The organism is Pseudomonas sp. SDO52101_S400, assembly GCF_054071635.1.
Window position 1 is genome coordinate 1 of record NZ_JBSVWF010000049.1, and the last position, 49,695, is coordinate 49,695.

The window sequence follows — 49,695 nt, forward strand, 5'->3', positions numbered from 1 at the left end:
GGAACGACCGGCCGCGCTGACCGAGCGCGAAGCGCCGATCTACTTCCGCCTGGACTTCTTCATTTAATTTTTGCCCGCTTTGAGATTCTGATATGAACTTCCGCCACCTGGCCTTCCTGGCCAGGCAGCCTTCTGCTGCCTATGAAAAACGCGATCACTTCTGGGGTATGCCCAAACGTGGGCTGGCGTTCCTGCTGGCCAACGTCATGTTCTGGCAGCCAATGTGGGCGCAGGCGGACGGTATCGTGGTCAGCGCGCCCGGCACCACGCTCGACCGGGCCGGCAACGGCGTGCCCATCATCAACATCGCTACGCCCAACGCCAGCGGCTTGTCGCATAACCAGTTCCACGATTACAACGTGGATGCCCAAGGCGTCATCCTCAACAACGCGACCGGTCGTACTCAGCTGACGCAGATGGGCGGGATCATTCTCGGTAACCCGAACCTGCGCGCAGCGGCTGCGCAAACCATCCTCAATGAAGTCAACGGCGGCAGTCCGAGCCAGTTGCGCGGTTACACCGAAGTGGCAGGGCAGTCGGCGCGTGTGATCGTGGCCAACCCGTACGGCATCAGCTGTAACGGGTGCGGCTTCATCAACACGCCGCGTGTGACCTTGACCACCGGCAAACCGGTGCTGGATGGTGCGGGACGTCTGGATCGTTTTCAGGTCGATCAGGGCAGAATCTCCATCGATGGCAAAGGTCTGGATGCCAGCGCTGTCGACAGTTTTGAAATCATCACCCGCAGTGCGCAAATCAACGCGCAGATTCACGCCAGGCGCCTGAACATCACCACCGGTCGCAACGATGTAAACGCCGACACGCTCAACGCCACTGCGCGGGCCGACGATGGCAGCGCCAAACCGCAACTGGCAATCGACTCCTCGGCACTCGGCGGGATGTATGCCGGGGCGATCAAACTGGTGGGTACCGAGGCGGGTGTCGGCGTGAAACTGGCGGGCGAACTGGCGGCCAGCGCAGGCGATATCCAGATCGACGCCAATGGCCAACTGACGATGGCCAAAGTCACGGCCAGCAACGCGGTCGACATCAAAGCCAAGAGTCTCGAAGCGCAGCAGGCCGTTTACGCGGGCACTCAACTGGCCGTGCAGACCGCGCAGGATCTGGTGAACCAGCAAAGTCTGGCCGCCAGGGACAGCGTTCGCCTGACCAGCGGCGGCACGTTGACCAACGCCGGCGTGATCGAAGCCGGGGTGAACGCGGACAACAGCCGTAACAGCACGGGTGATGTCGCCATCAACAGCGGCGCAGTGAGCAACCGTGGCAGCGTATTGGCCAGCCGCTCCCTGAGTGCGGGGGCTGCCGGTGTGTTCGATAACCAGAACGGTATCGTCCAGGCCAAAAACGTCACGCTGAGCGCCACTCGCCTGGTCAACCAAGGGTCTGACGCGCGCATTTACGGCGAGACCAGCCTGGCGTTCAACGTTCCGGCCATCGTCAACCTCAGCGGCTTGATCCGCTTCGCCGATGGCCAGGCAGCAACACTTTCCGTCGACACTCTGGACAACCGCAAGGGCCGTATCGAAATCGCCGGCGGCAGCTTGAAACTCAATGCGCGGGCGCTGCATAACGACGACGGCAAAATCATTGCCGGACGTCTGGATATCGATACCCGACAACTCGACAACGCTGGCGGTCTGATTGCTGCCAGCCAGAACGAAACCAAAGTCGTCGCCCGCGACCGTCTCGACAACGGCAAAGGCAAGATCCAGGCAAAGACCGACCTCGTTGTGTCGGGCGCCGAGTTGTTCAATCAGGGCGGCACATTGGCGGCCGACTCGATCCGGATCACCGGCACCCGGCTGGATAACAGCGACAAAGGGGTCATCAGTGCCGAAAACGGCAAGGTTGACCTGACACTGGATCAGGACCTCGATAACCACGATGGCAAGGTTCAGGCCTCGGATCGATTGAACGTCGCGGCCCAGAGCATCGACAACCGTAATGCCAGCCTGACCGGCAAAACCCTTGAGGTCACCAGTCGCGGCAAACTCGACAATACCCAGGGCACGATTTCATCCGATGCCAGCGTGCTGGCCAGCGAAGACCTGGACAACACCCAAGGCCTGATTCAGGGCAATACGACCCTGAACCTGACCGCACGCGATCTGGACAACACCAACGGCCAACTGCTCGGCGGTGTTGTCGACGCGACGCTGGACAATCTCACCCGCAATGACAACGGCACGGTCAGCGCCGAAACCGGCAAGCTCACGCTGGTCGTCAACAAGCACCTGAACAATGCCTTGGGCCGACTGCAAGCCAGTCAAGGTGACGTGGATGTTCACGCCGGCAGTGTCGACAACCGCAAAGGTGTGGTGGCTGCTCAACAATTGCTGTTGGTCGCTCGGGATGGCCATATCGACAACCGTGGCGGGCGGGTGATCGGCGATCGCCTCAACCTGCAAGCCGCCAGCCTCGATAACGGCGAGGGCGGTCTGCTGGCGGCGGGTGTTGACGGCGCCCGGTTGATTCTCAAGCACGCTGTTGCCGGTCAGTCGCAACTGCTCAATCAAAAGGGCCGGATCCAGAGCGACGCCGACCTCTACATTGAAAGCGACACGGTCGACAACAGTGCCGGTGTCCTGCTCGGCAAAACCATCGAAGTCAACGCCACACAGCTGAACAACAGCGACAAGGGCGGCATCGTCGGCACGGGCGGTGATATTGCGCTGAACATCGCCGGTGTTTTCAAGAACGTCACGGGTGTAGTCGACGCCGGCGAGCAACATCTGATGCTCGAGCAACTGGTCGAACTCGACAACCGCGGCGGCACGTTGCGCGGTAAACGTCTGGACATCGCCAGTACGTCCATCGACAACCGCGATGCGGGTCAGATCGTTGCCGGTAGCGATGGCCTGAAAATCGTCGGTAGCACCCTGCTGAACCAGCAGGGTGTGATCCTCGCCAATGGCAGCCACGCAGAACTGGCACTGGGCACCGGCAGCCTGCAGAACCAGGGCGGTACGCTGCAGGCCGACACCCTGAACATTACCAGCGCCGACCTCGACAACAGCGCAGTCGATGGCAAGGCCGGATTGATTTCCAGCCTGCTGGGCGATTTGCAACTGACGGTGACACGCCTGACCAACCATGCCGGCAAGCTCTTCGGCAAGGATCAGGTCATTTTCAAGGGCACCAGCCTGGATAACGCGGGTGGCGAGATCAGCGGCAATCGCCTGGGGCTGGAAGCGGTCAGTCAGATTCTCAATCAGGGCGGTCTGATCGAGTCCACGACGGATCTGCAACTGACCGGCGGCCAACTGAACAACAGCGCTGGCGGGCAGATTCGCGCACTGGGCGGCGCCTCCAGCAAGCTCAAACTGAACGGCAACCTGAACAACCAGAACGGCGTCATCGAGATCGGCAGCCAGGATCTGGAACTGGCCGGCGCCCAGCTCAACAACCTCAGCGGCAGCGTTCGTCACGCTGCAAAAGGGCTGTTCGATCTGGACCTGACCAACCTGAACGGCTCTCAAGGCAGCCTCACCGGTCTGGGCAACGGCGTCTGGGATATCGCGTCGGTCAATGGCGTGGGCACCTGGCAACTGAATGGCGGCCTGACCTATACCAGCGCGCAGGATTTGAACCTCAATGTCGGAGATCGCATCGCCAGTACTTCGGCACTCAAGCTCAACGTCGCAAGTCTGAATAACGCCGGTGAACTGGCCACTGACGGCGACCTTACGCTGACCCTCGGCGGCAACCTGATCAACAGCGGGCGTGTGTCCGCTAAACAGAAACTCGTTATCGACGCCAATGACCTGATTCAGCAGGACGGTCGCCTGGTCAGCGGTGGTGACACCGAGCTGACCCTGCGCGGCACTCTCGACAACCTGGGTCGACTGATTGCCAACCAGAACCTCACGGTCTCCGCTGCACGGATCGACAACAAAGGCACGCTGGGCGCACAAGGTAATCTTCTCTTCACTGCCACCAACGGCATCAGCAACGGCCCTGACACTCTGTTGTTCAGCGGCGGAACAATGGAGCTGCACGGCAACAGCCTGAGCAACTACTACGGCGATATCTACAGTCGCGGCAAACTGACCTTCAACGCCGTGGGCGGCGGTCGGGCGTCGTCGTTCAGCAACCTGTCGGGCACCCTCGAAGGCGAAGGTGATATCGACATCAATGCCGTTTCGTTTGAAAACGCCAAGGCTGAATTCGAAATGACCTCGGGGCAGTCGTCCGGCAGCCTGAGTTGGGTCTGTGCTCAGCACTGCGGCGGCGGTGACGGCTGGAAACGCGGTTACATCACCATCAACACCGAGTTCAACGACAAGGTCCTGAAGGACTCGCGCGCGGCACGATTTGTCGCTGGCAACAACCTGACCATTCACGCCAATAACGTCGAAAACCGCTACAGCCTGCTGGCCGCGAACGGCGATCTGACCGTGACGGCCGACAACCTGCTGAACCAAGGTGCAGTGTCGCGCTCGGGCCATCGGGTGGTGAAGATCGGTACTCCAGGGCACATCGACAACAGCCTCTGGGACAAGATGGAGTTCATCGATATCCCGGCGTTCAACGCCGCGACTGCAGCGGGCAACTTCGACGAGGAACGCTTCAACGAGTTGGTCAGCCGCTCCAGCGACTCGCGGTTTGCGCAGACCAGCGACGTCACCACCTGGGATGAAAACGGCAACAACGTTTACTCGGCGGTGCTTCAGGCCGGTGGCAAGGTCAAACTGGACGTCGCTCACAGCATCCAGAACGGCACGCTCTACGACAACACCTACGATCAACTGACCGGCAAGCTTTCCAGCGACCAGACGACGTCGGTCGGCGGCATCAACATCAACCTGGGCAAGCACAGCACCGACGCCAGCGCCCAGGCGCCAAAAGATGTCACCCGGATCGAGCGTATCGACGCCGATGGCGTGAAGCAGATCAGCTTCGTGCCTGTCGATTTCAAGGGCGTGCCGTTTGCCGCGGTCGATCCGACGGCGTCTTCGACGTTCCGTCTGCCGAAAGGCCCCTACGGCTTGTTCGTGCAGAGCTCGAATCCGCAGAGCCATTACCTGATCGAAACCAACCCGGAGCTGACCCAGTCCGCACCGTTCATGAGTTCCGATTACCTGCTGGGCAAGCTCAACTTCAGCGCCGATGAAGCGGCTCGCCGCCTTGGCGATGGCCGCTACGAGACGCGACTGATCAGCGATGCGGTGATGGCCCAGACCGGTCAGCGCTTCCTCGCTGGTGGTTTGAAAAACGACTACGAACAGTTCCGTTATCTGATGGATAACGCGCTCGCCAGCAAGAACGAGCTGAACCTGTCCGTGGGCGTGAGCCTGACGTCCGAGCAAGTTGCGGCACTGACCCACGACATCGTGTGGATGGAAGAGCGCATCGTCGACGGCCAGAAAGTGCTGGTGCCGGTGCTGTATCTGGCCCAGGCCGAGTCCCGCAATGTGCGGGGTGGCAGTCTGATTCAGGGTCGCGATCTTGAGATGATTGCGGGTAACGATCTGGTCAACGTCGGTACGTTGCAGGCCACCAAGGATCTGTCGGTCACTGCCAAAGGCAGCCTCTATCAGGGTGGCCTGGTCGAGGCCAACGAGCGCTTGACGCTGCTCGCCACCGACAGCATCCGCAATGCGCTGGCCGGTGAAATCCGTGGCAATCAGGTCAGCCTCACCAGCCTCAAGGGCGACATCGTCAACGATCGCACCGCGGTCGCCGTACGCGACGGTAATGGCATGCGCACCCTGGTCGACGACGGCGGCAACATCAGCGCTCGCGACACGCTGACCATCAAATCGGCCCGCGACCTCGTCAACTCGTCGTCCATCAGCAGCGGCGGCGACGCCAGCCTGAGCGCTACCCGCGACATCAACCTGTTGGCGACGCGCAACGAAAGCGAACTGCACGAATCGTTTGAGGGCGGTCATCGCTCAGTCATCACCACCACCGTGGAAAACCTCGGTTCCAGCGTGAAAAGTGGCGGCAACCTGAAGCTCGACGCCGGCCGCGACCTCAACGTCATCGCCAGCTCCGCCGAGGCCAAGGGCAACCTGACCGCCGACGCCAAACGCGACATCTACCTGTCCTCGGCGGGCGACGAACACAACGTCGAAACCCACAGCAAGGACGGCAAGAAACGCGTTCACGAAGAAGACAACCACACCGTCCAGAAAGCCGCCGAGTTCATCGCCGGCGGCAACGTGAAAACCAGCTCCGGCCGCGACACCACGCTGGTGGCGAGCAAGATCAGCGCGGGCAATGAAGCCTACGTCTACGCAGGCAGAGACCTGAACCTGCTGGCCGCGCAGAACAAGGACTACACCCTCTACGACATGAAGGAGAAGGGCGGTTTCGGCAACCTGAAACTGCAGCGCGACGAAGTCACCCAGATCACCCACGTTGGCACCGAGATCAAGACCGGCGGCAACCTCTCGCTGGTCAGCAAGGGCGACCAGACCTATCAGGTGGCGAAGCTCGACAGCGGCAAGGACATCATTCTGGACAGCGGCGGCTCCATCACCTTTCAAGGGGTGAAGGATCTGCATGACGAGAGCCATACCAAGACCAACAACAACGCCGCATGGGTATCCGCCAAAGGCCGCGGCAACACCGACGAAACCCTGCGCCAGACCCAGATGATTGCCAAGGGCAACATCGTGATCAAGGCGGTTGATGGGCTGAAGATTGATATCAAGGATGTGAACCAGCAAACCGTCGGCCAGACCATTGATGCGATGGTCAAGGCGGATCCGCAGTTGGCGTGGTTAAAGCAGGCTGAAGCGCGGGGGGATGTTGATTGGCGATTGGTGAAGGAGATTCACGAGTCGTTCAAATATGACAACTCGGGGGTCGGGCCGGCAGCACAAATCGCCATTGCGATCATGATGTCGTTTGTCATGGGGCCAGGTGGGTTGGCGTTAGTGAGCGGTGGCGCCACTGGTGCAATTGCCACGAGTCTGGCAACCACGGCTGTGACTAGCGCCATCAGCAACAAGGGGAACCTGGGCGCTGCTTTCAAGGAAACTTTCAGTGCAGACAGCCTCAAGAACGCCGCTATTGCCGGTATTACGGCGGGCGTGCTCGATTACGGGGACAAGCACTGGTTCGACGCCGCCGCGGGGGGCGTCAAGAACGCGAACATTCTCACCAGTTCCAATTTTACCGATGTTGCGATTCGGACAACGGGTCGAGCGGTCATAACGAGTGGCATTTCCACTGTTACTGGTGGCGGCAGCTTCGGGAGCAACTTCGGCTCTGCTCTCGTGGGTGAGGCGGGCACCGTTGGGATGGCGACCGGGTTCAATTGGATCGGTGACAACACCGTCAAGTTTCCGGAAGGCGGTGTTGTAAAAGTCGTAGCGCATGCGCTGATGGGGGGAGCGATTTCCCAAGCGCTGGGAGGGGATTTTGCCACCGGGGCGGCGGCTGCTGGTTTGAATGAAGCGGCAATGAATGCACTGGTTGGCTTTGCAAATGGGAACGACGATTTACACGTGATGCTTTCGCAGCTAACCGGTCTCATCGGGGCTGCGGCGGTAGGAGGGAACGTTCAGCTCGGGTCCAACATCGCCAGCAATGCTACGACCTACAACTATCTCTATCACCGTGAGGTGAAAGAGATGCTGGCGGAAATGGACAGCAAAACCACGGATGAAGAAAAGCAGGCCGTTCGCCAGAAATACGATGACCTCAATGCTTTGCGAGAGCTTGAGCGAGATGAATTGTGTAAGCAATCCATCGAAACCTGCCAGACCATTTCACGTGACTTGGTGGGTGATGACGAAAAATTGTCTGCGTTGATTGCGCAGTTAAGGCATGAGGGCAAGTCGGTTGCTGCTTGGGTCGGAGAGGTTCAAGAAGGAAATTTACGATCTACCAACTCAATGGCCGCAGTCGTAAACTCGGAAGGCGGAGGTTTCTTCACCAAAATTGGCGCGGAAATAGTCAAGGTTGGTGCTGGTGCAATTCCAGGTTTTGGATCTGGGAAAGGTTCGACTGATACAAAAGGAGCACCTGAAAAAGGTACCCCCCCAGAGAACTGGACGCCTGTCGGGGCGGGAAGAGGTGGTGCATTTAATGAAGCCAAACGTCAATCAGGCATTCCGACAAGCCAGCAACCTTCTCGGATAACACAGAATGTCGATAAACGGGGTGATCCTCAGCCGGGAACTATGTATGAATTTGAGGTTCCTCAATCGGGTGGTGGTACGCGGACAGTAAGAATTCGTGATGACGCGGGGGGGCATGATTACGGCGCTGGAGACCCTCAAAATCGAGGTCCTCATTTCAATGACGAGTCTGGAAATCACTATGACTACTGAAGTTAAAATTTTTAGTACACCAGATATCTCTGTTGATAACGAAGTGCTTAATATTCGACCAGAAAGTGGGAAGGTCAAAGATGTGCTATCTGCTGCCAGTTTTTTGGTCGAAAGCACATCGAGTGAGTCTTGTGTTTTTGTATTAGAGTTTATTGCTAAAATTATTAAAAGGTCGTTACCGGCGTATGAAATTTGGCTATTGGTAGGTAGCTCCGCATGGCAGTCAGACACGAGAATTATCCGCTATCGAGGATTGTGGGGGGCACTGAAGTTACAGGGAGTTGAAATGCCTAAAGCGACTGATTTGAAAGATATTACGGTAGAAGCTGATGGGAAATTAAAGTTCTACGGTGCTCTACGGTTGTCAGAGTTACCTGCTCGAATTGTCGTTGATACGATTTCGGCTGGATACCGCTGTTATATAGTTGCGCTGCCTAGCGATACAGGAGCCGATATTGCTCTATCTATGCCTTGGTCTGGAATTGCAAGTGAGGACTTGGATTTTTACTGCTTGATCTGTGAAGAGAAAGGTCTGCTGTTTAAAATGGTGGGTGAGTTTGATGATCCTGAACGGGGGGTTGTATCAATTGGGTCGCCAATCTTAGTGCAGGAGCTTTTGAGCAGGGTCAAAGAGTAAGTGAGAAAAGTGGGGGGGCAGATTTTATTTAATAAATCCGTCCCCTTTTTTTTGGTGTCCTCTTTGGAGCTTTTACGGCTTTTTCGCTGTGAGGCTTTTTATGAGAAAAATTTATTTGAGCGGTTTTTGAACGAAGAGTTTGACCATTACACAATTGGGTTGTTTTGTGTGGCAATTCAAGAAGTGAAACTCTCAAAGAGTGTCGTTTGTGTTCGTGAAATCAAATTAAACTTGTTTGATGTTGTCATCGATTTTGTGGGCGTGGGAGACGGGAACCGACAGTGTGAATACTGCTCAGTATCGTCAGAATATCGCCAATGGAATTTCGCAAGAAAATGCTGCTCTGAACACCTGGACCGGTACGCTATCCCAATAGTACGGTTTCACGAAGGTCGAGAAAATTGAAGAAGACGGATACACCACTTATGTCACTTTCGGAAAATAGGCGTCTGTTCTCGAAAATACTGGACGGAGAGCTGCCAAGCGCAGTGTTTAACATGATGTTGAAAACCGTTCATGATTTGGATAAGTATGCTTTGGCAGAGGCTTTTCTGGAGGAATATGATCGTTTGGATGACAAAGTTATTTCTGTCATTTGGCATTGGAAAAGTGTCAAGTCGATTAGAGGTACTTCTGATCAGCAACTTGATGAAACAGTTCTTAGGAAAATGAGGGAGGCGGGTTACGAAGTGTGAAAAATAGAAGAAAGGGGGCAATGGAATTGAAAAAAATCAAAGGGCAATCAAAGGGGACGGATCCTGAAGGATCCCCACAAATCTAGTCCAAAGCCTGTGCTTGTTGGTATACCTCGTATCGCAACGCGAGCTCCAACCTCACTAAAGTTTTTTGAGAGGTCGAGCCGCGTCCGCTACGCCAATATTCTAACCCCAGTCACCACAACGACAACACCCGTCAGGAAAAGAGGACCAGGAAAAGAGGACATATTTATTTGATTTAATAAATTCGTCCACTATTGACTTTTAGGCGTGACTCCTTGCGCGGTATTGAAACGAAGCCTGGGCTTGATCGTGATGAGTATCCACCTGCTATGTTCCAAGAAGGTGGTGAAGGGGCGTCTGTAAGGCATATCAACTCTAGTGACAATCGTGGGGCAGGTGCTTGTATTGGTGCTCAATGCAGAGAGTTGCCAAACGGAGCGAAGGTTCGAATAGATGTGGTGGATTAGAAAATGACCAATTTGGAGAAGTTGCTATTAAACGCAAGTCCATCTTTGAGCGAGCGTGAGCCGGAAATATGTGAGCACTCTCGTAAAGTGGCGGGAGTTCTGGCGGATCAACTTTTTGGGATGTTATGTAGACGTAATGGTTTTTATGCTTTGGAAAGTGCATTGCATGTTTTTCCAGCACAGTCGAATCAGCACGAAATTGGTATGGTTGATTGGAATGAGAGCGTTCTATGGCGCAGTGACTACAGGGGTATGGCTGACGGGTGCCTTTTTTTTGCTGAAGATGTTTTTGGTGGGCAATGCTGCATAAAAGATAACAAAATCTATACTTTTGACCCGGAGACGGGGGGAGTGGAGTTTTTAGCTGATGATATTGAAAGCTGGGCACAGATTCTCCTGAGTGATTATGAGGTGCTTACGGGGTATCCGTTAGCGCATCAGTGGCAAGAGCAGAACGGTAAACTTCCTGCTGCGAAGCGTTTGTTACCCAAGGTGCCGTTCATTCTAGGGGGCGAATTTGTATTGGAAAATTTGTATTTGGCTGACGCCGTAAAAGGAATGAAATCTAGAGCTAATATAGCCAATCAAATTAAAAACTTGCCGGATGGTGCTGGAATTAGTTTCAATTTTGATGGTTGATGGCAAAAGAACTAGCGAAGAAAAGTGGGCGGATTTACCTGGTTAAATAAATCCCTCTCTTTTTTATCCAAGAGCAAAGGGGGGTTAATAAATCCGTCCCCTTTCGTTTCACCTTTCGTTTCAATGGCAAGAATGGAGAGATAACGAATTCATTTATTACTATGCCGCCGAGGACAAAATGATGAATAATTTGGTTTGGCTTGAGAGTCTCAAGTATTCGTTTTCTTCAACTGGTTTAGATTATGAAGATCTTTACCATTTGATAGAGGCTGCTATAGTTAGAGGGAAGACTAATTTTCCAGCGTTTATTCACGACGCTTCGCGGGGGTATGGATTTTCAGTGAGTGAAGGCTTTTTTACTCCCTTGATCAGGACTGGGATGATCCAGAAGGTTTTGATGAGGTCAGTTTATTTTTGGGCGAATTGGAGACTTCAAGCATCCCGGTGTGTGACTACGTTTTCCTTATGAAAATTGCAGCTGATGTGTACTCTGACTACTTTCCGGACGAAGGAGGCAGTGTTTTAAGATCTGCTGAAAGATTAGAGGAGCGTTATTCAAAAAGGTTTTCAGTCTAGTTGGATGTGTTTTTTAAGATTAGGAAAAGGTGCGGGTTATTTAATTTAATAAATCCGTAACTTTTTATAGGTTTTGCATTAAGTTGATTTTATGATCTGTGACTCTGGAAAAGGGGACGAAAAAGGGGGCGGATTTATTTGATTGTCGCCAATCTTAGTGCAGGAGCTTTTGAGTGGGGTCAAAGAGTAAGTGAGAAAAGGGGGGCAGATTCTGAGGGAACCCCAAAAAACTATTCCAAGGTCTGCGCTTCGGCTTGGAGGGGGCGACAGCTTTAAGTGGGACTTAAGAGATGATTGACTCGAAAACCGGTGAGCGGATATTAGTTTGCGTCGACGAGATTTATGGACCGTGCATTAGAGTTTCGACATTTCAAGATGGCGGAGCTTTAGAAGAAGTATTGGATGAGAGGTTTTTTGTACTTTATTGGAAAGGCGTTCCGGACGATCTAAAGGATCTGGGAGGGAATGAGTACTTTTTTGGCGGGGCTGCAGATCCGGTTAAACTACAAAAGATTATTGATTCTATCGAGTTTGGTGTAGGTGGGATGGGCTTGCTTGATTAATAATCTGTCTCCTTTTTAGCTAGCGAGAGGGAAATATGCGACGGTCTTTATCTTGGGTGGTAGGTTTTGGCCGATCATGTAAAGGTGGCATGTTAAGAGATCCATTGTGGAGTGATGTCTTGACGTACCTGGAGAAGTCCTGTCGAGACGCGGGAAGCGTAACGATGGATGTTGATGAATTGGCCGGATTTGAACTCTTGACGCTGCAGGTGATTGCGGATGCAGGAAAGTATGTTCTTACTCTGGGGGTGGATGATGGTAATGAGTACGATGTTAGAGTATTTTCCGGAAATGAGAATGTGCTCAAGAAGCTTCATGTGCAAGGGGAGCTTGTAGATAGTTCGATGGTTTGTTTGGACTCTGAGATTGTGGTTGAAGTGTTCAGACAGCTTTTTGATAGTGGTCAGGTATCGCGGGATCTAATGTGTTGACATTGTCGGCATAATGTCACTCTCTTGAATTTAGGTCTTGCTTGGGTTTTTCAATGCTTTTAAATGGCAAGTTTTGTGTGTTTCGAGCACGCTCTTTCTATATGGAAGGAGAACTGGTTAGTGAAATGTTATTGTTTTTCTTCAAGCTCAGCACGTCTGGCTGGAATTCTCTGAGTATTGGCGAAGGCGTCGCTATTGTTTCTTGCAATGTGCCGGAGTGCGAAGCTCAATTGGCCGGCGTTGTGGATGGACATATCGATTACCCTGTTGTGTCGCTTTCGGAACTGGATATGTTTATCGGAAAAGAGATTCGCCGTATTTTTGAGTATCAAATTCCGGGAATCGAAGCAGGATGTATAGGGCTTTATTTTGATTGCGGCGGGTGTGGATTCAGTGTTGCAGAAATAAATGACAGCCTGTCAGTTCGAAATGGTGTGATTGATTTGGGTATCGAGATCCGAATGGTTGAACTGGATCCTGGAGCCTATTCAAATGAGCATCATCAGCACGCCGAATCGAACGATTGACGACAAAATAGTGGCCATCTAGTATCGCGCCAATATTTGATATCACCTCCGTCTTGTTACGCTCATTAGGGAAGATTCATACGTGAACAAACCTGCACTCGTCACTTTGACCTTGGCAATCGCGCTTGCAGGTTGCCATTCCAACGTTCGGGATTCTTCTCCCAGTCTGCTGAAAGACGGTGTCCTGCTGCATCAGAATGCGGTGGCGGTCGATGCGCAGCACGCCAAGGTTGTGATGAAAGCGTCGGGCTCGACGATCCCTGTAGAGTTTTCGATCCGTCGTGCAGACGATCCCGACCGCCGCATGGAAGTGTTGGGAACCGTTGTGGATTCGGGGCGAGGCAAGGTGTTCGGCTGGATTGCCAAGCTCAACGAAGTGGGCAACAGCGCAGTGGCCAAACGTTTCCCGCAACTGGAAACCCAGGCCGATGCCGATAAGACAATTGAAGTGTTGGGCTATGCGAATGGCCCTCGCAGCGGGGTTCTCCGTACCTGCGGGCCACTGAACAATTCGTTTATGCCAGAGCGCGGCAAAGCCTATCTGGTGGAGTTCGAGTTTGTTGGCGACGGTTGCGAGCAGCACGTCTATGACGTTACTCAGCCCGAGCAGCGCATTCCGGTGAAGAGCTGATCTGCTGAATTTGTATGTGAATGCGAAATGAAAACGCCCCGATAGATTCGGGGCGTTTTCATTTGTCATGCAGCATGCCTATCGGAACGCCGGCACCACATGCTTGATAAACAGCTCCAGCGACTTCTTCTTCTCCGCATGCGGCAAGCTGTTGTCACACCAGAAACTGAACTCATCCACCCCCAGTTCCTGGTAGTACTTGATCCGCGGAATGATTTCTTCCGGCGTGCCGATCATCGCCGTCTTGTGCAGGCTCTCCAGCTCAAACTCCGGACGCCCGGCAAACTTCTCTTCCGGGCTCGGGGCGAGGAAGCCGTTCACCGGCACTTCCTTGTTGCCGAACCACGCATCGAAGGTGCGGTAGAAACGCGAAATTGCCTTGGCACCAACTTTCCAGCCTTCCGGGTCATCCACTGAATGCACGTGGGTATGACGCAGCACCATCAATTGTGGGCGCGGCACATCAGGGTTGTTGTCCAGTGCAGTCTGGAATTTGTTCTTCAGGTCGAGGACTTCTTCATCGCCCTTCATCAACGGCGTGACCATCACGTTGCAGCCGTTGGCCACGGCGAAGTTGTGCGAGTCCGGGTCGCGGGCGGCGATCCACATTGGCGGGTTGGGCTTCTGGATCGGTTTCGGCACGCTGGTGGAGGTGGGGAATTTCCAGATATCGCCATCGTGGGCGTAGTCGCCTTGCCACAGGGCGCGCACCACCGGAACCATTTCCCGCAGCGCCTGGCCGCCGGATGAGGCGGGCATACCGCCGGCCATGCGATCGAACTCCACCTGATAGGCGCCGCGCGCCAGGCCTACTTCCATCCGGCCGTTGCTGATCACGTCGAGCAATGCGCATTCACCGGCAACCCGCAGCGGGTGCCAGAACGGCGCGATGATGGTGCCGGCGCCGAGGTGAATGGTGGTGGTTTTGGCGGCGAGGTAGGCCAGCAACGGCATCGGGCTCGGCGAGATGGTGTATTCCATGGCGTGGTGTTCGCCGATCCACACGGTGCTGAAACCGCCGGCCTCGGCCATCAACGTCAGTTCGGTCAGGTCTTCGAACAGTTGACGGTGGCTGACGCTTTCGTCCCAGCGCTCCATGTGTACGAACAGGGAAAATTTCATGACGCTACCTCGAATCTCTTGTGGTCGGCCGGTCGCTTGCCAGCCTGTTTAAGGGCAATCGTGGGGATCAGGCGAAGGCGGGCAGGGCACCCATCTTGCCGTGGCAATACACCAGCGGGCCGGCATCCTGTTGGGGCACTATGAGGTTCTTCACCGCGCCGACCATGATCGCGTGGTCGCCGCCTTCGTATTCGCGCCACAACTCACATTCGATGATAGCTGTCGCGTTCGCCAGGATCGGGTTGCCCAGTTCGCTCAGCGTCCAATCGATGCCCTGCGCCTTGTCCTTGCCTTTGCGGGCGAACGCGTAGGCTTCGCTCTGTTGTCCGCCGGACAGGACGTGAATGGCAAAGCGTTTGTTTTTGATCAGGACGGGATAGGAGTCGGAGCTGTAGTTGGGGCAGAACAGCACCAGGGCCGGGTCCATCGACAGCGAACTGAACGCGCTGGCGGTCAGGCCGACGATCTGGCCGTCGTCATCGAGCGTGGTGATGACGGTGACGCCGGACGGGAACGAGCCCATGACTTGTTTGTAGACGGCAGCATCGATCATTGGTCAATCCTCGAGTGCGGTGAAGCGTGTTTTTATGTGTTTATGGGTCTGATGGTATACCGTAATACATCGATTGCAAGTGCTTTTTTGATGAAACGATAAACGTGGTGCATTCGTCGGAAACTCAGCATTTATGGGCCTTTCGTCTAGCCGTGAAGCCTGGCTATCGGGGAGGATGCCGGATCAGTTGCCGCCGCAAACAGCGGATCAGTCTTGTGAAAATATTGGAATACCATAATATGGTGTTCATCTGAGGGGCGGCCAAGAACGTCCCCGGTTTGGCTTCATACAACGATAAGAACAGACCCAATCGAGTTCATATATGTCCCAGATGTCCCGGCAAGATCCGTTGATCGAGAATCACACGGTCGACTACGTCCCACTCGCGGAACGCCACGGGAAGGCCCGCGACCTTTTCACTCTTTGGTTCAGCACCAACATTGCGCCACTGCCTATCGTTACCGGCGCCATGGTGGTTCAGGTATTTCATCTCGACTTGTTCTGGGGGCTGCTGGCGATTGCGCTAGGGCACATGATTGGCGGCGTGGTGATCGCGCTGGCCTCGGCGCAAGGCCCGCGCATGGGCATTCCGCAGATGGTGCAGAGTCGTGGCCAATTCGGGCGTTACGGCGCGTTGCTGATCGTGTTCTTCGCGGCGATCATCTATATCGGCTTCTTCATTTCCAACATCGTGCTGGCCGGCAAGTCCATCGTCGGCATTGCGCCGTCGGTGCCGGCGCCGTTGAGCATTCTGATCGGCGCGCTCAGCGCCACGGCCATCGGTGTGATCGGCTACAACTTCATCCATACGCTGAACCGTATTGGCACCTGGGTGATGGGCAGCGCGCTGCTGGCCGGATTCATCTACATCTTTGCCCATGAGTTGCCGGCGGACTTCTTTACCCGTGGCAGCTTCAATCTGTCCGGGTGGCTTGCGACGGTATCACTGGGGATCATCTGGCAGATCAGCTTCTCGCCGTACGTCTCTGACTATTCCCGTTACCTGCCGGCGAACATCGGGATCAGCAAGCCATTTATCGCGACTTATCTGGGCGCAACGCTGGGCACAATCCTGTCGTTCACCTTCGGCGCGGTGGCGGTGTTGGCAACGCCGGAAGGCACCGAGGCGATGGCAGCGGTCAAGCAGTCCACCGGTTGGCTGGGGCCGATTCTGATGGTGTTGTTCCTGCTCAACATCATCAGTCACAACGCGCTGAATCTGTATGGCGCGGTGCTGTCGATCATCACCTCGATCCAGACCTTCGCCAGCCAGTGGACGCCAAGTATCAAGGTGCGGGTGGTGTTGTCGAGCGTGGTGCTGGCGGGCTGCTGCGTGGTGGCGCTGGGGGCGTCGGCGGACTTCATTTCCGAGTTCATCGGATTGATTCTGGCGCTGCTTCTGGTGCTGGTGCCGTGGGCGTCGATCAACCTGATCGACTTTTACCTGATCAAGCGCGGCAGCTACGACATTGCCTCGATCTTCCGCGCTGATGGCGGGATCTACGGGCGTTTCAATCTGCACGCGATCATTGCCTATTTCATCGGCATCATCGTGCAGCTGCCCTTCGCCAATACCTCGTTGTATGTCGGCCCGTACGCCAATCTGGTGGAGGGAGCGGACCTGTCGTGGCTGGTTGGTTTGATCGTGACGTGCCCGTTGTATTACTGCCTGGCGACCCGTGGACAGGCGCAGGAGAGAAGGGCGACACAGTTGGGCTTTACCGACTGATCCTGCGCACGCTGCTCAAACAATGCCCGGCCAATCGCCGGGCATTGTCGTTTCAGTATTCTGGCGGTCACGCAAATTGGCCATATCGATCCCCTTTTGGCCAACCGGCTACTGTGCTGCGGCTACGCTGTCGGCAAGAATCGAAGCCACAACTAAATGCCGCACCTTCCTTGCCCTTGGCTGATCTGACAGCCGCTGCCGTGTACAGAACATAAAAACCATCGACTCACGCTGCATTCGGGGAAACACAATATGGTCACGATGAAACGCATTCTGGGCGCTACAGTTTTCGGGCTGACGCTGCTGGCCAGCGCAGTACAAGCCGAACAGCGCGAACTGCGGGTATACAACTGGGCGGATTACATTCTGCCGTCAGTGCCCAAGGACTTCGCCGCCAAAAGCAACATCAAAGTGACCTGGGACACCTTCGATACCAACGAATCCCTCGAAGCCAAGCTGCTGACCGGTAACTCCGGCTACGACCTGGTAGTGCCGTCGAACCAGTTTCTCGATACCCAGATCAAGGCCGGCGTGTTCCAGAAACTCGACAAGTCCAAGCTGCCGAACTGGAGTCACCAGGACCCGGCGTTACTGAAGTTGCTCGACTCCAACGACCCCGGCAATCAGTACGGCGTGCCCTACATGGTCGGCACGGTGCTGATCGGTTTCAACCCGGCGAAGGTCAAGGCTGCGCTTGGCGAGAATGCACCCGTGGACAGCTGGGACCTGGTGTTCAAACCGGAGAACATGGAAAAACTCAAATCCTGCGGCGTGGCGATGCTCGATTCGCCTTCGGAAATCCTCCCGCTGGCCCTGCATTACCTGGGCCTCGACCCGAACAGCCAGAACCCGGCGGACTATGAGAAAGCCAAGGACCTGATGCTCAAGGTTCGCCCTTACGTCACCTACTTCAACTCGGCCAAATACATGACCGACATCGCCAACGGCGACATCTGCGTGGCCATCGGTTACTCCGGCAGCTTCTACCAGTTCGGCAACCGTGCCAAAGAGGCGAAGAACGGCGTAGTAGTCGACTGGCGTTTGCCGAAGGAGGGAGCGCCGATCTGGTTCGACACCTTCGCCATTCCGAAGAGCGCGAAGAACGTTGAGGAGGCCCACGAGTTCCTCAACACGCTGCTCGAACCGAAGGTCATCGCGTCGATCAGTGATTTCCTCGGCTACCCGAATGCCAACAAGGATTCGCTGCCGCTGATCAACAAGGAAATCACCGGCAACCCGAACCTGACGCCGACCAGCGAAGCGCTTAAGACGCTGTACGTAGTGCAGCCATTGCCGCAGAAACTGGAGCGGGTGCGCACGCGAGTCTGGACCAGCATCAAGTCTGATAAATAGGTTCAAAGCCGTGGGAGCCGTTTGCTCCCACGGCTGTTATTTCGCCTGGCTTTCCTCGGGCGACTTGTCCTTCGTCAGTACCAGACTGAGCAACACCGACGCCAGAATCAGCCCGCCGACAATCGCCAGCGACCACTCCACCGGCATGTGAAACCACGGCATCGCCGTCATCTTCCCGCCGATGAACACCAGCACCAGCGCCAGTCCGTACTTGAGCAGGTGGAAGCGGTCGGCCATGTCCGCCAGCAAAAAGTACAGCGCCCGCAGCCCCATGATCGCAAAGATGTTAGACGTGAAAATGATGAACGGATCGGTTGTCACCGCGAAAATCGCCGGGATGCTGTCGACCGCGAACATCAGGTCACTGGCCTCGATCAGCACCAGCACCAGAAACATCGGGGTGGCCCAGCGCACGCCGTTCTGCAGCACAAAAAAGCGCTCGCCGTGAAAGCCGCTGGTGATCCGCAGGTGCCCGCGTACCCAGCGTAGAAGCGGATTGTTATCCAGGTCCGGTTGCTGCTCGGCGAACACCAGCATCTTGATCCCGGTGATGATCAGGAACACGCCGAACACATACAGCAGCCACGTGAACTGCGAAACCAGCCACACCCCGGCAAAGATCATCGCCGCCCGCATCACGATCGCGCCGAGTACCCCGTACAACAGCACCCGGCGCTGCAACTCCGGCGGCACGGAGAAGTAGCTGAAGATCATCACGAAGACGAACATGTTGTCGATCGACAGCGACTGCTCGATCAGATAACCGGTGAGGAACTCCAGGGTCTTGCGCTGGGCGATTTCGGGCCCGAATTCGCCGTTCAGATACCACCAGAGCAGCCCGGCGAAGGCCAGCGCCAACATGCACCAGGCAATCACCCATGACGACGCTTCGCGTACCGACACCCGATGCGCCTTGCGCCCACCGAAGACGAACAAGTCAACGGCCAGCATGGCGAGGACAAAAACGATGAAAGCGATCCACATCCAGGGTTCGCCGATGTTGATGGGGTGCATGTCGTTCTCCCTGTCTTTATGTTTTTCGGGGTAGACGGGGCCATGCTAGTAGGAGCGTTCCGACGAAGAAAAATCGTTTATTTTTTGGCTATTGTTCGTTAAAAACGAAGTGTCGGGCGAGGCGACGAGGATCGCTTGTTTTCAGTCAGCGCTTCTTTGCTAACCTCGCCGTTCGATTCAGCCCTGTCAACGGGGCCACCAAAGGAGCGACGATCATCGACACGCCAGATCCTCAAGCCGTCTGCAGCCCGATTACCAGCGCTGCGATATTCATCGTGGCGACCCTCAACGCCGAGGCCGAGGCGGCCGAAAAAGTCCGTGGCTGGTGCGCCGATATCGCGGGTTTGACACGCTCGGTCGGCAAGCGCGTTCCCTCGGGAAGCCTGTCCTGCGTCTGTGGTTTTTCCTCCAGCGCCTGGGATCGCCTGTTCGGCAGTCCGCGACCGGCGTCCTTGCATGACTTTCGCGAATTCGGCGTAGAAGGGCGGCGCGCCGTCTCCACGCCTGGCGACCTGCTGCTGCACATTCGCGCCGATCAGATGGATCTGTGTTTCGAGCTGGCGACGCAGTTGATGTCCGCGCTGGACGGCGCCGTGACCGTCACTGACGAGGTACAGGGTTTCCGCTATTTCGACATGCGCAGCATCATCGGTTTCGTCGACGGCACCGAAAACCCGGTCGGCCGCAAAGCCGAGCATTTCACCCTCGTAGGCGATGAAGATCAGGCATTCAGCGGCGGCAGTTATGTGCTGGTGCAGAAGTATCTGCACAACATGAAGGCGTGGAACGAATTGCCGGTCGAGGCACAGGAGCGGGTGATCGGGCGAACCAAACTGTCCGATATCGAGCTTGATGATTCGGTCAAGCCGAGCAACTCCCACAGCGCCTTGACCACCATCACCAAGGACGGCGAGGAAGTGAAGATCCTGCGTGACAACATGCCGTTCGGCCGGCCCGGCGCAGGCGAATTCGGCACCTATTTCATTGGCTACGCGCGTTCGCCGGAGCCGCTTGAACAGATGCTGGAGAACATGTTCGTCGGCAAGCCACCGGGCAACTATGACCGGTTGCTGGACTTCAGCACGGCGGTCACCGGCAGTCTGTTCTTCGTGCCTTCGGCGGATTTGCTGGAAGAACTGGCAGAGCGATAAAAAACGGCGGGATCAATTGATCCCGCCGTTTTGCATTTACTTGCCTGCCGCCAGTGCTGGCGTACGTGGCGGCACCAAGCGTTTCGACCCGGTTGCCTCGAATGCAGCTGCCAGTCGCAACAGAGTCGAATCGTCATAAGCACGACCGGCAAACGTCAGCCCCACCGGCATACCAATGTCAGCCATCACGCCCATCGGCACCGTGACGGTCGGCACGCCAAGGTGACGAATCGCGAGGTTGCCGTTGGCCACCCAGATACCGTTGCTCCAGGCGATGTCGGCCGAGGCCGGGTTGACGTCGGCATCGGCCGGCCCCACGTCGGCGTTGGTCGGGAACAGCACGGCGTCGAGGCCGAGGCGATCCATCCAGTCTTCGAGGTCGAGCTTGCGGGTTTTCTCCAGGCCGCGCAGGCCGTCCGGTAGCGTCGGGATCTGATCCCACGGTGTGATACCGCGTTCGGCCATGCGTACGTATTCGTCCATGCCGGCGGCGAGGTCGCCTTCACGATTGGGCAGGGTGCCCGGGTCGTGCGGGAAGATTTTCGGGCCGTCGACGTCTGCCAGACGGTTGAGTTTCGGGTCGCCGTTGGCACGCAGGAAATCATCGAACGCCCATGCCGACAGGTCCCACAGTTCGTGGTGCATGAATTCTTTGGAGACGATGCCGCGATTGAACACGGTCGGTGCGCCCGGACGATCCCCTTCGCAGTTGGACACCAGCGGGAAATCCACTTCGATCACTTCGGCACCGGCGGCTTCGAGGGCCTGACGAGCCTGATTCCACAGATCGATCACCGAGGCGCGGGTGTTGATGCGCTGCCCGGTCGGGCCGCCGATGCCCGGCTCGTCGCTGGTGCCGGCCTCAGGGTCGGCGTTGATGTACATGCGCGGCACGCCCAGGCGTTTGCCGGCCAGCGCATCGCTTTTCACTGCCAATTCCAGATAGGAAGCAGGGCGCACCGAGGCAACGCTCGGAATCGGCACCCACGGTTGCAGGCGCCACAGGTCGCCACGGGTGTCGGTGTCTTCGGCCACCACTACGTCAAGCACTTCCAGCAGGTCAGCCATGGTGCGCGCGTAGGGCACCACCACGTCCATGGTTGGCGTCAGCGGCCAATTGCCGCGCACCGAAATCACCCCGCGCGACGGCGTGTAGGCGCACAGGCCATTGTTGGACGCCGGGCCGCGACCGCTCGACCAGGTTTCTTCCGCCAGACCGAATGCCGAGAAGCTGGCAGCGGTGGCGGTGCCGGCACCGTTCGACGAGCCGGAAGCAAACGGCGCAGTCAGATAATCAGCGTTGTACGGGCTTTCGGCGCGGCCGTAGACACCGCGCTGCATCCCGCCATTGGCCATCGGCGGCATGTTGGTCTTGCCCAGGCAGATCGCACCGCCTGCACGCAGGCGCTCGATGGTGAACGCATCGCGCTGGGCCACCAGATCGGCGAACGCCGGACTGCCGGACGCGGCGGTCAGGCCTTTGACCAGATAACTGTCCTTGGCGGTGTAGGGGATGCCGTCCAGCGGGCCGAGGGTTTCGCCCTTGGCGCGACGGGCATCGGAGGCTTGCGCTTCTTTCAAGGCCTCGGGATTGCGCACGATCACCGCGTTCAGGGCGGTGGCGGTGTCCGGGCCGTCAAAGGCGTCGATGCGCGCCAGATACGCCTGAACCAGTTCAACCGCCGTGGTCTGGCCGGATTCGAGCGCCGAGCGCAGTTGAGCAATGGAGACTTCAGTGACTTCGATCATGCTGTTACCGCCGACAGGTTCGCTAAAGGGGGGTTGATCATTGTTATCGTCGAAACGTGTCAAACAATCTTGATGGACGAAACTCTACCCTGAAGTTTGCCGCATGGCATGTCTTAATTCGATAAATATCGACAAAAATCAGCGAAAAAATTCTCCGGGCGTTTCTCCGAATTGCTGACGAAAGGCTGCGATGAACGCCGACGTCGAATCATAACCGCAGGCCAGAGCCACTTCTGTGACGCGTTCGCCACGTTCCAGCGGCGTCAGCGCACCCAGCAAACGCAAGCGTTGGCGCCAGGCGCGAAAGGTCAGGCCGGTATCGCGCAGGAACAGCCGGCTCAGGGTTTTCTCGGTCACGCCGAACTGTTCGCTCCAGTGACTGAGTGTGGTCTGCTGTTCCGGATGTTGCTCGAGACTTTGATAGATCTGCCGCAAACGGATGTCCTGGGGTAGTGGCAGCATCAGGTCGATTTGCGGGGCTTCGGCCAATTGATCGAGGATCACCTGTGCCAGGCGCCCGTGAGGGCCGCTCTGGTCATACTCGACAGGAATCTGACTGAAGGCCCGAATCAACTCACGCAAAAGATCACTGACACCGAGCACATGGCAACGCTCCAGCGCCCAACTTGCTACGCTGCAATCGATGTACAGACTGCGCATTTCCGTGTGCGGTGAACTGAATACCCGATGCGGCACACCCGCCGGAATCCACACGGCGCGCTCCGGCGGTGCAACGAAACGACCGGCAGCGGTCTGCACTTCGAGCACGCCCTGGATCGCGTAAGACAATTGCACCCACGGATGACTGTGGCGGCGGGTCAGGGCGCGATTGGGCAGCGATTCGGTGCGTCCGTACAGTGGACGCGGAAGGCTCGGCAGCCCGGGAATACTGCGTCTGACGCTCTTGTCGTGTCCTTTTGGCGGCATCTTGAGGCTCTTCGGCGTTAGTCGGTAATTTCCAGTCACGTTAGAGTCGCTTCCACGTACTGGCAACCCCCGGAAGAACAAACCATGACGCGCCCAAGATTCTTGCCCGACAACTTCACCCTGACCCTGATCGGCGTGGTGCTGCTCGCCAGCTTCCTGCCCGCCAGCGGCCAAGTCGCGGTCGGCTTCGGCTGGCTGACCAATATCGCGATTGCGCTGCTGTTTTTTCTGCACGGCGCCAAGCTTTCGCGCGAATCGATCATCGCCGGCGCCGGTCACTGGCGCCTGCACCTGTTGGTGTTCGGTCTGACCTTTGTCCTGTTCCCGTTGCTGGGCCTGGCGCTCAAACCGCTGCTGTCGCCGTTGGTGGGCGATAACCTGTACATGGGCATGCTCTACCTCTGCGCACTGCCGGCCACGGTGCAGTCGGCGATTGCCTTCACGTCGCTGGCCCGGGGGAATATTCCGGCGGCGATTTGCAGCGCGGCAGCGTCCAGCCTGTTCGGGATCTTTCTGACGCCGCTGCTGGTGACGCTGCTGTTGAACGTGCACGGTGACGGCGGTTCGACCGTCGACGCGATCCTGAAAATCAGCGTGCAACTGTTGCTGCCGTTCATCGCCGGTCAGATCGCCCGCCGCTGGATCGGCGCCTGGGTCGGTCGCAACAAGAACTGGCTGAAATTCGTCGATCAAGGCTCGATTCTGCTGGTGGTCTACGGCGCGTTCAGCGAGGCGGTGAACGAAGGCATCTGGCATCAGATTCCGGTGATCGATCTGTTGGGGCTGGTGGTGGCCTGCTGCATCCTGTTGGCTCTGGTGCTGCTGGCGTCGACGGTGCTGGGCAAGGCGTTCGGTTTCAGCCAGGAAGATCGCATCACCATTTTGTTCTGCGGTTCGAAAAAGAGCCTGGCCACTGGTGTGCCGATGGCGCAGGTATTGTTTGCCGGTAGCACGATTGGCGTGCTGATTCTGCCGCTGATGCTGTTCCACCAGATCCAGTTGATGGTGTGTGCGGTGCTGGCGCAGCGTTATGCCAAGCGGCCGGAATCGGTGCCTGAGTTGATGGCGCAGGTTGATCCTTGATCACGGCTTCAAAGGCTAACCCGCCCCGGAATACTTGACTGCCGCCGCAGCCCGCGACGGCACGTTGAGCGCACGCAACAACGACGACACATGAATCCGCACCGTGAACGGAGAAATATCCAGTTCACGGGCGATTTCCTTGTTGGTCTTGCCCTGGGCGATCAGCCGCAGCACATCCTGCTGGCGCGGAGTGAGGGCGGCGCCGGTTTCCAGTGGCAGCAGGCCGGACGGGGCAAACTTCACCAGCACTTCGCCTTCGCGGATCGCTAGGATTGCCTGGCCGATCTCGTCGGGGGTGATGTTCTTGCCGATGAAGCCATCAATACCGGCGGCCATGACCTCGCTGATCAGCGTCTCGTCATCGACCATCGACACCACGATCAGGGTGGTTCGCGGCAAACGCCGCCGTAGCTCCGAGAGCTGACTGACACACGTCAGGCCGGGGAAGCGCAGATCCAGCATCAGTGTGTCGGGTTCATCGCCGGATGGCAGCAGGGTGAGCACCGCCTCCAGATTGCCGGCTTCCTCGATCAGTGCTTGCGGCAACAGGCGCTGGACCGTGCGCACCATCGCTTCGCGAAACAGCGGATGATCGTCGGCTATGATGATTCGGCATGTCATGACACAACCCTCCCTGGGTCAGCATTTCTCACGGCATGCACCTTAGCACCGGGCGAAGGCATTGCCTGTTGGTTCGTGTTGTTTATGACGACTGCCGCACAAGGACGTTCCCCCCCATGAAGTTCGAGAAAAACACCGAGCTCGATCAGGCCAATCTGCGCATCATCATCGCCAGCATCGCGCTGGTTTACATGGGCGTGCTCGGCTTCCTGCCGGGCCAGCGCTTCGATACTTATCTGCCGGTGGTCACCTACATTTCCCTGTTTCTGCTGGCCTCCGTCGTGCTTCGTCAGGCCATCGTGCGCTGGCCGGGGCATTATCCGGCGCGGCGGATCTTCGGCATGATCCACGATTACACCGGCACCAGTTTCGGGCTGGTGGTCGGCGGCGAGGCGGCGTTGCCCATCTACGCCGTCATGGTCTGGGTCAATCTCGGTAATGGCATGCGCTATGGCTCGCGCTACCTGGCGATCGCCACGGTGTTGGCATTGCTGGCGCTGTTGGCGGTTTACCGGCTGACGCCGTACTGGCAGGCGCAACCGTTCATGGTGTTGATGCTGATGATCACCAGCACGGTAATTCCGGTGTATGCGCACCTGTTGCTGGAACGCACGCGCAAGGCTTCCGAAGAGGCGGTCGCGGCGAATCTGGAAAAGTCGCGATTCCTCGCTCAGGCCAGTCATGACCTGCGCCAGCCGATCCACTCCATCGGGCTGTTTACCGCGTGCCTGCGCGAATCGAGGTTGGGTGAGGAAGAGCGGCGGCTGGTGGACAGCATCGACCGCTCGCTGCTCAACGTGTCGCAGTTGTTTCGCTCGATCCTCGATCTCTACACTCTGGACAACGGGCGGATTCTGCCCCGGTTGCAGACGCTTGAGCTGGGCGAATGGCTGGCGGATCTGGTGCGCCAGAATGCCGAAGCCGCGCGATGGGCGGGTGTGGAGTTGCGCCTTCGGCCTTGTGAACATTGGGTGCGCACCGATCCGGCGCTGCTGGCGACTATGGTGCAGAACGTGCTTTCCAATTGCTTCAAATATGGCGCGCAGCGGCCGGTACTGATCGGTGTGCGCAAGCGCGGCGCGGGGTTGGTCATCGCCCTGTATGACCGGGGCAGCGGCATCGCCGAAGAGCATTTGCCCAGGGTTTTCGAGGAGTTTTATCGGGTTCGCCAGTTGCGCGACAAGGATGTCGAAGGTGTGGGGCTTGGACTGTCGATTGTCCGGCGTCTTGGGCAGTTGATCGGTGTCGAGGTCACGATCCGTTCACGGTTGGGGCATGGCACGGCGGTGACCTTGCACGGGTTGCCGCTGGCGCCGCGGCAGGTGCCGGTCATTCGTGAGGAGGCCCGACAAATCGGTCTGCTGACGGGGTTGAAGGTGTGCCTGGTGGAGGATGATCGCAACGTTCTGTTGGCAACTTCTGCGTTGCTGGAGCGCTGGGGCTGCATCGTGCAGGCCGAGTTGACGGGGCAAGGTCTGGTCACGGACTGCGACATCATCGTTGCCGACTATGACCTCGGCTCACACAGTACCGGTATCGAGTGCATCGATGAGATTCGTCGTCAGCGCGGTTATGCGGTGCCGGCCATGATCATCACCGGGCATGACATCGAAAAGATCCAGGCGGCCCTGCATGACCGGCAGATTGCCATTCTGTCCAAACCGGTACGCCCGGCCGAGCTGCGCGCGACGTTGCGTGCGCTGCGCGACCGGCAGACCGAAGCGGTCAGCGCTTACACAGATAGTCCTGCGTGATGGTGGTTTGCAGGCAGTTGTACTGGCCCATGGTGCGGCAGATGTTTTTCTCCGAGCCGGACACTTCGGCGCTCTTGTAGCCCCAGACCTTGCAGCGGCCTTCAGCGGTGGCCAACCCTTGAGCGGCTGAGGTTTGCCCGCTCTCGAACTGGCCCAGTTCATAGGAGACCTGGACGACGCCGTCGGTCTTGCTGCCGCCGGTGGCTTCCCATTGCTTGGGGGTGGCGCAGCCAGTGAGAACGATGGCTGCGAGGCTGAGGGTGGCGATGAGTGTTTTCATGATTGAACGCAATCCTTGGTGTTGTTGTTTTTCCAGGCACAACGATCCCGCGCACTGCGCAGTGGCAATGTTGGGGAATGTCGGGGGTTGCGAGGGACTATAACGTCAGGGAAGGGGGTGGTCGATTAGCACAAATGTGCTAGTGCGGCGCAATCGGCAGGCCGCCGATTGCGCCGAAAAGCATTACTGAGGACTGTTGAACTGATCTGAATAGCTGCCCGTCATGAGGGCGGAAGCGACCTGGTCAGAGCCTACGCCAACGCGAGCGGAAGCGAATCGACTGGCCCCCACTTTATCGCCGCCGTCGGAGGCGAGGGCGCCTGCGCGGACATGGTCGGAGCCGTCAGAGGCTACAGCGCCGGCACCAACGTGATCGGAGCCGTCAGAGGCTACAGCGCCAGCGCCAACGTGATCAGAGCCGTCAGAGGCTACAGCGCCAGCGCCAACGTGATCAGAGCCGTCAGAAGCCACCGCGCCAGCACCGACGTGATCCGAACCGTCAGAAGCCACCGCGCCAGCACCGACGTGATCGGAGCCGTCGGAGGCCACAGCCCCAGCGCCAACGTGATCGGAACCATCAGAGGCTACAGCGCCAGCGCCAACATGATCCGAGCCGTCAGAAGCCACAGCCCCGGCACCCACATGATCCGAACCATCCGAAGCCACAGCCCCGGCCTTGACATGATCCGCCCCATCAGACGCCAGCGCCTGAGCCTGCGCAGCCCAGACACTGGGCATCACCACAACCGTTGCCGCGACCGCCAGGACGACGCCTGACCAAAGCTTGTGTTTCATGATTTTCTCCACGACCCATCAGCCACAAAGCATCCGAGCATTGCCCGTCATTGGTTCCTCGACGGAAGGCTCGTTGGCCCGGGGTTAACCAGATTGGCGATTGGCACGGGCGCACCTCAAGGCGCACGGGTGTCGACGGTTTACATGAAATCCGGACAGCGAACTGAAAAGTATAGTTCGCCCTTGGCGGGTGGCAGGTCGAAGGGCCTTGAAGGCGATAGTCGGTTAGCTTCCTTGGAGGCAAGCGCTAGAAGAAAATCAGTCTAAAAACCACGCGGCGGATTGCAGCGTGTTTGCTAGGCTCAAGAATGTAGGCGAAGACGCAGACTGATGCGCAAGCGGATAGCGAGGAAGCGTTGGGCGCGTTCCGAAGGGTACACGGTTAGAAAGAACCCCGCGCTGGGTTCCAGCCCTTATGCCGTGTGAAGCAGCAGAGCACATTGCCTGTACTGTGAGAGTCCTGATAAACCTCGTAAGCCAGAGACCAGCACTGGCCGCCTACTCAAACACCAAAGCCCGCATCGTGCGGGCTTTGACGTTTTCGGGCTTTAGATACTGGCCAGCGCCTGCGCCAGATCGGCACGCAGGTCCTCGATATCCTCGACGCCCACCGACAGACGCACCAGGCTGTCACCGATGCCGAGCCTGGCACGGGTTTCGGCCGGAATGGTCGCGTGAGTCATGATCGCCGGGTGCTCGATCAGGCTTTCCACACCGCCGAGGCTTTCGGCCAGGGCGAAAATCTGTACGTTCTCCAGGAAGCGCCGGGCGCCTGCCAGATCACTGTTCAGATTCAGGGAAATCATCCCGCCGAAACCACGCATCTGACGCTTGGCCAGTTCGTGCTGCGGGTGTGATTCCAGGCCCGGGTAGTAGACGCGCTTGACCTGAGGCTGTTGTTCCAGCCAGCGAGCCAGCTCCAGTGCGTTGCTGCAATGACGCTCCATGCGCAGCGCCAGCGTCTTCACACCGCGCAGCGTGAGGAACGCGTCGAACGGGCCGGAGATGGCACCAACGGCGTTCTGCAGGAAGCCCAGGCGCTCGGCCAGTGCTGGATTGTCGCCAACGACCGCGATGCCGCCGATCACGTCGGAGTGACCGTTCAAGTACTTGGTGGTCGAGTGCAGCACGATGTCGAAGCCCAGTTCCAGGGGACGCTGGATCCATGGGCTGGCGAAGGTGTTGTCGGCCACGCAGATGATGCCGCGGGCTTTGCAGATGCGCGCGATGGCGGCGAGGTCGGACAGGCTCAGCAGCGGGTTGGTCGGTGTTTCCACCATCACCATGCGGGTGTCGTCCTGCAGCGAGGCTTCGAACGCAGACAGGTCGGCCAGATCGACGTAGCTGAAACGATGCCCGGCACTGCGCTGGCGCACCTTGTCGAACAGGCGGAACGTGCCGCCGTACAGGTCATTGCCGGACACGATGTGCGAGCCGGCGTCGATCAGTTCGAGCACGGTGGAAATGGTCGCCAGCCCGGAAGCGAAGGCGAACGCCTGGGTGCCACCCTCCAGGTCCGCTACGCAGCGTTCCAGGGCAAAACGCGTCGGGTTGTGCGAGCGACCGTAGTCGAAACCCTTGTGCACGCCGGGACTGTCTTGCAGGTATGTGGAGTTGGCGTAGATCGGCGGCATCAGCGCGCCGGTGGTCGGGTCCGGCGTTTGCCCTGCGTGGATCACGCGGGTGGCGAAGCCCTGAGGGCGGGCGTTCTTGTCGTGCTGACTCATGCGAGGGATCTCCGTAACTGATTGAGCATGTCGACGCGGGTGATCAGGCCGTGGAAGCCGGAGGCGTCGGCAATGATCGCCACCAGGCCGCTGCTGAGCACGGCTTCGAGCTCAGCCAGCGTGGCGCCGGGGGCGAGGGTTTGCAACTTGTCTGTCATCGCATGGGCGACGGGTTTGCTGAAGAGCGAGGCGTCTTCGTGTACGCGCACCAGAATGTCCGATTCGTCGATCACGCCGACCAGTCGTTTGCCGTCCACCAGCACCGGCAGTTGCGAAACGTCGGCCAGGCGCATGCGCTGGAACGCGGTCATCAGGGTATCGTCCGGGCCGACGCTGACGACTTTGCCGTCTTCGAAACGTCGGGCAATCAGGTCACGCAGATCGCCGTAGCGTTTGCGCTGCAACAGGCCCTGATCGGTCATCCATTGGTCGTTGTAGACCTTCGACAGATAACGCGTGCCGGTGTCGCAGACGAAGCTGACGACGCGTTTCGGCACGGTCTGTTCGCGGCAGTAACGCAGCGCGGCGGCGAGCAGGGTGCCAGTGGACGAGCCACCGAGAATGCCTTCGGCTTTCAGCAACTGGCGGGCGTGATCGAAGCTTTCTTCGTCGCTGATCGAGTAGGCGCTGCGCACGCTCGACAGGTCGGTGATCGACGGAATGAAGTCTTCGCCGATGCCTTCCACCGCCCACGAACCGGCGGTGCCGAGATGCTTGCTGCGGCTGTATTCAGCCATCACCGAACCGACCGGGTCGGCCAGCACCATTTCAAGATCCGGTTGCACACGCTTGAAGAAGCGGGTCAGGCCGGTCAGCGTGCCGGCCGAACCGACGCCGACCACGATGGCGTCCAGGTCATGCTCGGTCTGCGCCCAGATTTCCGGCGCAGTGCTGCATTCGTGGGCCAGCGGGTTGGCCGGGTTGTTGAACTGGTCGGCGAAGAAGGCGCCGGGAATGTCTTTCGCCAGACGGGCGGCGACGTCCTGGTAATACTCGGGGTGACCCTTGCCGACATCGGAGCGGGTGATGTGCACTTCGGCGCCCATGGCCTTGAGGTGCAGGACTTTTTCCGTGGACATCTTGTCCGGCACCACCAGCACGACGCGGTAGCCCTTGGCGCGGCCGACCAGCGCCAGGCCCAGGCCGGTGTTGCCGGCGGTGGCTTCAACGATCGTGCCACCGGGTTGCAGGCGACCGTCGCGTTCGGCGGCGTCAATCATCGCCAGGCCGATACGATCCTTGATCGATCCGCCGGGGTTCTGGGATTCAAGTTTGAGAAACAGAGTGCACAGGCCGGTATCGAAGCGGGTGATTTGTACCAGCGGAGTATTGCCGATCAGCCCAAGTACGGCAGGGCGTGATTCCTTTGACATTTCTTCACCTCTTTGTGGTGTTGATCGCGTTCCATTCGCGGGGGAAAAGCTCGCGTGCAACATAGGCTCAGACATCAACTGTCGCAACCATTAGTCAGCGTGCAATTCAGCCATTTCGATCTAACCATAGAACGAAATCAGAGAGGGGAAGGGAGCGATTTACAGAGGTTTACACAGAGGCGTCATTGAGTATTCAAAGGGCGTCTTCACCGTCGTGAAAAGCTTGATCTGGCAGTGAAAATCCTGCAGCGAAAATCGCTCAGTGATTGCTCATCAGACCGTGCAGAACCCCCAGCCGCAAACCCGGCTCGGACGGCACCATTTGTGCGATTCCGAAGACCTTGAAAGCCGCGAGCATCACGACAAGACCGCCGGGCAGAATGCTCTGGCGATGGGGTTGCAGGCCAGCCAGTTTCAGCTGTTGAACATTGCCGACTTCCAGCAGGCGCAACGACAGCCGCAACAGGCCGCCGTAGGTGATACCGCTCTGGCCATGATCGTTCAGGCGATTGGCCTTGAGCACTTTGGCGAGCATCCGCGCGGTGCCCGAGGAGCCGATCGTCTGTTGCCAGCCCTGGGCGCGATAACGGCGGGCGACTTTTTCGAATTGCAGGATGGCCACGCGTTCAGCTTCTTGCAGGGCGCCCGCACAAATCTCGCCGTTGCGAAAGTAGCGCGCGCTCAACGTGCCGCTGCCGATGGCGATGCTTTCAGTCAGCAACGGTTGCGAGCCCTGGCCGAGAATCAGTTCGGTGGAGCCACCGCCAATGTCGACCACCAGGCGCATGTCATCGGCGACCGGCAGGGTGTGAGCCACGCCGGCGTAGACCAGGCGCGCTTCTTCTTGCCCGGAAATCACATCGATACTGAAACCCAGATGCCGCTCCGCGCTGGCCAGAAACAACTGGGCATTGTCCGCCTCGCGTACGGCGCTGGTGGCCACTGCCCGCACACGGCCAGGCTCGAAACCGCGCAGTTTCTTGCCGAACCGCGCCAAGGCCTGCCAACCGCGATCCAGAGCCATTTCGTCGAGCGCCCGGCCGTCGAAACCTTCGGCCAGACGCACCGGCTCGCGCAAGGTTTTGACCTCCTGAATCATGAAGCCCTTTCTGCTGCGCACCGACTGGCCAATCATCATGCGAAACGCATTCGAGCCCAGGTCGATGGCAGCAAACAGCGAGGCGTCTTCTTTCATGGGAGTCCTTGCAAATCTTCCGTCGGGAGGCTCGGGACGGTTTGCGAGGATTCTGCCGTGGGTTCGATGACAACCTGATGACGCGCGCGGGGCGGTTCAATGAACTTATCGCTGTCATGACACTGTCATTATCGGGCGCCTATTCTTGGCCCCAATAAATCGCGTGCTTTTCATGATTTTGGCTGCCAACTTTGGCAGCTTTTTTTTGCCTGCGATTTGACTGGTCAGCGAAATTTGCAATTCCCAGGAATGCCCGATTAATATACGTTCCATATATATTCCATATCGGATTTTGCCATGGGCATCGTAAAGATTTCAGAGGACATGCACGAAAATCTGCGCATCTCCAGCAACGCACTCAGCCGCTCGATCAACGCGCAGGCCGAGCACTGGATGCGCATCGGCATGCTCGCCGAGCTCTATCCCGACCTTGATCACCACGCCATCTGCCGGTTGCTGATTCGCGCCGAGCAAGCGGGTGGTCTGGATCTGCAACAAATCTGTGCCCTGGCCGATGCCGCGCAGAACATCCCGGTTCAAGAGGCAGCCAAGGCATGAGAAACCCGATCAAGATCAACACCCAAGCTGAAATCGCCCAGTCGCGCGAGGCCGGCAAACTGGCCGCCGAGGTGCTGGCGATGCTGGTGCCGCACGTCAAGGCCGGGGTCACCACCGATCAGCTCGACCGCTTGTGCAACGACTACATCGTCAATGTGCAGAAAGCGATTCCGGCCAACGTCGGTTATCACGGCTTCCCGAAAACTGTCTGCGCCTCGGTCAACGACGTGGTCTGTCACGGCATTCCTTCGGGCCGGGTGCTGAAGGATGGCGACATCGTCAACCTCGATATCGCCGTCATCAAGGATGGCTGGTTCGGTGACACCAGCCGCATGTACGTGGTTGGCGAACCGACGCCCGAGGCGCGGCACCTGATCAAGACCACCTACGACGCCATGTGCGCCGGCATCCGCGTCGTGCGGCCGGGCGCGACGCTGGGCGACATCGGCCATGCGATCCAGACGCTGGCGGAGAAAGAAGGGTTCAGCGTGGTGCGCGAGTATTGCGGGCACGGGATCGGCAAGGTTTATCACGATGAGCCGCAAGTGCTGCATTACGGTTATCCGGAGCAGGGCTTGAAGTTGAAGGCGGGGATGATCTTTACCATCGAACCGATGCTGAATGCCGGCAAGCGCCATGTGAAGAACATGCCGGATGGCTGGACCGTGCTGACCAAGGATGGCTCGCTGTCGGCGCAGTGGGAGCATATGGTGGCGGTGACTGAGGACGGGTTTGAGGTGTTGACGGTTTGGCCTGATGAGATTGAGGGGTTTGCGCCGATCAGTTGATAGCGAGTCGCCTGTTTCCCCTCACCCTAACCCTCTCCCGGAGGGAGAGGGGACTGACCGAGTTGTCTTGCGCTCTACATCGACCTGAAAAACCGGGTTGATTATGGATTCGGCACAGCAATTTCAGGTCGGCGGCGATTATGGATTCACTTTAAGGCTTTCAGGTCGGCGTACTTCTCCAATATTCCCCAATCGGCCCCCTCTCCCTCCGGGAGAGGGCTGGGGTGAGGGCGGGCAGGCGACTCGGTGTTAATGAGCCCCCGCCGCTTTGTTCAAATCACTCTCGGCCCACTCGGTATAGACGCATGCATCCGCCGTCGCCCAACGCACCTGCACCGGATCCCCAGCCTTCAGCGGCATCCCCGTCGCCGACAACGCCTTCACCGTCATCGAAGTCCCGCCGGAAGTCACCACACTGCACGTCTGGCTCTCACCCAGAAACAAAACCTCGACCACCTTCGCCGAAACCTCATTCCAACCCGCCGCCAATGGTTCGCCGGCCGCTTGCTGCACGCTCAACGCCAAAGCCTTTTCCGGACGCACCATCAGCAGCACATCCTGCCCGGTCTGTAATCCAGCGGTGAGACGGATCGACAGCGACTGCCCCTCAAAACTCGCCGCCGCATTACCCTGCGCCTTGAGCTTGAGAAAGTTCGAGTTGCCGAGGAAAGACGCCACAAAAGCATTCGGCGGATTCTGGTAAAGGTCATAACCGCTGCCGAGCCCGACAATCTTGCCGTGACTGAAAATCGCGATGCGCTGGGACAGGCGCATGGCTTCTTCCTGATCGTGGGTCACGTAGACGATGGTGATGCCGAGACGGCGGTGCAACTGGCGCAACTCGTCCTGCAAGTCTTCACGCAGTTTTTTGTCCAGCGCACCGAGGGGCTCGTCCATCAACAGGATGCGTGGCTCGTAAACCAGTGCCCGTGCAATGGCGACCCGTTGCTGCTGACCGCCAGACAGTTGCGAAGGACGGCGATGAGCGAACTGCTCCAGTTGCACCAGTTTCAGCATCGCATCGACGCGTTTATCACGCTCGGCAGCCGCGAGTTTGCGGATCGCCAGCGGGAACGCGATGTTGTCGCGCACCGACAGATGCGGGAACAGTGAATAACGCTGGAACACCATGCCGATGTCGCGCTTGTGCGGTGGCACGTTGACCAGCGACTGGCCGTTGACCAGGATCTCGCCGCTGCTCGGGGTTTCGAAACCGGCGAGCATCGACAGCGTGGTGCTTTTGCCCGAGCCGCTGGAGCCGAGGAAGGTCAGGAACTCGCCGTCCTTGATGTCCAGCGAGATGTTGTCCACGGCGGCGAAATCGCCGTAGTGCTTGTTCAGGTTGCGCAGGCTGACCAGGGGTTTGTCGTTCTGCTGGGATGCGTCTTTGATCACGGCACTCATGTCGTACTCCTGGGCGCTCAGGCGCTGATTTCGTTGCGCCGGCGCAGAGCGGCGGCGATCACCATGACCAATACCGACAGGCCGATCAGCAGCGTCGAGGCGACGGCGATCACGGGCGTCAGGTCCTGGCGCAGGGTGGTCCACATTTTCACGGGAAGGGTTTGCAGGGTCGGGCTGGCCATCATCACGCTGAGCACCACTTCGTCCCACGAAACCAGGAAGGCGAAGAGGGCGCCGGCCACCATCCCCGGGCGGATTGCCGGAAAAGTTACTTTGAACACCGCTTGCAGGCGTGACGCACCGCAGATCACCGCCGCGTCTTCAATCGACTGATCGAACAGCTTCAACGAGTTGATGATCGAGATGATGGTGAACGGCAGCGCGACGATTACATGGCTGACGACGAAGGCGAACATCGTCCCGGTGTAGCCGAGCTTGAGGAACAGCGCGTACACCGCCACGGCGATGATCACCAGCGGCACGATCATCGGCAGGGTGAACAGACCGTAGAGCATTTCCCGGCCGGGAAAGCGCCCGCGCACCAGTGCAAAGGCAGTCGGCAAACCGAGGGCCACGGCACAGATCGTGGTCAGTACCGCGACCTTGAGGCTGGCCGCTACGGCGTTCATCCAGTCGGCGTTGGAGAAGAACTGGCCGTACCATTTCAGCGTCCAGCCCGGTGGCGGGAACACCAGCCACTGGGACGAACCGAACGACAGCAGGACAATGAACACGATCGGCAACAGCAGAAACAGCGCGATCAGGCCGGTGGTTGCGTACAGGCCGAAGCGCATCCGGCGGCTCATGGCATTGGGAGTCAGGAGCATGTCGGCTTACCTCGCGTTACTGGCGCCAACCGGGGATTCCGGCTGAAGCTTCAGGTAGAAGTAGAACAGCACCAAAGTGATGACGATCAGCAACGCGGCGCCGGCGCTGGCCAGACCCCAGTTGAGGAACGATTGCACCTGCTGAATGATGAATTCAGGCAGCATCATGTTCTGCGCCCCGCCCAGCAGCGCCGGGGTGACGTAGTAACCGAGCGACATCACGAACACCATCAACCCGCCGGACGCCAGCCCCGGCCGGCACAGCGGCAGGAACACCCGGAAGAAGTTGGTCCAGGGACTGGCGCCGCAGATCGAACCGGCCTGCAGGATCATCGGGTCGATGGCCTGCATGGTCGCCTGCAACGGCAGCACGATGAACGGGATCATGATGTAGCTCATGCCGATCACCACGCCGGTCAGGTTGTGCACCATTTCCAGCGGTTGATCGATGATGCCCATGGCCATCAAGGCTTTATTGATGACGCCCGAAGCCTGCAGCAACACCAGCCACGAATAGGTGCGGGCGAGGAGGCTGGTCCACATCGACAGCAGCACGATGTTGAGGATCCAGCGGCCCCAGCCCCGTGGCACCAGGGTGATAGCCCAGGCCAGCGGAAAGCCCAGTAGCAGACTGAACACGGTCACCAGTCCCGCCACCGAAAAGGTGTTGAACAGCACCCGAGCGTACGCCGAGTTAGCGAACAGTTGTTCATAGTTGCCAAGACCCGGCACCGGTTCCAGCACGCCGCGCAGCAAAAGCCCAATCAACGGCGCGAGAAAGAACAGGCCGAGGAACAGCAGCGCCGGCGCGAGGTTGCCGGCGCCGCGCCAGCGTTGCTTGAGGGACGGGGCTTGCGCCATTGCACTCGCCTTTTTGCCTTCAGCCGACCCGGCAGCGCTGGCGGCGCTCCCGGTGGCAGTGGAGGGACGGGACGCGGTGGCCGCCATTTTCATTTGACCAGCCATTCGTTCCACCGTGTCGCGATGGCCTGGCCGTTCTTGGCCCAGTACGCGAAATCAAGAGTGATCTGATCCTTAGCGTAGGCAGTCGGCAGGTTCGGGGCCAGCGTCGAGTCCAGACGCTGCACACTGTCGACGTTGACCGGGGCGTAGGCGGTGAGGTTGGAGAAGTCCGCCTGACCTTTGGCGCTGCTGGCGCTGGCCAGGAACTTCATCGCCGCGTCCTTGTTTTTCGAGCCCTTTGGCACCACCAGAATGTCGGCCATGACCAGGTTCTGTTTCCAGCTCACGCCGACCGGTGCGCCGTCTTCTTGCAGGGCATGGATCCGGCCGTTCCAGAACTGACCCATGCTTGCTTCACCGGACGCCAGCAGTTGCTGCGACTGCGCGCCGCCGCCCCACCAGACGATGTCTTTCTTGATGGTGTCGAGTTTCTTGAAGGCGCGATCCAGATCCAGCGGGTAGAGCTTGTCGGCCGGCACGCCGTCGGCGAGCAGGGCCAGTTCCAGCACGCCGGGGCTCGGCCATTTATAGAGGGCGCGTTTGCCGGGAAAGGTCTTGGTGTCGAACAGTGCGCTCCAGTCCTGCGGCTTGTTGGCGCCGAGTTTGCCCTCGTTGTAGCCGAGGACGAAGGAGAAGAAGAACGAGCCGACGCCGTAGTCGCTGACGAAACGCGGGTCGATCTTGTCGCGCTGGATCTGTTTGAAATCGAGGGGTTCGAGCAGGCCTTCGGCGGCGGCGCGCAGGGCGAAGTCGGCTTCGACATCGACCACGTCCCATTGCACGTTGCCGCTTTCGACCATGGCCTTGAGTTTGCCGTAGTCGGTCGGGCCGTCCTGCACGACGGTGATGCCGCTGGCCTTGCTGAACGGATCGGCCCAGGCCTGTTTCTGCGCATCCTGGGTGCTACCGCCCCAGCTGACAAAGTTCACACTCTCGGCGGCCATCGCGGCCTGACCGGTCACGCTCAGCAGTCCCGCAAGAAAGATCGCGGTTGCAGCTTTGTTCAACACCATTTTTACGCCCTCATTGTTGTGTTTTTGAGCGGGCTTGCTTTGTTGCCCGCCTGTCGGGAGCAGTAGCTGGACGGTTTTTCAGGTCGTCCGGTCTATGGAATATCATATTATGGTATTCCAAACTTTGTGCAAGCATTTTGCCGTACCGGCTATCTGTTGATTTTGGTTTTTTGGATGTGCTCGGCACGAGTTGTAGGGCGCACTTCAGATCCAGCCCCTCACCCCAGCCCTCTCCCGGAGGGAGAGGGAGCCGACCGAGTTGTTTTACCGCTATACATCGACCTGAAACTCAGAGTCGAACTCGAGTTTTGAACAGCATAGAAATCTGCTCCCTCTCCCCCCGGGAGAGGGCTGGGGTGAGGGCAGCATTAGTCGCTTGAAATGCAACATCCAATCACTCGGTGAACGGAATACTCTCGACCACCTCAAGATCGTAGCCGGTCAAACCGGCGTATTTGAGCGGCGGGCCCAGGTGACGCAGCTTGCCGACGCCCAGGTTCTGCAGAATCTGCGCCCCGGTGCCGACCTCCGAATAAATCCGCGATTGCGAACGACTGAACTGTCGAGGCGGCTGAGTCAGTTGCGGAATGCGCTCCAGCAGCGCCTGGGACGACTCATGATTGGCCAGCACCACCACCACGCCATGCCCTTCGGCCGCGACCCGTTGCAGCGCCGCCCACAACGTCCAGTTCGACGGCCCGCTGTACTCGGCACCGACCAGATCCCGCAGCGGATCGATCACATGCACGCGCACCAGCGTCGGCTCTTCACGGCGCAATTCACCCATGACCATCGCCATGTGCACGCCGCCCTCGATACGGTCTTCGAAAGTGATCAAACGGAACGTGCCATGCACCGTCGGCAACTCGCGTTCGCCGATACGCTCGATGGTGTGTTCGGTGCTCAGGCGATAGTGGATGAGGTCGGCGATGGTGCCGATCTTGATCCCGTGCTTGCGCGCGAAGACTTCCAGATCCGGACGGCGGGCCATGGTGCCGTCGTCGTTCATCACCTCGACGATCACCGAGGCCGGCGTGAAGCCCGCCAGCCGCGCCAGATCACAACCGGCCTCGGTGTGGCCGGCCCGGGTCAGCACGCCACCTTCCTTGGCGCGCAGCGGGAAGATATGGCCGGGCTGCACCAGGTCTTCTGCACGAGCGTTCGGCGCCACCGCAGCGGCAACCGTACAAGCGCGGTCAGCGGCGGAAATGCCGGTAGTCACGCCGACCGCCGCTTCGATGGAAACCGTGAACGCGGTGCTGAACACGCTGCCATTGCTCGGCACCATTTGCTCCAGCCCCAGGCGCTGGCAATGATCGTCAGTCAGCGTCAGACAGATCAGCCCCCGAGCCTCGCGGGCCATGAAACTGATCGCCTCGGGCGTGCAACGATCAGCGGCCAGCAGCAGGTCGCCTTCGTTTTCCCGGTCTTCGTCATCGACCAGCAACACCATTTTGCCGAGGCGATAATCTTCGATGATTTCTTCGATGCTGTTGAAGGCCATGCTGGACTCTCGATGTGGATGAAATTCGTGGTATACCATAATACAAAATCAACCAAGAGGTCACTATGAAGGCGTACTGGATTGCTCACGTGGACATCACCGATCCCGATCACTACAGCCAATACACCCAGCGCGCGCCGAAAGCGTTCGCCGAGTTTGGTGCGAGGTTTTTAGCCAGAGGCGGGCGCAGCGAAGCAATGGAAGGCCGGACGACGCCACAGCGCAGTGTGGTGATCGAGTTCGACAGCTACGAGCAGGCGGTGGCGTGCTACCGCTCGGCGGCGTATCAGGAAGCGAAGAGCTACCGCGAGGAGTGGGCGAGGGCGGAAATCGTCATCGTCGAAGCTATCGCCCCGCTTTAAGCCACACTACAGATCCCTTGTGGGAGCGGGCTTGCTCGCGAATGCGGTCAATAATTCAACGTTAATGGCGAATGACACGACGCCTTCGCGAGCAAGCCCGCTCCCACAGGGGGAGTGGTGATCTTCAACGCATAAAATGAATCTTGCCGCTGTCGTCATTGCCCATGTACATGCCATACACCCCGGCCTGGCGTTCCTCGATGTAGCGTTCGAGGATCTGCCGGATCGCCGGGTAGTAGATCTGCTCCCACGGGATGTCTTCGGGGGCGAAGAATTTGCAGGCGAGGGTTTCCGGGCCGTACTGGCCGGTGATTTCCAGCGCGAGGGCGCGGAAGATGATGTAGACCTCGCTGATCTTCGGCACGCTGAAGATCGAATACGGCGAGACGATTTCCGCGCGTACGCCGCTTTCTTCCCAGACTTCACGCAGGGCGGCCTGTTCGGTGGTTTCGCCGCTTTCCATGAAACCGGCGGGAAGGGTCCAGGTGCCCGGGCGCGGGGGAATCGCCCGTTGGCACAAGAGGTATTTGCCGTCCTGCTCGATGATGCAGCCGGCGATGATCTTCGGGTTCACATAGTGGATGTAGCCGCAGCCGCGGCACATCAGGCGCTCGTGCGTATCGCCCGGCGGCACTTGCTGACCGAGGTCGGCGCCACCGCATTTCGGGCAAAAGCTCGGGCTGAACATGTCAGTGACCTATGCGTGGTTCTTTCAGGGCGATGGGCAGGGTGATGGCCGGTGTGGCGCCGGTCTCTTCCTGTTTGCGCTTCAGATAATCGAGGGCCACCGCAGCGGCGGCGCGCACGTGATCGACGCACGCCTGGTGCGCCGCCAGCGCGTCGCCGCTTTTTATTGCCTCGACCATTTTTTCCATTTCCTGGTTGCTCGCGCCGCGACGGTTTTCCTGGGACACCGACGTCGCCCGCAGGTAGCTGATGCGCGCCTGCAACTGACGCAACTGCGTGGCCGCGACATGGTTGCCTGAGCCTTCGAGCAGCACGTCGTAGAAACCTTGCACAGAGTCGATCACCTGTTGCAGCTCGCCATCCTTGAGCGCCTTGCGGTTCTCGTCGAGGGCTTTTTCCAGGGCCTTGATGTCCTTGGCCTTGGCGCGCAGGGTGAACAGCTGGACGATCAGGCCTTCGAGCACGCAGCGCAGCTCATAGATGTCGACCGCATCGGCGAGGGTGATGATCGCCACGCGCGGGCCTTTGGCATCGGCGAATTCCACCAGGCCTTCGGATTCCAGGTGACGCAAGGCTTCACGCACAGACGTACGGCTCACGCCCAGGCGATCGCACAGATCGCGCTCCACCAGGCGATCGCCCGGCAGCAGCTGGAAGTTCATGATGGCGCTTCGCAGTTTATCCAGCACGATTTCGCGCAGGGTGACGGGGTTGCGATTGACCTTGAAGCTGTCGTCGAGTGGCAGGCGTTTCATGGGGTCCGCTCTTTAAGTTGGCTGTCCATGCCAGACGGGCATTCAAACAGCCGAGGGGTTAACTGGAGGCCTCGGCGTCGGCTTCGGCGAAGGCTTCACGGGCTAGCCGGAAACTGTCCACGGCTGCCGGGACGCCGCAATAAATACCGACCTGAAGCAGAATTTCGCGTATTTGCTCACGACTCAGGCCGTTACGCAAGGCGCCGCGCACATGCAGCTTGAGTTCATGCGGGCGGTTCAACGCGGAGATCATCGCCAGGTTGATCATGCTGCGCTCCTTGAGCGACAGACCCTCGCGCCCCCAGACATGGCCCCAGCAGTATTCGGTGACCATTTCCTGCAGTGGGCGGTTGAAGTCGTCGGCGTTCTCGATCGAGCGCTGCACATAGGCTTCGCCGAGCACCTGGGTGCGGATCTTCAGGCCTTTCTCATACTTCTCGTTACTCATAAGTCCTCCAGTCACCACAATTCCCTTGTGGGAGCGGGCTTGCTCGCGAACGCGGTAGCTCACTCAGCATAGATGTCGACTGACACGACGCCTTCGCGAGCAAGCCCGCTCCCACAGTGGAATCTGTGTGAATCTCTCAGCCCAGTGTCGGCAACGCGCCGAGCTTGCCCTTGTGATAAATCATCGGCGTCACCGGCTGCGCCGGCAGGATCAGGTTCTTCACCGCGCCGACGATGATCGCGTGGTCGCCGCCGTCGTACTCTCGCCACAGTTCGCACTCGATGATCGCCGTGGCTTTGGCGAGGATCGGGTTACCGAGCTCGCTCAGGTGCCACTCGATGCCATTGGCCTTGTCCTTGCCTTTGCCGGCGAAGGCGTATGCCTCGGCGGTCTGGTCAGCCGACAGCAAATGGATCGCGAAACGCTTGCTGTCGCGCAGCACCGGGTAGGTGTCGGAGGCGTAGTTGGGGCAGAACAGCACCAGCGCCGGATCAATCGACAGTGCACTGAAGGCGCTGGCGGTGATGCCGACGATGCCGCCGTCCGGGTCGAGGGTGGTGACCACCGTGACGCCAGACGGAAACGAGCTCATCACATCTTTGTAAATGCCGGGTTCGATCATGTCGCAGGACTCCTAGCGCATCACAAACGGATCAGGCATCGGTGCCTGAGAGAGGTTGATCCACACCGTTTTCAGTTCGGTGTAGGCCAGCACCGAATCGATGCCGCTTTCGCGTCCATAGCCACTGTTCTTGAAGCCGCCGATCGGTGCCATCGCTGACACCGCGCGGTAGGTGTTGACCCAGATGATCCCCGAGCGCACGTCCCGGGCCAGACGATGGGCGCGGCCCAGATCGCGGGTCCAGATGCCGGCGGCGAGGCCGAACTGCGAGTCGTTGGCAATCGCCAGCGCTTCGGCTTCGTCCTTGAAGCGGATGACCGAGGCCACCGGGCCGAAGACTTCTTCCTGCATGATTTTCATCGAGTTGCGATCGCACTCGAACAGCGTCGGTTCGTAGAACCAGCCGTCACCGACGCCACTCGGCCGCTTGCCACCCAGTCGCAGGCGCGCACCTTCGGCAATCGCGTCGGCCACCAGTCCTTCGACCACCGCCAGTTGCTGCGCGGTGGCCATCGGGCCCATTTCGCTGCTGTCGTCCTGCGGGTTGCCGATGCGGATACGCTGGGCGCGTTCCACCAGTCGGCTGACGAACTCGTCGTAGATTTCGTCCTGTACCAGCAGTCGCGAACCGGATACACAACTCTGCCCGGACGCGGCGTAGATCCCGGCAATCGCGCCATTGATCGCGCTGTCGAGGTCGGCGTCGGCGAAGATGATATTCGGCGACTTGCCGCCCAGTTCCAGCGACAGCTTGGCGAAGTTCTCGGCACTGCTGCGCACCACATGCCGGGCCGTGGCCGCGCCGCCGGTAAAAGCGATCTTGCGGATCAACGGATGGCGGGTGAGGGCGGCGCCGGTGCTCGGGCCGTAGCCGGTGACGACGTTGACCACGCCCGGCGGAATCCCGGCTTCGAGGGCCAGACGCGCCAGCTCCAGAATGGTCGCCGAGGCGTGCTCGGACGGCTTGATCACGATGGTGTTGCCGGCAGCAAGGGCCGGAGCCAGTTTGATCGCGGTCAGATACAGCGGGCTGTTCCACGGAATGATCGCGGCGACCACACCCATGGCTTCGTGCACGGTGTAGGCAAACAGGTCGGGCTTGTCCAGGGGCAGGGTGCCACCTTCGAGCTTGTCGGCGAGGCCTGCGGTGTAGTGGAAAAATTCCGGCAGATAACCGACCTGCCCCCGGGTTTCTCGGATCAGTTTGCCGTTGTCGCGGCTTTCCAACTGCGCCAGTTGTTCCTTGTTTTCAGCGATCAGGTCACCGAGACGACGCAGCAATTTGCCGCGGGCGGTGGCGGTCAAACCACGCCACGCCGGGCTGTCGAAGGCAGTCTGCGCGGCCTGCACGGCGCGTTCGACGTCGGCTTCGTCAGCGTCGGGCAGTTCGGCCCAAGGCTCGGCCAGTGCCGGGTTGAGGCTTTCGAAAGTCTTGCCGGAGAGGGCATCGACCCATTCTCCGCCGATGCACATCTGGAAGCGTGCGAGTGTCATGCAACGATCCCCTTTATATGATTTTGTCGGGCGTGTGCGGTTTCGAGAAATTCCAGCAACAGCTGATTGACCAGTCGCGGCGACTCTACCGGCATCATATGCCGTTGCTCGGGCAGCACGGCAACCTTCGCACCGGGAATGCGTGCGGCCAGTTGCTCGGCCATTTCCGGGGTCGATCCGGGGTCCAGCTCGCCGGTGGCGATCAGCGTCGGCGCCTGGATGCTGCCCAGGTCGTCGGCGCGATACATGTCCTGCGTGGCGAACAGTTCGTAGGTGGTCAGGTAACCCTGCGGGTCGTTGCCGGCCAGGGTCTGGCGGATCGCGGCGATCTGCGCCGGATTGGCCGCCTGATATTCACGGCTGAACCAGCGCGACAGCGCCGCTTCGGCATTGGCATCCGGCCCGTGTTCGGCGGCCTGGGCGGTGCGGGCGATGACGCCGGCACGCTGCTCTTCACTGCGGTTGAACACACTGTTGAGCACCACCAGGCTTTTCAGGCGCTCCGGGTAATGCAGGGCAAAGGCTCGCGCCACCAGACCGCCCATGGAAAAACCGATCACCGATGCGAGCGGCAATTGCAGGTGGTCGAGCAGCTCCAGTAACTGATCGGCATAACCGAGCAGGGCGGTGCCACTGGCCGGGCGCGGACTGGCGCCATGCCCGAGCATGTCGTAGGCGATCACCCGGTATTGCGTGGCCAGGCCAACGATCTGGCCGCCCCACATTTCTTTGTTCAGGCCCACGCCGTGGATCAACACCACGGGGTGGCCCTGGCCGGTCGCCAGATAACTGGTGCCGGCCGGGGTGAGTTCAGCGGTATGCCGAATCATGGAGCGCTCCTGCAATGCCTTCTTGTTTTGATTACTGGGCTTTTTCAGCGGCCAGTTCTTCCAGATCGATGTAGCGGTTGCCGATGCGCGGGTGCAGGCGACCACCGTCGGCGCAACCGAGCACCACAACGATTTCGTCGGCGCGCGGGGCGTCTTCAATCTGCATTTCCAGGGTGATGTAGTGCGAGCGCAGGCCTTCGTCGTCCTTGTGCATCATCGGGATCTGGATCGAGGTGCCCGGACCGCCGCGCTTGTTAGTGAAGCTCAGGTAGCTCTTGGCCTTGACCGCTTCGCGGTAGTGGTTGCCGAAGCGCAGGGTATGGATCACCGCCGAGGCGTGCTCGATCTCGCCATCGGCGCCGACCACTGCTGCCTTGCCGTAGGCCTCGATCTTCTCGGCACCGCCGATGATGCCCACCAGTCGCTCGACCATCATCGCGCCGAGGTCGGAGCAGTTGGCGCGGATCTGCGGCTTGAGGTCCTCGACAAAGCCATTGCCGACCCACGGGTTTTTCATCACGACAGCCAGGCCAACCATGGTCACCGGGGTGTCGGAAGCCTTGCCGCCTTCAATGAAGGTCTCTTCGACATAGCTGACGATCTTGCGAATTTCGAAACTCATGAGCTGCTCCGTAGGGGATAAAGAGTGTCTGTGCGTCTGATGGTATACCATAATACCGATCGTGCAAGTCCCCCTCGCAAGATTCCCGTCCATCAGTCGGACGAATGCCCGTGCATTCAGCCGCTGCTGTAATCCCTTTCGGTTAACAAAAGATAACGTTGCGCCGATTGTCAGACGTTTCGAATGCCCGATAGGATGAGCCAGCTTCCGAAGGGGCTCTGGATTGCGGGTTTCAGGACTATGCTTCTGACCAACCGTCGCTGGAGCACACTTGCGGCGCCCTTGAAGGCCGAATGGCCTAACAATAATAAATAGGGGAAGGTCTATGAGTCGTTGCCGCCCGCCGGCGTTTCGCAACACCGCGTTGCTGGCCACAGCACTCTCTCTGCTGGGCTTTGCCACCTTGTCGGCGCCCGTCCTGGCTGCCGAAGCGCCAGCCGATGTGGTCTACGCCATCGAATCGGCCAAGGCCCCGAAAAGCCTGATGCTCGATGTCGTTCACGCCGGATCCCGGCTGGTGGCGGTCGGGGATCGTGGGCACATTCTCTACTCCGACGATCAGGGCAAGACCTGGACCCAGGCCAAAGTGCCGAGCCGTCAGTTGCTGACGGCTGTGTATTTTGTCGATGACAAGCACGGCTGGGCCGTCGGTCATGACGCACAGATCCTCGCCAGCGAAGACGGCGGCCTGACCTGGACCAAACAGTTCGAAGATCTCAAGCGCGAATCGCCGCTGCTCGACCTCTGGTTCAAGGACGTCAACAACGGCCTGGCCGTGGGGGCCTATGGCGCGTTGCTGGAAACCACTGATGGCGGCAAGAACTGGCAAGACGTCAGCGACCGCCTCGATAACCAGGACCAGTTTCACCTCAACGCCATCGCCGCCGTCAAAGACGCCGGGCTGTTCATCGTGGGCGAACAGGGCGCGATGTTCCGTTCCGCCGACTGGGGGCAGACCTGGGAAAAAATCGAAGGCCCGTATCAAGGCTCGCTGTTCGGTGTGATCGGCACGGCCCAGCCTTCCACGCTGCTGGCCTACGGGCTGCGCGGCAACCTCTACCGCTCCACAGATTTCGGCAGCACCTGGCAGCAGGTCGAACTCAAGGCTGCACGCGGTGCGCTGGAATTCGGCCTGTCCGGTGCCACGCGGCTCGACGACGGCTCGATCGTCATCGTCGGCAACGGTGGCACGGTGATCAGCAGCAGCGACAACGGTGAAACCTTCAGCGTGTTCAACCGCCCGGATCGTATCTCGCTGTCGTCGGTCACTGCCGCCGGCAACGGCAATCTGATTCTCAGCGGGCAGGGTGGTGTGCGGGTGACTTCGCCGAACGGCGCCGAGCTGGGCAAATGAGCCGAATCAATAATAAGAAGGCGGGGCTATGACTTCCTTGAGCACTCATCATCAGGACAAGGCGACGTTTCTTGAACGCCTGATTTTCAACAACCGCCCGGCAGTGATCGTGATCTGCCTGCTGGTCAGTATTTTCCTGTTCTGGCAGGCCACGCTGATCCGGCCGTCCACCAGCTTCGAAAAAATGATCCCGCTCAAGCATCCGTTCATCGAGAAGATGATGGAGCACCGCAACGATCTGACGAACCTGGGCAACACCGTGCGCATTTCGGTGGAGGCCAAGGACGGCGACATCTTCTCCAAGGAGTACATGGAGACCCTGCGCCAGATCAACGATGAGGTGTTCTACATCTCCGGCGTCGACCGTTCCGGCCTGAAGTCGCTGTGGAGCCCGAGCGTGCGCTGGACCGAAGTGACCGAGGAAGGCTTTGCCGGCGGCGAAGTGATCCCGCAGAGCTACGATGGCTCCCAGGACAGCCTCGACATGCTGCGCAACAACGTGCTCAAGTCGGGCCAGGTCGGGCGTCTGGTGGCCAACGACTTCAAGTCGAGCATCGTCGACATCCCGCTGCTGGAGTCCTATCCGGACCCGCAGGACCAGGGCAAGTTGCTGGCGCTGGACTACCGCCAGTTCTCCCATGAACTGGAAGACAAGATCCGCAACAAGTTCGAAGCGCAGAACCCCAACGTCAAGATCCACATCGTCGGTTTCGCCAAGAAGGTCGGTGACCTGATCGATGGGCTGGTGATGGTGGTGATGTTCTTTGGCGTCGCCTTCGTCATCACCCTGATCCTGCTGTTGTGGTTCACCAACTGCCTGCGCAGCACCGTGGCGGTATTGAGTACCACGCTGGTGGCGGTGGTCTGGCAACTCGGTTTGATGCATTTCTTCGGGTTCGGCCTCGATCCGTATTCGATGCTGGTGCCGTTCCTGATCTTCGCCATCGGCATTTCCCACGGCGTGCAGAAGATCAACGGTATTGCCCTGCAATCGAGCGAGGCGGACAACGCACTGACCGCCGCACGGCGCACGTTCCGGCAACTGTTCCTGCCGGGGATGATCGCGATTCTGGCGGATGCGGTGGGCTTCATCACACTGCTGATCATCGACATCGGCGTGATCCGTGAATTGGCCATCGGCGCGTCCATCGGCGTGGCGGTAATCGTGTTCACTAACCTGATTCTGCTGCCGGTGGCGATTTCCTATGTGGGCATCAGCAAGCGTGCGGTGGCCAAGAGCAAGAAGGACGCGAACCGCGAACACCCGTTCTGGCGCCTGCTGTCGAATTTCGCCAGCCCGAAAGTCGCACCGGTTTCAATCGCGCTGGCCCTGATCGCCTTCGGTGGCGGCCTTTGGTACAGCCAGAACCTGAAGATCGGCGACCTTGATCAGGGCGCGCCGGAACTGCGTCCGGACTCGCGCTACAACAAGGACAACAACTTCATCATCAACAACTACTCCACCAGTTCCGACGTCCTGGTGGTGATGGTCAAGACCAAGTCCGAAGGCTGCTCGCGCTACGAGGCCATGGCGCCGATCGATGAGCTGATGTGGAAGATGCAGAACACCGAGGGCGTGCAGTCGGCGATCTCGCTGGTGACCGTGTCCAAGCAGATGATCAAGGGCATGAACGAGGGCAACCTGAAATGGGAAACCCTGTCGCGCAACCCGGATGTGCTGAACAACTCCATCGCCCGTGCCGACGGTCTGTACAACAACAGTTGTTCGCTGGCGCCGGTGCTGGTGTTCCTCAACGATCACAAGGCCGAAACCCTGGATCGTGCGGTGAAAGCCGTGCAGGAGTTCGCCAAGGACAACAACAAGGACGGCCTGGAATTCATCCTCGCGGCCGGTAACGCCGGGATCGAAGCGGCCACCAACGAGGTCATCAAGCAGGCCGAACTGACTATCCTGGTGCTGGTGTACATCTGCGTGGCGGTGATGTGCATGATCACCTTCCGCTCCTGGGCGGCGACCCTGTGCATCGTGCTGCCGCTGGTGCTGACGTCGGTGCTGGGCAACGCGCTGATGGCGTTCATGGGCATCGGCGTGAAGGTTGCGACGCTGCCGGTGGTGGCGCTGGGCGTGGGGATCGGCGTGGACTACGGCATTTACATCTACAGCCGTCTGGAAAGTTTCCTGCGTGCCGGCCTGCCGTTGCAGGAAGCCTATTACCAGACCCTGAAATCCACCGGTAAAGCGGTGCTGTTCACCGGCCTGTGCCTGGCCATCGGCGTATGCACCTGGATCTTCTCGGCGATCAAGTTCCAGGCCGACATGGGGCTGATGCTGACCTTCATGCTGCTGTGGAACATGTTCGGTGCGCTGTGGCTGCTGCCGGCGTTGGCCAAGTTCCTGATCAAGCCTGAGAAGCTGGCGGGGCAGAAGGGGAATTCTCTGTTTGCTCACTGATCCTGTTGGCTGAAATGAAAAAGCCGCAACCTTCGGGTTGCGGCTTTTTTATGGAGCAAGATCAAAAGCCCCTCACCCTAGCCCTCTCCCGGGGGGAGAGGGGACCGATCCGGGGATATTGGAGATCTACGCCGACTTGATCGACCTGCTTTGAATCCATAATCGACTCGGTTTTTCAGGTCGATGTATTACGCAAGACATCGCGGTCAGTTCCCTCTCCCCCCGGGAGAGGGCTAGGGTGAGGGCAAGCGGTCTCAAGGCTTAAGAGAGTTCAGCGCCAAGCACAACACTCAAAGCACTCCGCGCATCATCCAACTGCACCAGCGTCGCATGCCGAGCCCCCAACGCATCCCGGTTCTCGATCGCGGTCAGAATCGCCTTATGCCGGGGCAACGCCAGCTCATGCAGATTCGGCCGCTGATTCGAATGCTTCAACGCCTCGGCAATCGCCACCGACAGCATGTTGCACAGGTTCGCCAGCAAGTCGTTATGGGTCGCATCGGCGATGCGGCTGTGGAAATCCAGATCCGGTTGCAGCAAGGCCTCCGGCGTCGGCGCGGCTTCCATGCGTTGGTAGGCTTCGCCGATGGCTGCGATGTCGGCATCGGTCGCATGTTGGGCGGCGAGGGCGGCGGCGGCCGGTTCGATGATGCTGCGCACGCTGGTCAGCACATTGAAGAATTCATTCTGCGGGCTGCTTTGCATCAGCCAGTGCAATACGTCCGGGTCGAGCATGTGCCATTCGCGGCGCGGCTTGACTACGGTGCCGACACGCGGCTTCGAGTACACCAGCCCCTTGGCCACCAGCACCCGCGTGGCTTCGCGCAACACCGGCCGACTGACCGCGTACTCCTCGCAGAGCAAGGCTTCGGCGGGCAGTTTGTCGTCGGGCAGAAAGCGGCCGGAGACGATCTGCATGCCCAGTTCCTGGACGATGCGCGAGTGCATGCTTTTGCGGTCGGAAGGTTTGCGGTAATCCATGGGGAACGGCGCGATCCTGAACGATGGAGATGCCGCGCATCATAGCAGGCACCACACAATCTTGAGGCAGATACAGAGCAAATGTGGGAGCGGTCTTGCTCGCGAAAGCGGTGTGTCAGAAAAACACAGGTTGTTGACACTCCAC

At 59.0% G+C, this 49,695-nt stretch carries 42 protein-coding genes; 19 read left to right on the forward strand and 23 right to left on the reverse strand.

Going from position 1 to position 49,695, the window contains the following annotated elements; genetic code table 11:
• Positions 1-92: 92 nt before the first annotated feature.
• The 9 genes from ACW9HX_RS21885 (at position 93) to ACW9HX_RS21925 (ending at position 13,499) form a co-directional block, all read left to right on the forward strand.
• Positions 93-8,309, forward strand: a complete 8,217-nt coding sequence (locus ACW9HX_RS21885; protein WP_457382210.1) for a two-partner secretion domain-containing protein — start codon at positions 93-95, stop codon at positions 8,307-8,309.
• On the forward strand, positions 8,299-8,946 hold the full coding sequence (locus tag ACW9HX_RS21890; protein ID WP_457382211.1) for a hypothetical protein: 648 nt from the start codon (positions 8,299-8,301) through the stop codon (positions 8,944-8,946). The genes ACW9HX_RS21885 and ACW9HX_RS21890 overlap by 11 nt, the downstream gene beginning before the upstream one ends.
• Before the next feature lie 401 nt (positions 8,947-9,347).
• The gene (locus ACW9HX_RS21895; protein WP_457382212.1) at positions 9,348-9,641 is read left to right on the forward strand and encodes a hypothetical protein; all 294 of its coding nucleotides are present in this window, start codon (positions 9,348-9,350) and stop codon (positions 9,639-9,641) included.
• Positions 9,642-9,940: 299 nt separating this feature from the next.
• A complete protein-coding gene (locus ACW9HX_RS21900) occupies positions 9,941-10,132 on the forward strand; it encodes a NucA/NucB deoxyribonuclease domain-containing protein (protein WP_457382213.1) in 192 nt (63 codons plus the stop codon).
• A 3-nt stretch (positions 10,133-10,135) separates the two neighbouring features.
• Positions 10,136-10,771 (forward strand): SMI1/KNR4 family protein, encoded by a 636-nt coding sequence (locus ACW9HX_RS21905; RefSeq protein ID WP_457382214.1) that lies wholly within the window; start codon positions 10,136-10,138, stop codon positions 10,769-10,771.
• An 866-nt stretch (positions 10,772-11,637) separates the two neighbouring features.
• Positions 11,638-11,910 carry a hypothetical protein gene (locus ACW9HX_RS21910; RefSeq protein WP_457382215.1) on the forward strand — a complete coding sequence of 91 codons (273 nt, stop codon included), beginning with the start codon at positions 11,638-11,640 and terminating at the stop codon, positions 11,908-11,910.
• Between the two features lie 35 nt (positions 11,911-11,945).
• Complete coding sequence (locus ACW9HX_RS21915) at positions 11,946-12,341, forward strand: DUF6911 family protein (RefSeq protein ID WP_457382216.1); 396 nt, start codon at positions 11,946-11,948, stop codon at positions 12,339-12,341.
• Positions 12,342-12,442: 101 nt separating this feature from the next.
• On the forward strand, positions 12,443-12,868 hold the full coding sequence (locus tag ACW9HX_RS21920) for a hypothetical protein (protein WP_457382217.1): 426 nt from the start codon (positions 12,443-12,445) through the stop codon (positions 12,866-12,868).
• Between the two features lie 82 nt (positions 12,869-12,950).
• The gene (locus ACW9HX_RS21925) at positions 12,951-13,499 is read left to right on the forward strand and encodes a hypothetical protein (RefSeq protein ID WP_457382218.1); all 549 of its coding nucleotides are present in this window, start codon (positions 12,951-12,953) and stop codon (positions 13,497-13,499) included.
• 78 nt (positions 13,500-13,577) lie between these two features.
• Here ACW9HX_RS21925 and ACW9HX_RS21930 read toward each other — a convergent pair whose 3' ends face one another.
• Both ACW9HX_RS21930 and ACW9HX_RS21935 read right to left on the reverse strand, forming a co-directional pair.
• On the reverse strand, positions 13,578-14,621 hold the full coding sequence (locus tag ACW9HX_RS21930) for an LLM class flavin-dependent oxidoreductase (RefSeq protein WP_457382219.1): 1,044 nt from the start codon (positions 14,619-14,621) through the stop codon (positions 13,578-13,580).
• 67 nt (positions 14,622-14,688) lie between these two features.
• The gene (locus ACW9HX_RS21935) at positions 14,689-15,174 is read right to left on the reverse strand and encodes a flavin reductase family protein (protein ID WP_457382220.1); all 486 of its coding nucleotides are present in this window, start codon (positions 15,172-15,174) and stop codon (positions 14,689-14,691) included.
• Positions 15,175-15,496: 322 nt separating this feature from the next.
• On the opposite strand from ACW9HX_RS21935, the gene ACW9HX_RS21940 reads away from it, so the two are divergent.
• Both ACW9HX_RS21940 and ACW9HX_RS21945 read left to right on the forward strand, forming a co-directional pair.
• Positions 15,497-16,903: a purine-cytosine permease family protein gene (locus ACW9HX_RS21940; RefSeq protein ID WP_457382221.1), complete on the forward strand. Its 1,407-nt coding sequence runs from the start codon at positions 15,497-15,499 to the stop codon at positions 16,901-16,903.
• 252 nt (positions 16,904-17,155) lie between these two features.
• A complete protein-coding gene (locus tag ACW9HX_RS21945) occupies positions 17,156-18,256 on the forward strand; it encodes a polyamine ABC transporter substrate-binding protein (RefSeq protein ID WP_457382222.1) in 1,101 nt (366 codons plus the stop codon).
• A gap of 36 nt (positions 18,257-18,292) precedes the next feature.
• On the opposite strand, the gene ACW9HX_RS21950 is transcribed toward ACW9HX_RS21945, so the two are convergent.
• Positions 18,293-19,270, reverse strand: a complete 978-nt coding sequence (locus tag ACW9HX_RS21950) for a TerC family protein (RefSeq protein ID WP_457382223.1) — start codon at positions 19,268-19,270, stop codon at positions 18,293-18,295.
• A 212-nt stretch (positions 19,271-19,482) separates the two neighbouring features.
• Between ACW9HX_RS21950 and ACW9HX_RS21955 the strand changes: the two genes are divergently transcribed.
• Complete coding sequence (locus ACW9HX_RS21955) at positions 19,483-20,421, forward strand: Dyp-type peroxidase (RefSeq protein ID WP_457382241.1); 939 nt, start codon at positions 19,483-19,485, stop codon at positions 20,419-20,421.
• Between the two features lie 36 nt (positions 20,422-20,457).
• On the opposite strand, the gene ACW9HX_RS21960 is transcribed toward ACW9HX_RS21955, so the two are convergent.
• Both ACW9HX_RS21960 and ACW9HX_RS21965 read right to left on the reverse strand, forming a co-directional pair.
• On the reverse strand, positions 20,458-22,170 hold the full coding sequence (locus ACW9HX_RS21960; RefSeq protein WP_457382224.1) for an amidase: 1,713 nt from the start codon (positions 22,168-22,170) through the stop codon (positions 20,458-20,460).
• A gap of 138 nt (positions 22,171-22,308) precedes the next feature.
• Positions 22,309-23,097 (reverse strand): AraC family transcriptional regulator, encoded by a 789-nt coding sequence (locus ACW9HX_RS21965; protein ID WP_249486525.1) that lies wholly within the window; start codon positions 23,095-23,097, stop codon positions 22,309-22,311.
• A gap of 84 nt (positions 23,098-23,181) precedes the next feature.
• Between ACW9HX_RS21965 and ACW9HX_RS21970 the strand changes: the two genes are divergently transcribed.
• A complete protein-coding gene (locus ACW9HX_RS21970) occupies positions 23,182-24,180 on the forward strand; it encodes a bile acid:sodium symporter family protein (protein WP_457382225.1) in 999 nt (332 codons plus the stop codon).
• Between the two features lie 15 nt (positions 24,181-24,195).
• On the opposite strand, the gene ACW9HX_RS21975 is transcribed toward ACW9HX_RS21970, so the two are convergent.
• Positions 24,196-24,801 carry a LuxR C-terminal-related transcriptional regulator gene (locus ACW9HX_RS21975; RefSeq protein ID WP_457382226.1) on the reverse strand — a complete coding sequence of 202 codons (606 nt, stop codon included), beginning with the start codon at positions 24,799-24,801 and terminating at the stop codon, positions 24,196-24,198.
• A 116-nt stretch (positions 24,802-24,917) separates the two neighbouring features.
• On the opposite strand from ACW9HX_RS21975, the gene ACW9HX_RS21980 reads away from it, so the two are divergent.
• The gene (locus ACW9HX_RS21980) at positions 24,918-26,555 is read left to right on the forward strand and encodes an ATP-binding response regulator (RefSeq protein ID WP_457382227.1); all 1,638 of its coding nucleotides are present in this window, start codon (positions 24,918-24,920) and stop codon (positions 26,553-26,555) included.
• Here the strand turns inward: ACW9HX_RS21980 and yecR are convergent.
• The 4 genes from yecR to ACW9HX_RS22000 form a co-directional block, all read right to left on the reverse strand.
• Positions 26,527-26,835 carry a YecR family lipoprotein gene (gene yecR, locus ACW9HX_RS21985; protein ID WP_119426270.1) on the reverse strand — a complete coding sequence of 103 codons (309 nt, stop codon included), beginning with the start codon at positions 26,833-26,835 and terminating at the stop codon, positions 26,527-26,529. The genes ACW9HX_RS21980 and yecR overlap by 29 nt on opposite strands.
• A 1,343-nt stretch (positions 26,836-28,178) precedes the next feature.
• Positions 28,179-29,357 carry a cystathionine gamma-synthase gene (locus tag ACW9HX_RS21990; RefSeq protein WP_457382228.1) on the reverse strand — a complete coding sequence of 393 codons (1,179 nt, stop codon included), beginning with the start codon at positions 29,355-29,357 and terminating at the stop codon, positions 28,179-28,181.
• Positions 29,354-30,730: a pyridoxal-phosphate dependent enzyme gene (locus tag ACW9HX_RS21995; protein ID WP_457382229.1), complete on the reverse strand. Its 1,377-nt coding sequence runs from the start codon at positions 30,728-30,730 to the stop codon at positions 29,354-29,356. Before ACW9HX_RS21995 ends, ACW9HX_RS21990 begins: the two co-directional genes overlap by 4 nt.
• Before the next feature lie 259 nt (positions 30,731-30,989).
• Positions 30,990-31,925, reverse strand: coding sequence for a Ppx/GppA phosphatase family protein (locus tag ACW9HX_RS22000; protein WP_457382230.1), 936 nt, complete (start codon positions 31,923-31,925; stop codon positions 30,990-30,992).
• 297 nt (positions 31,926-32,222) lie between these two features.
• Between ACW9HX_RS22000 and ACW9HX_RS22005 the strand changes: the two genes are divergently transcribed.
• Together ACW9HX_RS22005 and map are read left to right on the forward strand one after the other, a co-directional pair.
• Complete coding sequence (locus ACW9HX_RS22005) at positions 32,223-32,483, forward strand: ParD-like family protein (RefSeq protein ID WP_085711344.1); 261 nt, start codon at positions 32,223-32,225, stop codon at positions 32,481-32,483.
• Positions 32,480-33,271, forward strand: coding sequence for a type I methionyl aminopeptidase (gene map, locus ACW9HX_RS22010; RefSeq protein WP_457382231.1), 792 nt, complete (start codon positions 32,480-32,482; stop codon positions 33,269-33,271). The genes ACW9HX_RS22005 and map overlap by 4 nt, the downstream gene beginning before the upstream one ends.
• A gap of 249 nt (positions 33,272-33,520) precedes the next feature.
• Here the strand turns inward: map and ACW9HX_RS22015 are convergent, their stop codons facing one another.
• From ACW9HX_RS22015 to ribBA, 5 genes are all read right to left on the reverse strand, one after another.
• Positions 33,521-34,675: an ABC transporter ATP-binding protein gene (locus tag ACW9HX_RS22015; protein WP_457382232.1), complete on the reverse strand. Its 1,155-nt coding sequence runs from the start codon at positions 34,673-34,675 to the stop codon at positions 33,521-33,523.
• Between the two features lie 17 nt (positions 34,676-34,692).
• The gene (locus tag ACW9HX_RS22020) at positions 34,693-35,502 is read right to left on the reverse strand and encodes an ABC transporter permease (RefSeq protein WP_457382233.1); all 810 of its coding nucleotides are present in this window, start codon (positions 35,500-35,502) and stop codon (positions 34,693-34,695) included.
• Positions 35,503-35,508: 6 nt separating this feature from the next.
• Positions 35,509-36,456 carry an ABC transporter permease gene (locus ACW9HX_RS22025; RefSeq protein ID WP_457382242.1) on the reverse strand — a complete coding sequence of 316 codons (948 nt, stop codon included), beginning with the start codon at positions 36,454-36,456 and terminating at the stop codon, positions 35,509-35,511.
• Positions 36,453-37,478, reverse strand: a complete 1,026-nt coding sequence (locus tag ACW9HX_RS22030; protein ID WP_457382234.1) for an ABC transporter substrate-binding protein — start codon at positions 37,476-37,478, stop codon at positions 36,453-36,455. Before ACW9HX_RS22030 ends, ACW9HX_RS22025 begins: the two co-directional genes overlap by 4 nt.
• 394 nt (positions 37,479-37,872) lie before the next feature.
• Positions 37,873-38,982: a bifunctional 3,4-dihydroxy-2-butanone-4-phosphate synthase/GTP cyclohydrolase II gene (ribBA, locus tag ACW9HX_RS22035; RefSeq protein WP_064597259.1), complete on the reverse strand. Its 1,110-nt coding sequence runs from the start codon at positions 38,980-38,982 to the stop codon at positions 37,873-37,875.
• Between the two features lie 65 nt (positions 38,983-39,047).
• On the opposite strand from ribBA, the gene ACW9HX_RS22040 reads away from it, so the two are divergent.
• Positions 39,048-39,344, forward strand: a complete 297-nt coding sequence (locus ACW9HX_RS22040; protein ID WP_457382235.1) for a DUF1330 domain-containing protein — start codon at positions 39,048-39,050, stop codon at positions 39,342-39,344.
• Positions 39,345-39,468: 124 nt separating this feature from the next.
• On the opposite strand, the gene ACW9HX_RS22045 is transcribed toward ACW9HX_RS22040, so the two are convergent.
• The 7 genes from ACW9HX_RS22045 to ACW9HX_RS22075 form a co-directional block, all read right to left on the reverse strand.
• Positions 39,469-40,032 (reverse strand): NUDIX hydrolase, encoded by a 564-nt coding sequence (locus ACW9HX_RS22045; RefSeq protein WP_007957402.1) that lies wholly within the window; start codon positions 40,030-40,032, stop codon positions 39,469-39,471.
• Between the two features lies 1 nt (position 40,033).
• Entirely contained in the window at positions 40,034-40,786 is a 753-nt protein-coding gene (locus ACW9HX_RS22050; protein WP_074688591.1) for a GntR family transcriptional regulator, read from the reverse strand.
• A 58-nt stretch (positions 40,787-40,844) separates the two neighbouring features.
• Positions 40,845-41,234 (reverse strand): carboxymuconolactone decarboxylase family protein, encoded by a 390-nt coding sequence (locus tag ACW9HX_RS22055; protein ID WP_457382236.1) that lies wholly within the window; start codon positions 41,232-41,234, stop codon positions 40,845-40,847.
• Positions 41,235-41,370: 136 nt separating this feature from the next.
• Positions 41,371-41,856: a flavin reductase family protein gene (locus ACW9HX_RS22060; RefSeq protein WP_127798405.1), complete on the reverse strand. Its 486-nt coding sequence runs from the start codon at positions 41,854-41,856 to the stop codon at positions 41,371-41,373.
• A gap of 12 nt (positions 41,857-41,868) precedes the next feature.
• Positions 41,869-43,350, reverse strand: coding sequence for an aldehyde dehydrogenase (locus ACW9HX_RS22065; RefSeq protein ID WP_085603065.1), 1,482 nt, complete (start codon positions 43,348-43,350; stop codon positions 41,869-41,871).
• Positions 43,347-44,180 carry an alpha/beta fold hydrolase gene (locus tag ACW9HX_RS22070; RefSeq protein ID WP_457382237.1) on the reverse strand — a complete coding sequence of 278 codons (834 nt, stop codon included), beginning with the start codon at positions 44,178-44,180 and terminating at the stop codon, positions 43,347-43,349. The genes ACW9HX_RS22065 and ACW9HX_RS22070 overlap by 4 nt, the downstream gene beginning before the upstream one ends.
• Positions 44,181-44,211: 31 nt before the next feature.
• On the reverse strand, positions 44,212-44,802 hold the full coding sequence (locus ACW9HX_RS22075; protein WP_007957412.1) for an amino acid synthesis family protein: 591 nt from the start codon (positions 44,800-44,802) through the stop codon (positions 44,212-44,214).
• A 325-nt stretch (positions 44,803-45,127) separates the two neighbouring features.
• Here ACW9HX_RS22075 and ACW9HX_RS22080 point away from each other — a divergent pair, with 325 nt between their 5' ends.
• Together ACW9HX_RS22080 and ACW9HX_RS22085 are read left to right on the forward strand one after the other, a co-directional pair.
• Positions 45,128-46,156: a WD40/YVTN/BNR-like repeat-containing protein gene (locus ACW9HX_RS22080; protein ID WP_457382238.1), complete on the forward strand. Its 1,029-nt coding sequence runs from the start codon at positions 45,128-45,130 to the stop codon at positions 46,154-46,156.
• A gap of 28 nt (positions 46,157-46,184) precedes the next feature.
• The gene (locus tag ACW9HX_RS22085) at positions 46,185-48,569 is read left to right on the forward strand and encodes an efflux RND transporter permease subunit (RefSeq protein ID WP_457382239.1); all 2,385 of its coding nucleotides are present in this window, start codon (positions 46,185-46,187) and stop codon (positions 48,567-48,569) included.
• A gap of 261 nt (positions 48,570-48,830) precedes the next feature.
• Here ACW9HX_RS22085 and ACW9HX_RS22090 read toward each other — a convergent pair whose 3' ends face one another.
• Positions 48,831-49,550, reverse strand: a complete 720-nt coding sequence (locus ACW9HX_RS22090; protein WP_457382240.1) for a FadR/GntR family transcriptional regulator — start codon at positions 49,548-49,550, stop codon at positions 48,831-48,833.
• Positions 49,551-49,695: the final 145 nt, after the last annotated feature.

What these genes read in the sequence shown, in the direction of transcription:
- ACW9HX_RS21990 (WP_457382228.1), bottom strand. Translation starts at nt 29,357, where the DNA reads ATGAGTCAGCACGACAAGAACGCCCGCCCTCAGGGCTTCGCCACCCGC.
- ACW9HX_RS22055 (WP_457382236.1), bottom strand. Translation starts at nt 41,234, where the DNA reads ATGAGTAACGAGAAGTATGAGAAAGGCCTGAAGATCCGCACCCAGGTG.
- ACW9HX_RS21915 (WP_457382216.1), top strand. Translation starts at nt 11,946, where the DNA reads ATGCGACGGTCTTTATCTTGGGTGGTAGGTTTTGGCCGATCATGTAAA.
- ACW9HX_RS22000 (WP_457382230.1), bottom strand. Translation starts at nt 31,925, where the DNA reads ATGAAAGAAGACGCCTCGCTGTTTGCTGCCATCGACCTGGGCTCGAAT.
- ACW9HX_RS22090 (WP_457382240.1), bottom strand. Translation starts at nt 49,550, where the DNA reads ATGGATTACCGCAAACCTTCCGACCGCAAAAGCATGCACTCGCGCATC.
- ACW9HX_RS21940 (WP_457382221.1), top strand. Translation starts at nt 15,497, where the DNA reads ATGTCCCAGATGTCCCGGCAAGATCCGTTGATCGAGAATCACACGGTC.
- ACW9HX_RS21980 (WP_457382227.1), top strand. Translation starts at nt 24,918, where the DNA reads ATGAAGTTCGAGAAAAACACCGAGCTCGATCAGGCCAATCTGCGCATC.
- ACW9HX_RS21950 (WP_457382223.1), bottom strand. Translation starts at nt 19,270, where the DNA reads ATGCACCCCATCAACATCGGCGAACCCTGGATGTGGATCGCTTTCATC.
- ACW9HX_RS22030 (WP_457382234.1), bottom strand. Translation starts at nt 37,478, where the DNA reads ATGGTGTTGAACAAAGCTGCAACCGCGATCTTTCTTGCGGGACTGCTG.
- map (WP_457382231.1), top strand. Translation starts at nt 32,480, where the DNA reads ATGAGAAACCCGATCAAGATCAACACCCAAGCTGAAATCGCCCAGTCG.
- ACW9HX_RS22015 (WP_457382232.1), bottom strand. Translation starts at nt 34,675, where the DNA reads ATGAGTGCCGTGATCAAAGACGCATCCCAGCAGAACGACAAACCCCTG.
- ACW9HX_RS22060 (WP_127798405.1), bottom strand. Translation starts at nt 41,856, where the DNA reads ATGATCGAACCCGGCATTTACAAAGATGTGATGAGCTCGTTTCCGTCT.
- ACW9HX_RS22080 (WP_457382238.1), top strand. Translation starts at nt 45,128, where the DNA reads ATGAGTCGTTGCCGCCCGCCGGCGTTTCGCAACACCGCGTTGCTGGCC.
- ACW9HX_RS22020 (WP_457382233.1), bottom strand. Translation starts at nt 35,502, where the DNA reads ATGCTCCTGACTCCCAATGCCATGAGCCGCCGGATGCGCTTCGGCCTG.
- ACW9HX_RS21945 (WP_457382222.1), top strand. Translation starts at nt 17,156, where the DNA reads ATGGTCACGATGAAACGCATTCTGGGCGCTACAGTTTTCGGGCTGACG.
- ACW9HX_RS21960 (WP_457382224.1), bottom strand. Translation starts at nt 22,170, where the DNA reads ATGATCGAAGTCACTGAAGTCTCCATTGCTCAACTGCGCTCGGCGCTC.
- ACW9HX_RS21935 (WP_457382220.1), bottom strand. Translation starts at nt 15,174, where the DNA reads ATGATCGATGCTGCCGTCTACAAACAAGTCATGGGCTCGTTCCCGTCC.
- yecR (WP_119426270.1), bottom strand. Translation starts at nt 26,835, where the DNA reads ATGAAAACACTCATCGCCACCCTCAGCCTCGCAGCCATCGTTCTCACT.
- ACW9HX_RS21890 (WP_457382211.1), top strand. Translation starts at nt 8,299, where the DNA reads ATGACTACTGAAGTTAAAATTTTTAGTACACCAGATATCTCTGTTGAT.
- ACW9HX_RS22065 (WP_085603065.1), bottom strand. Translation starts at nt 43,350, where the DNA reads ATGACACTCGCACGCTTCCAGATGTGCATCGGCGGAGAATGGGTCGAT.
- ribBA (WP_064597259.1), bottom strand. Translation starts at nt 38,982, where the DNA reads ATGGCCTTCAACAGCATCGAAGAAATCATCGAAGATTATCGCCTCGGC.
- ACW9HX_RS21975 (WP_457382226.1), bottom strand. Translation starts at nt 24,801, where the DNA reads ATGACATGCCGAATCATCATAGCCGACGATCATCCGCTGTTTCGCGAA.
- ACW9HX_RS22040 (WP_457382235.1), top strand. Translation starts at nt 39,048, where the DNA reads ATGAAGGCGTACTGGATTGCTCACGTGGACATCACCGATCCCGATCAC.
- ACW9HX_RS21885 (WP_457382210.1), top strand. Translation starts at nt 93, where the DNA reads ATGAACTTCCGCCACCTGGCCTTCCTGGCCAGGCAGCCTTCTGCTGCC.
- ACW9HX_RS21970 (WP_457382225.1), top strand. Translation starts at nt 23,182, where the DNA reads ATGACGCGCCCAAGATTCTTGCCCGACAACTTCACCCTGACCCTGATC.
- ACW9HX_RS22005 (WP_085711344.1), top strand. Translation starts at nt 32,223, where the DNA reads ATGGGCATCGTAAAGATTTCAGAGGACATGCACGAAAATCTGCGCATC.
- ACW9HX_RS22070 (WP_457382237.1), bottom strand. Translation starts at nt 44,180, where the DNA reads ATGATTCGGCATACCGCTGAACTCACCCCGGCCGGCACCAGTTATCTG.
- ACW9HX_RS21965 (WP_249486525.1), bottom strand. Translation starts at nt 23,097, where the DNA reads ATGCCGCCAAAAGGACACGACAAGAGCGTCAGACGCAGTATTCCCGGG.
- ACW9HX_RS21920 (WP_457382217.1), top strand. Translation starts at nt 12,443, where the DNA reads ATGGAAGGAGAACTGGTTAGTGAAATGTTATTGTTTTTCTTCAAGCTC.
- ACW9HX_RS22045 (WP_007957402.1), bottom strand. Translation starts at nt 40,032, where the DNA reads ATGTTCAGCCCGAGCTTTTGCCCGAAATGCGGTGGCGCCGACCTCGGT.
- ACW9HX_RS22025 (WP_457382242.1), bottom strand. Translation starts at nt 36,456, where the DNA reads ATGAAAATGGCGGCCACCGCGTCCCGTCCCTCCACTGCCACCGGGAGC.
- ACW9HX_RS21930 (WP_457382219.1), bottom strand. Translation starts at nt 14,621, where the DNA reads ATGAAATTTTCCCTGTTCGTACACATGGAGCGCTGGGACGAAAGCGTC.
- ACW9HX_RS22050 (WP_074688591.1), bottom strand. Translation starts at nt 40,786, where the DNA reads ATGAAACGCCTGCCACTCGACGACAGCTTCAAGGTCAATCGCAACCCC.
- ACW9HX_RS21995 (WP_457382229.1), bottom strand. Translation starts at nt 30,730, where the DNA reads ATGTCAAAGGAATCACGCCCTGCCGTACTTGGGCTGATCGGCAATACT.
- ACW9HX_RS22075 (WP_007957412.1), bottom strand. Translation starts at nt 44,802, where the DNA reads ATGAGTTTCGAAATTCGCAAGATCGTCAGCTATGTCGAAGAGACCTTC.
- ACW9HX_RS21905 (WP_457382214.1), top strand. Translation starts at nt 10,136, where the DNA reads ATGACCAATTTGGAGAAGTTGCTATTAAACGCAAGTCCATCTTTGAGC.
- ACW9HX_RS22085 (WP_457382239.1), top strand. Translation starts at nt 46,185, where the DNA reads ATGACTTCCTTGAGCACTCATCATCAGGACAAGGCGACGTTTCTTGAA.
- ACW9HX_RS21910 (WP_457382215.1), top strand. Translation starts at nt 11,638, where the DNA reads ATGATTGACTCGAAAACCGGTGAGCGGATATTAGTTTGCGTCGACGAG.